46 protein-coding genes and 2 pseudogenes (2 of these 48 only partly in view) are annotated in these 57671 nt (G+C 34.9%); 27 read left to right on the top strand and 21 right to left on the bottom strand.

What is annotated here, in order from left to right:
- On the bottom strand, nt 1–1671 hold the 5' portion of the coding sequence (gene gyrB / locus P8625_RS14680; protein WP_279651186.1) for a DNA topoisomerase (ATP-hydrolyzing) subunit B. Its footprint begins 267 nt before the window's first position; the window shows 1671 of its 1938 coding nt (coding positions 1–1671); its start codon is at nt 1669–1671; the stop codon falls past the left edge of the window.
- Between the two features lie 953 nt (nt 1672–2624).
- Between gyrB and P8625_RS14675 the strand changes: the two genes are divergently transcribed.
- Together P8625_RS14675 and P8625_RS14670 are read left to right on the top strand one after the other, a co-directional pair.
- Nucleotides 2625–3053 (top strand): doxx family protein, encoded by a 429-nt coding sequence (locus tag P8625_RS14675; RefSeq protein ID WP_279651185.1) that lies wholly within the window; start codon nt 2625–2627, stop codon nt 3051–3053.
- A gap of 535 nt (nt 3054–3588) precedes the next feature.
- Nucleotides 3589–5277 carry a M66 family metalloprotease gene (locus P8625_RS14670; RefSeq protein WP_279651184.1) on the top strand — a complete coding sequence of 563 codons (1689 nt, stop codon included), beginning with the start codon at nt 3589–3591 and terminating at the stop codon, nt 5275–5277.
- A gap of 86 nt (nt 5278–5363) precedes the next feature.
- On the opposite strand, the gene asnB is transcribed toward P8625_RS14670, so the two are convergent.
- On the bottom strand, nt 5364–7025 hold the full coding sequence (gene asnB / locus P8625_RS14665; RefSeq protein ID WP_279651183.1) for an asparagine synthase B: 1662 nt from the start codon (nt 7023–7025) through the stop codon (nt 5364–5366).
- Between the two features lie 383 nt (nt 7026–7408).
- Between asnB and P8625_RS14660 the strand changes: the two genes are divergently transcribed.
- The 9 genes from P8625_RS14660 to P8625_RS14620 all read left to right on the top strand — a co-directional run bounded on the left by P8625_RS14660 (nt 7409) and on the right by P8625_RS14620 (nt 18065).
- Nucleotides 7409–8800 (top strand): anthranilate synthase component I family protein, encoded by a 1392-nt coding sequence (locus P8625_RS14660; RefSeq protein ID WP_279651182.1) that lies wholly within the window; start codon nt 7409–7411, stop codon nt 8798–8800.
- A gap of 56 nt (nt 8801–8856) precedes the next feature.
- Complete coding sequence (locus P8625_RS14655; protein WP_279651181.1) at nt 8857–9435, top strand: anthranilate synthase component II; 579 nt, start codon at nt 8857–8859, stop codon at nt 9433–9435.
- A gap of 91 nt (nt 9436–9526) precedes the next feature.
- Complete coding sequence (gene trpD / locus P8625_RS14650; protein ID WP_279651180.1) at nt 9527–10513, top strand: anthranilate phosphoribosyltransferase; 987 nt, start codon at nt 9527–9529, stop codon at nt 10511–10513.
- A gap of 120 nt (nt 10514–10633) precedes the next feature.
- On the top strand, nt 10634–11422 hold the full coding sequence (gene trpC, locus P8625_RS14645; RefSeq protein ID WP_279651179.1) for an indole-3-glycerol phosphate synthase TrpC: 789 nt from the start codon (nt 10634–10636) through the stop codon (nt 11420–11422).
- 86 nt (nt 11423–11508) lie between these two features.
- Nucleotides 11509–12147, top strand: coding sequence for a phosphoribosylanthranilate isomerase (locus tag P8625_RS14640; protein WP_279651178.1), 639 nt, complete (start codon nt 11509–11511; stop codon nt 12145–12147).
- A 53-nt stretch (nt 12148–12200) separates the two neighbouring features.
- Nucleotides 12201–13382 carry a tryptophan synthase subunit beta gene (gene trpB, locus P8625_RS14635; RefSeq protein WP_279651177.1) on the top strand — a complete coding sequence of 394 codons (1182 nt, stop codon included), beginning with the start codon at nt 12201–12203 and terminating at the stop codon, nt 13380–13382.
- A 201-nt stretch (nt 13383–13583) separates the two neighbouring features.
- Nucleotides 13584–14354: a tryptophan synthase subunit alpha gene (trpA, locus tag P8625_RS14630; RefSeq protein ID WP_279651176.1), complete on the top strand. Its 771-nt coding sequence runs from the start codon at nt 13584–13586 to the stop codon at nt 14352–14354.
- Between the two features lie 82 nt (nt 14355–14436).
- Nucleotides 14437–14715, top strand: a complete 279-nt coding sequence (locus tag P8625_RS14625) for a hypothetical protein (protein WP_279651175.1) — start codon at nt 14437–14439, stop codon at nt 14713–14715.
- A gap of 179 nt (nt 14716–14894) precedes the next feature.
- Nucleotides 14895–18065: a S41 family peptidase gene (locus tag P8625_RS14620; RefSeq protein WP_279651174.1), complete on the top strand. Its 3171-nt coding sequence runs from the start codon at nt 14895–14897 to the stop codon at nt 18063–18065.
- Nucleotides 18066–18243: 178 nt separating this feature from the next.
- Here the strand turns inward: P8625_RS14620 and P8625_RS14615 are convergent, their stop codons facing one another.
- Together P8625_RS14615 and P8625_RS14610 are read right to left on the bottom strand one after the other, a co-directional pair.
- Nucleotides 18244–19509, bottom strand: coding sequence for a transposase (locus P8625_RS14615; protein WP_279651173.1), 1266 nt, complete (start codon nt 19507–19509; stop codon nt 18244–18246).
- Between the two features lie 456 nt (nt 19510–19965).
- Nucleotides 19966–20580: a TonB-dependent receptor plug domain-containing protein gene (locus P8625_RS14610; RefSeq protein WP_279651172.1), complete on the bottom strand. Its 615-nt coding sequence runs from the start codon at nt 20578–20580 to the stop codon at nt 19966–19968.
- Between the two features lie 92 nt (nt 20581–20672).
- Here P8625_RS14610 and recQ point away from each other — a divergent pair, with 92 nt between their 5' ends.
- Nucleotides 20673–22778 carry a DNA helicase RecQ gene (gene recQ / locus P8625_RS14605; RefSeq protein WP_279651171.1) on the top strand — a complete coding sequence of 702 codons (2106 nt, stop codon included), beginning with the start codon at nt 20673–20675 and terminating at the stop codon, nt 22776–22778.
- Nucleotides 22779–22876: 98 nt separating this feature from the next.
- On the opposite strand, the gene P8625_RS14600 is transcribed toward recQ, so the two are convergent.
- Together P8625_RS14600 and P8625_RS14595 are read right to left on the bottom strand one after the other, a co-directional pair.
- Nucleotides 22877–23494, bottom strand: coding sequence for a hypothetical protein (locus P8625_RS14600; RefSeq protein WP_279651170.1), 618 nt, complete (start codon nt 23492–23494; stop codon nt 22877–22879).
- On the bottom strand, nt 23478–23960 hold the full coding sequence (locus P8625_RS14595) for an RNA polymerase sigma factor (RefSeq protein ID WP_279651169.1): 483 nt from the start codon (nt 23958–23960) through the stop codon (nt 23478–23480). The genes P8625_RS14600 and P8625_RS14595 overlap by 17 nt, the downstream gene beginning before the upstream one ends.
- A gap of 122 nt (nt 23961–24082) precedes the next feature.
- On the opposite strand from P8625_RS14595, the gene P8625_RS14590 reads away from it, so the two are divergent.
- From P8625_RS14590 to P8625_RS14570, 5 genes are read left to right on the top strand one after another with little or no spacing between them, the layout of a single operon-like run.
- On the top strand, nt 24083–24589 hold the full coding sequence (locus P8625_RS14590; RefSeq protein WP_279651168.1) for a GbsR/MarR family transcriptional regulator: 507 nt from the start codon (nt 24083–24085) through the stop codon (nt 24587–24589).
- A gap of 43 nt (nt 24590–24632) precedes the next feature.
- Nucleotides 24633–25010 (top strand): DoxX-like family protein, encoded by a 378-nt coding sequence (locus P8625_RS14585; protein ID WP_279651167.1) that lies wholly within the window; start codon nt 24633–24635, stop codon nt 25008–25010.
- 1 nt (nt 25011) lies between these two features.
- Nucleotides 25012–25770 (top strand): DUF2071 domain-containing protein, encoded by a 759-nt coding sequence (locus P8625_RS14580; RefSeq protein WP_279651166.1) that lies wholly within the window; start codon nt 25012–25014, stop codon nt 25768–25770.
- Complete coding sequence (locus P8625_RS14575) at nt 25737–26501, top strand: class I SAM-dependent methyltransferase (protein WP_279651165.1); 765 nt, start codon at nt 25737–25739, stop codon at nt 26499–26501. Before P8625_RS14580 ends, P8625_RS14575 begins: the two co-directional genes overlap by 34 nt.
- 8 nt (nt 26502–26509) lie before the next feature.
- Nucleotides 26510–26905, top strand: a complete 396-nt coding sequence (locus P8625_RS14570; RefSeq protein WP_279651164.1) for a hypothetical protein — start codon at nt 26510–26512, stop codon at nt 26903–26905.
- 126 nt (nt 26906–27031) lie between these two features.
- On the opposite strand, the gene P8625_RS14565 is transcribed toward P8625_RS14570, so the two are convergent.
- The 5 genes and pseudogenes from P8625_RS14565 to hutH all read right to left on the bottom strand — a co-directional run bounded on the left by P8625_RS14565 (nt 27032) and on the right by hutH (nt 32110).
- Nucleotides 27032–27736 (bottom strand): DUF4197 domain-containing protein, encoded by a 705-nt coding sequence (locus P8625_RS14565; RefSeq protein WP_279651163.1) that lies wholly within the window; start codon nt 27734–27736, stop codon nt 27032–27034.
- A 53-nt stretch (nt 27737–27789) separates the two neighbouring features.
- Nucleotides 27790–27960 carry a DUF5522 domain-containing protein gene (locus P8625_RS14560; protein ID WP_279651162.1) on the bottom strand — a complete coding sequence of 57 codons (171 nt, stop codon included), beginning with the start codon at nt 27958–27960 and terminating at the stop codon, nt 27790–27792.
- A gap of 85 nt (nt 27961–28045) precedes the next feature.
- On the bottom strand, nt 28046–28597 hold the full coding sequence (locus P8625_RS14555) for a DUF4136 domain-containing protein (protein ID WP_279651161.1): 552 nt from the start codon (nt 28595–28597) through the stop codon (nt 28046–28048).
- An 11-nt stretch (nt 28598–28608) separates the two neighbouring features.
- On the bottom strand, nt 28609–30603 hold the full coding sequence (locus P8625_RS14550) for a urocanate hydratase (protein ID WP_279651160.1): 1995 nt from the start codon (nt 30601–30603) through the stop codon (nt 28609–28611).
- Nucleotides 30604–30618: 15 nt separating this feature from the next.
- A pseudogene (gene hutH / locus P8625_RS14545) lies at nt 30619–32110 on the bottom strand (histidine ammonia-lyase).
- Between the two features lie 77 nt (nt 32111–32187).
- Between hutH and P8625_RS14540 the strand changes: the two are divergent.
- From P8625_RS14540 to P8625_RS14525, 4 genes are all read left to right on the top strand, one after another.
- Nucleotides 32188–33078, top strand: a complete 891-nt coding sequence (locus tag P8625_RS14540; protein ID WP_279651159.1) for a LysR family transcriptional regulator — start codon at nt 32188–32190, stop codon at nt 33076–33078.
- 59 nt (nt 33079–33137) lie between these two features.
- Nucleotides 33138–33461, top strand: coding sequence for a hypothetical protein (locus P8625_RS14535; RefSeq protein WP_279651158.1), 324 nt, complete (start codon nt 33138–33140; stop codon nt 33459–33461).
- A gap of 70 nt (nt 33462–33531) precedes the next feature.
- Entirely contained in the window at nt 33532–36981 is a 3450-nt protein-coding gene (locus tag P8625_RS14530) for a methylmalonyl-CoA mutase family protein (RefSeq protein WP_279651157.1), read from the top strand.
- Between the two features lie 223 nt (nt 36982–37204).
- The gene (locus P8625_RS14525; RefSeq protein WP_279651156.1) at nt 37205–37624 is read left to right on the top strand and encodes a CBS domain-containing protein; all 420 of its coding nucleotides are present in this window, start codon (nt 37205–37207) and stop codon (nt 37622–37624) included.
- A 529-nt stretch (nt 37625–38153) separates the two neighbouring features.
- On the opposite strand, the gene arsB is transcribed toward P8625_RS14525, so the two are convergent.
- The gene (arsB, locus tag P8625_RS14520; protein WP_279652972.1) at nt 38154–39200 is read right to left on the bottom strand and encodes an ACR3 family arsenite efflux transporter; all 1047 of its coding nucleotides are present in this window, start codon (nt 39198–39200) and stop codon (nt 38154–38156) included.
- A 461-nt stretch (nt 39201–39661) separates the two neighbouring features.
- On the bottom strand, nt 39662–40387 hold the full coding sequence (locus P8625_RS14515; protein WP_279651155.1) for a hypothetical protein: 726 nt from the start codon (nt 40385–40387) through the stop codon (nt 39662–39664).
- Nucleotides 40388–40868: 481 nt separating this feature from the next.
- On the opposite strand from P8625_RS14515, the gene P8625_RS14510 reads away from it, so the two are divergent.
- Nucleotides 40869–41144 (top strand): transposase, encoded by a 276-nt coding sequence (locus P8625_RS14510; RefSeq protein WP_279651154.1) that lies wholly within the window; start codon nt 40869–40871, stop codon nt 41142–41144.
- Nucleotides 41145–41223: 79 nt separating this feature from the next.
- Here the strand turns inward: P8625_RS14510 and P8625_RS14505 are convergent, their stop codons facing one another.
- From P8625_RS14505 to P8625_RS14490, 4 genes and pseudogenes are all read right to left on the bottom strand, one after another.
- A complete protein-coding gene (locus P8625_RS14505) occupies nt 41224–41901 on the bottom strand; it encodes a hypothetical protein (RefSeq protein ID WP_279651153.1) in 678 nt (225 codons plus the stop codon).
- A 185-nt stretch (nt 41902–42086) separates the two neighbouring features.
- Nucleotides 42087–42416, bottom strand: a complete 330-nt coding sequence (locus tag P8625_RS14500; protein WP_279651152.1) for a hypothetical protein — start codon at nt 42414–42416, stop codon at nt 42087–42089.
- A gap of 119 nt (nt 42417–42535) precedes the next feature.
- Nucleotides 42536–44457: pseudogene (locus P8625_RS14495) on the bottom strand (CocE/NonD family hydrolase).
- 76 nt (nt 44458–44533) lie between these two features.
- Complete coding sequence (locus tag P8625_RS14490; protein ID WP_279651151.1) at nt 44534–47035, bottom strand: zinc-dependent metalloprotease; 2502 nt, start codon at nt 47033–47035, stop codon at nt 44534–44536.
- Nucleotides 47036–47318: 283 nt separating this feature from the next.
- Between P8625_RS14490 and P8625_RS14485 the strand changes: the two genes are divergently transcribed.
- Both P8625_RS14485 and P8625_RS14480 read left to right on the top strand, forming a co-directional pair.
- On the top strand, nt 47319–49274 hold the full coding sequence (locus P8625_RS14485; RefSeq protein WP_279651150.1) for a YgiQ family radical SAM protein: 1956 nt from the start codon (nt 47319–47321) through the stop codon (nt 49272–49274).
- Between the two features lie 351 nt (nt 49275–49625).
- The gene (locus P8625_RS14480) at nt 49626–50042 is read left to right on the top strand and encodes a hypothetical protein (protein WP_279651149.1); all 417 of its coding nucleotides are present in this window, start codon (nt 49626–49628) and stop codon (nt 50040–50042) included.
- Between the two features lie 22 nt (nt 50043–50064).
- Here the strand turns inward: P8625_RS14480 and bglX are convergent, their stop codons facing one another.
- The 3 genes from bglX to P8625_RS14465 all read right to left on the bottom strand — a co-directional run bounded on the left by bglX (nt 50065) and on the right by P8625_RS14465 (nt 54652).
- Complete coding sequence (gene bglX / locus P8625_RS14475) at nt 50065–52353, bottom strand: beta-glucosidase BglX (protein WP_279651148.1); 2289 nt, start codon at nt 52351–52353, stop codon at nt 50065–50067.
- A 203-nt stretch (nt 52354–52556) separates the two neighbouring features.
- Nucleotides 52557–53180 carry a leucyl/phenylalanyl-tRNA--protein transferase gene (gene aat, locus P8625_RS14470; RefSeq protein WP_279651147.1) on the bottom strand — a complete coding sequence of 208 codons (624 nt, stop codon included), beginning with the start codon at nt 53178–53180 and terminating at the stop codon, nt 52557–52559.
- 92 nt (nt 53181–53272) lie between these two features.
- Nucleotides 53273–54652 (bottom strand): short-chain fatty acid transporter, encoded by a 1380-nt coding sequence (locus P8625_RS14465; RefSeq protein ID WP_279651146.1) that lies wholly within the window; start codon nt 54650–54652, stop codon nt 53273–53275.
- 159 nt (nt 54653–54811) lie between these two features.
- On the opposite strand from P8625_RS14465, the gene P8625_RS14460 reads away from it, so the two are divergent.
- From P8625_RS14460 to P8625_RS14450, 3 genes are all read left to right on the top strand, one after another.
- Nucleotides 54812–56368: an NAD(P)/FAD-dependent oxidoreductase gene (locus tag P8625_RS14460; RefSeq protein WP_279651145.1), complete on the top strand. Its 1557-nt coding sequence runs from the start codon at nt 54812–54814 to the stop codon at nt 56366–56368.
- Nucleotides 56369–56538: 170 nt separating this feature from the next.
- A complete protein-coding gene (locus P8625_RS14455; RefSeq protein WP_279651144.1) occupies nt 56539–57081 on the top strand; it encodes a YqaA family protein in 543 nt (180 codons plus the stop codon).
- A gap of 12 nt (nt 57082–57093) precedes the next feature.
- Nucleotides 57094–57330 (top strand): DUF1456 family protein, encoded by a 237-nt coding sequence (locus P8625_RS14450; RefSeq protein WP_279651143.1) that lies wholly within the window; start codon nt 57094–57096, stop codon nt 57328–57330.
- A 222-nt stretch (nt 57331–57552) separates the two neighbouring features.
- Here P8625_RS14450 and P8625_RS14445 read toward each other — a convergent pair whose 3' ends face one another.
- Nucleotides 57553–57671, bottom strand: the end of a protein-coding gene (locus P8625_RS14445; RefSeq protein ID WP_279651142.1) for a DUF3127 domain-containing protein. Its footprint extends 247 nt past the window's final position; the window shows 119 of its 366 coding nt (coding positions 248–366); its start codon lies beyond the right edge, outside the window — the gene reads right to left on this strand; the stop codon is at nt 57553–57555.

The following is a 57671-nucleotide window of genomic DNA, read 5'->3' as shown; positions in this document are numbered from 1 at the left end:
CTCCCGTTTTTGTCCTTTTTTCACTAAATATAAAGGAGGAGTAGCAATATAAATATAGCCTTGCTCAACCATTGCGCGCATGTAGCGGAAGAAGAATGTTAGAATTAAAGTTGCAATGTGAGAACCATCTACATCGGCATCACACATAATAACTACTTTGTGGTAACGCAACTTCGATAAATTTAATTCGCGTGGATCGTCTTCTGTTCCTATAGTAACTCCTAAAGCAGTAAACATGTTTTTGATTTCTTCGTTTTCAAAAACTTTGTGTTGCATTGCTTTTTCCACGTTTAAGATTTTACCTCTTAAAGGAAGAATTGCTTGGAAGTTACGATCACGACCTTGTTTAGCGGTACCTCCTGCCGAGTCTCCCTCAACAAGAAATATTTCACATTTAGCAGGATCCGTTTCTGAGCAATCTGATAATTTACCTGGCAAACCACCAATACTCATTACGGTTTTACGTTGTACCATTTCACGAGCTTTGCGTGCTGCATGTCGTGCTTGTGCCGCTAAAATTACTTTTTGAACGATGATCTTCGCATCGTTAGGATTTTCTTCTAAATAATAGCTAAGCATTTCAGATACCGCTTGCGATACAGCAGCACTTACTTCACGGTTACCTAATTTTGTTTTAGTTTGCCCTTCGAATTGAGGCTCTGCTACCTTTACTGAAACGATGGCTGTTAAGCCTTCACGAAAATCATCTCCAGCAATTTCAAACTTTATATTTTTAAGCAAACCAGACTCATCGGCGTATTTTTTTAAGGTGTGAGTTAAACCTCTACGGAAACCTGATAAGTGTGTACCTCCTTCATGTGTATTGATGTTGTTTACATACGAGTGCAAGTTTTCGGCATACGAATCGTTATATACCATCGCAACTTCTACAGGAATGCCATTTTTTTCTCCTTCCATAGAAATTACGTCTTGAATGATTTGTGTTCTTGTTCCATCCAAGAACTTTACAAACTCAGGAAGCCCTTCTTCAGAATGAAAAACTTCGACAATGTTATTTCCCTCATCATCTTTACGGCGCTTGTCGGTCAAGGTTATAGTAATCCCTTTATTTAAGTATGACAATTCACGCATACGCGTAGCTAAGGTATCGTAGTTGTATTCTGTTGTTTGTTTAAAGATAGTTTTATCGGGCAAAAAGGTAACGATGGTTCCGTTAAAATCAGTCTCTCCAACGGCTTTAACAGGATATAACGTTTTACCACGCTCGTACTCTTGCTGCCATATTTTACCATCTTTATGAACGGTTGCTGTTAAATGCTCTGAAAGTGCATTTACACAAGATACACCTACACCGTGTAACCCTCCCGATACTTTATACGAATCTTTGTCAAATTTACCCCCTGCTCCTATTTTCGTCATTACTACTTCAAGTGCAGAAACGCCTTCTTTTTTATGGATTCCTACAGGAATACCACGACCGTTATCTTTTACAGTAATTGAGTTATCTTCGTTAATATCTACTGAAATGGCATCACAGTGTCCTGCTAAAGCTTCATCAATAGAGTTATCTACTACTTCGTATACTAAGTGGTGCAAACCACGAACTCCGATATCTCCAATATACATGGACGGACGCATACGTACGTGTTCCATTCCTTCTAATGCTTGGATACTATCGGCAGAATAATTATGTTTTTTTTCTTCGCTCATTATCAAGTGAATTAAATTAAAATCTTTTCATGAAAAAATCGCTCGAAAGCGATTAATTTTGTCTTACAAATTTACGATTTTTTAACCTTAAAATAAAGTTTTTAAGCAGTTTTAAGTAAAAATTATCGACATTTATTAAAAGCGAAAAAATGGCTTAAAATTGCTAAAAACACGCTTAAATTAAAATATTGTGAAAATTTGCTCCTTAGAGAATTTCATAAATAAAGAAAATGCTTTACAAGTCAAATTTTAAGATAGTAGTTTTAAAACTTTTCTCTTGTTTTCTGCTTATTAAGGAATATTTATGCGCTTGTATCGTTTTTTTACACCGTTTTTTTTGAAATTCCTGTAGTTTTATACTGAGGTAGTTGACTATTTTTTTAAGTCAATATGCATGCTAAGTAACCTACTTGCGAATTTTGTTGTTGAATCACATAACGAAATTATACACAAACACGTTGGCATTGCATGTAAAATCTAGTTTAAAATAAACTTTTCGGCTGAAATTTGATGTTCTATGAATTGCACAAACTCATGTAACCTTTTTTACTGAAACATAGACTGAAAAACGAAACGGAGTTTAAGCAAATTTGCAGGATTGAAAATAGGAACGTTCTATAGAAATATGCTTAAAATGTCGCGGAATTACTGCTCAAGAAAAATTTAAAAACTGCTTCAAAATTTTAATTAAAAGAAGAAAATGAAAGCGGACTTTCTGCTGATACGTCCCTAGAATTTAATAAAGAAACAAAAAAATAATGGATTAAAAACAATAAAACACCAACACCATATAAAAAAAATTATTACTTTAGTATTTAACCAAAGGTTGTTACGGTTTTGTTACTTCCGATTTTCCTGCGGAAAATCTTCACACACTAAACCCTCCTTGTAGGTGATTAAACATACCCCTAATTAATTATAGTAAAAAAATAATTTCAAAATCCCCAAAAATTATGAAGCTATTAAAACTAATATCTCAGAATCATATTTTAGCTATTACAATTGGATTCGTTTATTTATGGTTTGGTGGGTTAAAATATTTCCCCGGAAAGAGCCCAGCAGAAGAACTTGCTATAAACACCATAAATTCATTAACTTTTTCTCTTATTCCCTCTAATATTTCAATTATTTTACTCGCAATTTGGGAAACATTAGTTGGGTTACTCCTAATATTAAATCTGTATAGGCGTCCCGTTATAATAGCTACCCTCGTTCATTTAGTATTTACATTTACTCCATTATTTTTCTTTCCGCAACAATCATTCGGAGATTCACCGTTTACACTAACTCTACTGGGGCAGTATATAATTAAGAATGTAATTATTATAGGCGCCTTATTAACACTATATAATCAAATAGATAAAGAGGCATCTCACCCCTAAACCTTACAAACGGCTCTTCTTAACAAGTCTAAGACGTAAAACTATGCTGCCAAATAGCTTTCTTACTTCCTAAATTACTCGTTAGTATTTCGTGTTTTTTAATTTGTATATCGTGCAACTAAAAGAAACAAACACTAGATATACTGAGTTTTTTACTAAAAAACTAACAAGTATTAAGAAATAATTGTAAATTTATAGTTCAGCAGAGTCCTGCGTGATTGAAGGTATATTAATGAAATATCAGTTCAATATTAATTTTGAATAGAATAAAATAATAGTAACTGATAGTACGTTATTTTGCGGCAGTTATTTCTTTTCTTACTTACCCAGAGAAAATAAATCAAATGAAAAGACACTTTTTCTTTAAGGAATTTTTCAGTTTTTGCTAGAAACTTCGTGTCAAGTTTTGATTTTCATTCTTTCTTAAAAAAGAAAAGATTTCAACATGTTTTTCATAATAGAAAAAAATGTGTGCATTCACATTAAATTATAACCTTTAACACAAATGTATTATTAAATCATTAAAAACAAAACTATGATTATCAAATACCCTCTGCTACTTTTTGTAGTACTATTTTTTGCTATTAGTTGTAGCAAAGATGAACTTAATCAAGATCCCCAAAATCCTTATGAAGAATCTAATTTAGAGTTTGAAGTGTTCTTTGCTCAGACTCATGTGCAGCACCCAAGTGATGAGCTTTTCAAGCTAACAAGCGAAAGTGATGCCTTAATAAAAGCGCAAGTAACTTCCGATAAAGGAGAAGCATCGCCAGAAGTAAAGGCTGTTTTAACTTTAAATGGTAGTACAGAAACTATTATTCTTGAAGGGCCACCAACCCTTCCTACATCAATAGAATTAAGCCCTGGAAAGGTAGAACACAAGTTTGAAGATAGTTTTACTGGAGTCATTCCTAAAGAATGGGTAAAACCCGGATTAACTGTTGAGGTAGTTGCTGGCACGAAGTCAGTAGTCCTTAACAATTTGAAAATTGGTGCTCCTAACGTTATAAATTTAAAAATGTTCGATACACATTTCTTTGCACTTACTCCAGGAGATTATCCAGATGGATGGGATAAAGAAATTGTTTCTAAATGGCCAACTGCAGCTTTGAAGATACAGCGAACCCCTAATATTGTGTTTAAAGAGTTAACCATTCCTCCAAGAGGCAACGGAATAATAGCAGCGAGAGTATCTTCGAAAGAAGAATACCAAAACCTCACAGGTGCCTCTTTTGATGGAGAGCAAGCTGCCGCTTCAAAGTGGAATTCAGCGTTGAGACGAGCTGCTGGTTTTAGAAACAGGTTGTCTTTATTTTACATTAACATTTATGGTGTTAATTCAGGCGGTCAAGCAGGGGGCTTTGCTGGAGTAGGAAATGGTAAAAAACTTGGAATTTTTCATCATGAAATAGGACATGCATTTTCTTTACCACATTGGGGTGATAATGCAACGTATCCTTACAAAGGAGATATGCACGGTATTCCTGCACCAAACATTTACAAATCAACTCATGCAGGACCTACCTGGGCTTTTGATATGCCTTCAATGACATTTATTCCTCCTACAGTACAAGAAAATGCGGTGGGTGGTACTCCTGGAACCTATAAAGCCGACCCAATGCAGGGAGGAGGTTCTGGAGATCAGGAACCACAGTTTCTATTACGTCATTTTTCAGACTTTTCTGTCAATAAAATGCGTAACTATCTTGAAAATCACATTGTAATCTGGAACGATGCTTTGGGTAGCTATGCTAGCTGGGATGATGCTACAGGAGATTATACCAAGGTGGTAGCGAATGATGGTGTAAAGTATCCGATAGAGCGAGAGGTAAATGTAATTAGTGTTATGGTAGGAGTTAGTGCAACCACACCACAAGCAACCATTGTTTATCCGCCTATTGGCCCATACACAAGTGATATGATAGAATTATTTGATCCGACGGTAGAGGCTGACAGACTTAAAGCAGATGCTATTTATTGTCCTGAAGGAGGCTGTGATACGAGTGTTAAAGTTGTACAGGGAGGAGTGACAAAAATATACATGCTTCCTACAGCATTAGACGAAGCCTTGGCAGCTAGCGATTCAAATAGTTTTAAATCGGGAGCTGTAAATTTAAAAGCAGCAGATGGGGAAGTAACTTCAATAGAATTATTGGCTACGCCAGATGCTGAAAAAAACGGATTACCAGCAATTCCGCAGGTATTGTATAGCTGGAAAAAATAAAGAAGTTTTCATAACAAATAAAAACCGTCTAAAATTAAATTTAGACGGTTTTTTTACAACTAAAACTAAAATGGAATATAACTTTTCTAGTAAGCATCTTCGTGTACAGCTTTAATAGCTCTACCCGATGGTTCGTTTTGGTTTTGAAAACTTTCGTCCCATGCCAATGCTGTAGGAGTGCTACACGCAATTGAAGGCACCGACGGAACTGTTAAAGCAGCCGTTTCACTCGGAAAATGTTCTTCAAATATTGAGCGATAATAATATTCTTCTTTGGCTCTCGGTGTTTGTACTGGGAAACGGTGCGAAGCATTTTCCATCATTTCATCAGTAACCGCAGCTTCTACAACTTCTTTCAAGGTGTCAATCCAGTTGTAACCAACACCATCCGAAAACTGTTCTTTTTGTCTCCAAGCCACTTCTTTAGGCAAATAACTTTCAAAAGCTTTTCGCAGTACCCATTTTTCCATACGCTCTCCGTTAATCATTTTATCTTTAGGGTTAATGCGCATGGCAACATCCATAAATTCTTTATCTAAGAAAGGAACGCGACCTTCAATTCCCCAAGCCATTAAACTTTTATTAGCGCGCAAGCAATCGTATTGATATAGCTTATCTAATTTTCTAACAGTTTCTTTGTGAAATTCCTCTGCATTCGGGGCTTTGTGGAAGTACAAATATCCGCCAAAAATTTCATCAGCCCCTTCACCCGATAGCACCATTTTTATTCCCATCGATTTAATTACGCGCGCCATTAAATACATAGGTGTAGAGGCACGAACCGTGGTAATATCATAGGTTTCAAGGTTGTAAATTACATCTTTTATGGCATCCAAACCTTCTTGAATAGTAAAGGTAATCTCATGATGTATCGTATCAATATATTCAGAAACTTTTTTAGCAGCGATTAAATCAGGAGAGCCTTCTAAACCTATGGAGAACGAATGCAATTGCGGATACCAAGCAGCATCTTTATCATCAGATTCTATACGTTTCGCAGCATATTTTTTGGCAATAGCAGAGGTAATAGACGAATCTAGTCCGCCAGATAACAACACGCCATAAGGCACATCACTCATTAATTGACGATGCACAGCAGCCTCTAAAGCATCACGAATTTCATCTATAGAAGTTTGGTTGTCTTTTACAGCTTCATACTCCATCCAGTCGCGAGCATACCATTTTTGCAAACCATTTTCACGAGTGTAGTAATGGCCTGGAGGAAAAATTTCAATTTTGTTACAAAAACCTTCAAGAGCTTTTAATTCAGAAGCTACATAGAAAGTGCCGTGTTTGTCCCATCCCATATACAATGGAATAATTCCCATGTGGTCACGAGCCACCAAATACTCATCAGTAAGAGAGTCGTATACAGCAAAACCAAATATTCCGTTTAAATCATCTAAAAAGTCCACCCCTTTTTCTTTATACAAAGCTAAAATAACTTCACAATCAGATTTGGTTAAGAACGTGTGTTGTTCTTTGAGTTGTTTTCGAATTTCATTGTGGTTGTATATCTCACCATTGGCAGCAAGCACAAATCTACGGTCATGGCTAAACAAAGGTTGTTGTCCTGAAGCAGGGTCAACAATTGCTAATCGCTCATGCGCCATAATTGCTTTATCATCACTATAAATGCCACTCCAATCCGGACCTCTATGGCGAATTTTTTTAGCCATTTCTAAGATTTGAGGTCTCAGTTTATCTGAAGGTTGTTTTAAATCAAACGCACATACAATTCCACACATAATACTATACTTTTTATAAATTTTATTCTTTTTGGTTTATTTCTGGTACAAATAACAAGGGAATGTTTTTTAATTGTAAGGTAAAATATTAATATGATTATAAATTGTAATTCTAAATTTAATTTTTATATTAAATTGAAACTTGTTTTCGTGTATTCACTCAAAGAGACTTACTATTTTTTAGTTAGTATAAATAATTTGAAAGAAAAGTTTGTAAAATCAAAATCACTTTATACATTTGTAGCATAATGATGAAACAATTAGTAAATAACTGGTGGTGGAAAACTCATAACGTACGTTAGTGAGACCACGCTGTTATATTTATAATACAACGAAAAGGCTTATCTCATGATAAGTCTTTTTTGTTTTTACATAGTAAAGAAATGAAAAAAATAACCTTCAAAACCATAGCAAAAAAACAATTGGCAGATACGATAACGCCTGTTAGCTTGTATTTAAGAACAAGAGATACGTATGCGAACAGTTTACTGCTAGAAAGTTCAGATTATCATAGTAAAGAAAATAGCTATTCGTTTTTGTGTATAGAACCGTTGATGACCATCAAAGCAGAAGATGATGAATTGTTTGTGTCTTATCAAAAAAAGGAATTAATGAGAACGCCTATTCAAAGAAACTTTTACGAGAAATTTGATGCGTATAGTGACCTCATTTCGGTAGACTGTTCAGCGGAAATAAAATCATTTAACGGACTGTATGGGTATACGACTTTTGATGCCGTTCAGTATTTTGAAACCATTCAATTACAATCAGATATAGCACCCTCAGCAATCCCGTTACTACAGTATAGCTTTTACCGTTTTATTGTAGCAATCAATCATTTTAAAAATGAAATGATTTTGATAGAAAATATACCAGAAGGAGAAGCGTCTCGATTGTCGGAAATTGAAAATTTGGTAAACTCTCAATCGTTTGCCAAATACGATTTTACATTTCAAGGAGAAGAAACTTCTAATATTACAGATGAAGAGTTTAAGAAAAATGTTACCAAAGCAAAAGAGCATTGTAAAAGAGGAGATGTTTTTCAGTTGGTATTATCGCGTCAATTTCAACAACAATTTAAAGGAGACGAATTTAATGTATACCGAGCCTTACGTTCTATAAATCCTTCACCTTATCTTTTTTATTTTGATTATGGAAGTTTTAAATTGATGGGTTCTTCGCCAGAAGCACAAATTAAAATAGAGGAAGGTCAGGCAATCATCAATCCCATTGCAGGAACTTTTAGAAGAACAGGTGATGATGAAAAAGACAGAGCCTTGGCGAAAGAATTAGCAAACGACCCGAAAGAAAACGCAGAGCATGTAATGTTGGTGGATTTAGCCCGAAACGATTTGAGTAAACACGCCACTAATGTAACCGTTGAAACCTATAAAGAAGTACAGTATTTTAGCCATGTAATTCATTTGGTATCAACCGTAACAGGAAAAATTACCGGAAACCCGATAGAAATTGTAGGAGATACGTTTCCTGCGGGTACCTTAAGTGGAGCACCAAAATACAAAGCGATGGAGTTAATAGATAGATACGAAAATCAAACTCGCGGATTTTATGGCGGATGTGTTGGGTTTATTGGTTTGAACGGAAACGTAAATCAAGCTATTGCCATTCGTTCTTTTGTGAGTAAAAATAATACCTTGTTTTATCAAGCAGGGGCGGGAATAGTAATCAATTCAAAGGAAGAAAACGAGTTACAAGAAGTAAATAATAAATTAGCAGCACTCAAAAAAGCATTGGTGTTGGCAGAAGAAATATAAAATTAGCTGTTAGCTGTTAGCCTTTTGCTAATAGTCAAGAGCCAAAAGCTTAAAAAATGAACATATTAGTATTAGATAATTACGATTCGTTTACCTACAATTTGGTACATTATGTAGAAGATATTACGGGAAAGTTACCCGATGTGTATCGTAACGACGAGATTGCTGTAGAAGAAATAAAAAACTACGATGCTATTATTCTGTCTCCAGGACCAGGAATTCCTGAGGAAGCAGGTATTTTAAAAGAAACGATTAAAAACTATGCAGGGAAAATTCCGATTTTTGGTGTTTGCTTAGGGTTGCAAGCCATCACCGAAGTTTTTGGAGGTGAGTTAGAGAACCTGAACGATGTATTTCACGGAGTAGCTACCGAAATGACTGTTACTAAAAATGATACCGTTACTTTTAAAGGCATTCCAGAAACCTTTGAAGCTGCACGTTACCATTCATGGATTGCTTCTCACAACAATTTTCCAGAGGAATTAGAAGTAACAGCCATCGATGAAGACGGAAGTATTATGGCATTACGCCATAAAGAATTTGCTATCGAAGCAGTACAATTCCACCCAGAAAGTATTTTAACTCCAGAAGGAAAAAAAATGATTCAGAACTTTATAGAAAGTGTAAATAACTAACGTCATTACGAGGAAGGATGACGAAGTAATCTTTCCAACTTAAACATTGCTTCTTCCGGAATCTCGGAATCGCAATGACTAAATGAACAACATGAAAAAAATACTAAACACCCTCTTTGAACAAAAAAGATTGACGAAAGAACAATCGAAAGAAGTATTGATAAATATTGCCCAAGAAAAATACAATACTTCACAAATAGCTGCCTTTATTACGGTGTTTTTAATGCGTCCGGTTTCGGTAGATGAATTATCAGGATTTAGAGAAGCCTTATTAGAATTGGCCATAAAAGTAGATTTATCAGACTTTAATACCATTGACTTATGTGGCACTGGAGGTGATGGAAAAAATACTTTCAATATATCAACCTTAACATCATTTATTGTAGCAGGAACAGGGCATAAGGTTGCAAAGCATGGTAATTACGGAGTGTCTTCTGCTTCGGGGTCATCAAATATGTTAGAGTTTTTAGGCTACAAGTTTACAAATAATGAATCAACCTTAAAGCATCAGTTAGAGGAAGCAAACATTTGTTTTTTACATGCACCGTTATTTCATCCAGCGATGAAAGTTGTAGCCCCTATTAGAAAAGAATTAGGCGTGAAAACATTTTTTAATATGTTAGGTCCGTTAGTAAATCCAAGTCAACCACAAAACCAATTGGTAGGCGTATTTAATTTAGAGGTTGCCAGGGTGTACAATTATATGCTTCAGCAATCAAATGTAAACTATGGAGTGGTGCATGCACTAGACGGATACGATGAAATCTCATTAACAGGAGATTTTAAATTGTTTACCCAACAGGCAGAACAACAAATTTCTCCAGCTGATTTAGGACAACAACAAATTTCTCCATCCGCTATTTTCGGAGGAAATAATGTTGAAGAAGCGGCGGATATATTTGTGAACATCATCAACGGAAAGGGAACAGCAGCCCAAAACAATGTAGTATTAACCAATGCGGCATTTGCCCTAAAAACGTTCGACAAAAACAAGAGTTTTGAAATCGCTTTTGAAGAAGCAAAAGATTCCCTCTTAGGATTGAAAGCGAAAACATCGTTAGAAAAATTAGTATATTAAAATAAAACCGTCATTCCGAACGGACACTGAGCGCAGTCGAAGTGGTAGTGAAGGAATCTTTCAGTAAAAGAAGATAAGTTAGATTACCTCACTTAGTTCGTAATAGCAAAAAAATATAAGATGACTATTTTAGATAAAATAATAGCCTTTAAAAAGCAGGAAGTAGCCAAAATAAAAGCAGAAGTACCAGTTAAGAAATTAGTGGAGAGTCCGAATTTTAAAAGAGAAATATTTTCCTTAAAAAAATCGTTGTTAGAACCGTATTCAACAGGAATCATAGCAGAGTTCAAACGTCAATCACCTTCCAAAGGAATTATCAATGACAAAGCAACGGTTACCGAAGTAACCAACGGATATTTAGATGCGAATGTAGCGGCACAATCAATTTTAACCGATACCTCATTTTTTGGAGGAACAATGGCAGATTTGATGGAAGCAAGAGCCATTAACGAACAAAAACCTATTTTAAGAAAAGACTTTATTGTTGATGGATTTCAAATTGTAGAAGCTAAAGCAATTGGCGCCGATGTGGTGCTGCTAATAGCTACTTGTTTAACAGCAGAACAGTTGAAAAATTACGGACAGTTAGCCACCGATTTAGGCTTAGAAGTGTTGTATGAAATCCATACACAGGAAGATTTAGATAAAATTGGAGATGTCGATAATAAAATCATAGGAATTAACAATAGAAATTTAAAAACGTTTGAAGTAGATTTAGAGCACTCGATAAACTTGGCAAATCAAATACCCGATACTGTTGTAAAAGTTTCTGAAAGCGGAATTTCTGACCCAAGAATCATAACAGGATTAAAAGAACATGGTTTTCATGGTTTTTTAATAGGTGAAAACTTTATGAAAACAGAAAACCCAGGGCAGGCTTGTCAAGAATTTATTGATCAAATTAGATAAAAAAAGCGTCATTCCGAACAACATGAAGGAATCTTTTAATTTTAAAGATTGCTTCTATGCTCTCGCAATGACAAAATATAAAAAAGATGAAACTAAAAGTTTGCGGCATGAAGTTTATAGAAAATATTCAGCAAGTAGCTGAAGTGAAGCCCGATTATTTAGGGTTTATTTTCTATGAAAAATCACCAAGAAATTTTGAAGGAATCATTCCGAAGTTACCTAATGGGGTTAAAAAAGTAGGTGTTTTCGTAAATGAATATTTAGAGATTGTGGTTTCTTTAGTTGAAGAATATCAGTTAGAAGCAGTTCAGTTACATGGAGATGAATCGGTTGACTATATTCAAAAATTGAAAGCACATTTACCTAAAGTAGAAATTATAAAGGTATTTGGAATTAAAGACGAATTCAACTTTGAGGTTTTAGCACCTTATGAAGAAGTGGTCAATTACTTTTTGTTTGATACCAAAGGAAAAGAACGAGGAGGAAATGGCATAACCTTTAATTGGGAAGTTTTACAAAACTACAACTCAACAAAACCATTTTTTTTGAGTGGCGGAATGGGTTTAGAAGAAATAGACGAATTACAGCTGTTCTTTACAGGAACAGCATCTGAATGTTGTTATGCTATCGATATAAACAGTAAGTTTGAAATCAAACCAGGAGTAAAATCAGTAGAAAAAATTAGAAAGTTTAAAAAAGCTGTCATTACAAACGAGGTGACGTAATCTTTATCATAAGATTTCCACGCTATGCTCGCAATGACGAAATATTATTAAAGATGAAATTAAAATTTCAACCAGACAATAACGGGTATTACGGACAATTTGGAGGAGCTTTTATTCCTGAATTGTTATATCCAAACGTAAAAGAGTTAGAAGATAATTATATACAAATTATAGCATCCGATTCTTTTCAAAAGGAATACAAAGATTTGTTAAAGCATTATGTTGGACGCCCGAGTCCGTTGTATTTAGCAAAACGATTATCAGAAAAATACGGAGCTACGATTTATTTAAAAAGAGAAGACTTAAATCACACAGGGGCACACAAAGTAAACAATACCATTGGTCAGATTCTCATAGCCAAACATTTAGGCAAGACTAAAATTTTGGCAGAAACAGGGGCTGGTCAGCACGGGGTTGCCACGGCAACAGTCTGTGCTTTAATGGGGTTAGAGTGTATTGTTTTTATGGGAGCAACCGATATCAAACGTCAAGCACCGAATGTAGCTCGCATGAAAATGTTGGGAGCCAAAGTAGTGCCGGCTACTAGTGGGAGTAAAACACTGAAAGATGCTACGAATGAAGCCATTCGTTATTGGATTCAACATCCAGACACCTACTATCTGATCGGTTCTGTAGTAGGACCACATCCGTATCCTGACATGGTAGCTCGTTTGCAAGCGGTAATTTCAGAAGAAATGAAAGTACAATTAAAAGAACAAACGGGAAATGAGAATCCTGATACCATCATTGCTTGTGTGGGTGGAGGAAGCAATGCCGCTGGGGCTTTTTATCATTATTTAGACGATGAAGAAGTTGAATTGATAGCCGTAGAAGCCGCAGGGCTAGGAGTAAATTCAGGAGAAAGTGCCGCAACTTCACAATTAGGAGAAGTAGGGGTGATTCACGGAAGTAAAACCATTTTAATGCAAGATGAATACGGACAAATTGTAGAGCCTTATTCCATCTCAGCAGGATTGGATTATCCGGGTGTAGGACCGTTGCATGCTTATTTACACGAAACCAAGCGCGCAACATTTATGAATGCCACGGATAAAGAAGCGCTAGACGCCGCTTATGAATTGACAAAAATAGAGGGGATTATTCCTGCCTTAGAAACAGCACATGCCTTGGCTGTATTGTCAAAAATGGATTTGCAAAAAAATCAAGTGGTGGTAATAAACTTATCAGGTAGAGGCGATAAAGATTTAGAAACGTATATTAAACATTTAGAGTAATTCGTCATTCCGAACGAAGTGAAGGAACCTCAAAGTAGAGATTGTCACGTCATTTCATTCCTCGCAATGACACAATAAAATGTCACATCGAGTGAATTTTTGAAGAACGAACAAGTTTGAATCAAGATGATATGCAACAAGTTCTCGATATAAATTTCTCCTAAATTAGAAAATCACTCAAACTGACAAAACTGTAAAAAAATGAACTCAATTCAACAAATATTCAATCAAAAGGAAAACGATTTGCTATCAATATTCTTTACAGCAGGTTTTCCAAAACTAAACGACACCACAAAAGTTATTGCTGAACTCAGTAATAGCGGAGTAGATTTTATAGAAGTCGGATTGCCCTATTCTGATCCATTAGCTGACGGACCAACCATTCAGCATAGTAGCGATGTAGCACTAAAAAACGGCATGAATCTCGATGTGGTTTTTCAACAATTGGCAGCGATTAAAGATTCAAATTCCACTCCTTTGGTGTTGATGGGCTATTTGAATCAGATGATTAAATATGGAGAAGATACATTCTGTCAAAAAGTTAAGGATTGTGGCATTGACACGGTAATTATTCCTGATTTACCCATGGTAGAATATGAAAGTCACTATCAGCAGTTATTCGATACTTATGGAATTTCAAATGTTTTTTTAATTACACCACATACATCCGAAGAACGTATTCGTAAGATTGATAATTTGACCAATGCCTTTATCTATGTAGTGGCTTCCGCCTCCATTACTGGTGCCAAAGGAGAGGTTTCCGAAGAACAAATCAATTACTTTAAAAGAATTCAAGCAATGAATTTAAAAAGTAAGCTAATTGTGGGTTTTGGTATTTCAGATAACCAAACTTTTACAACGGCTTGTGAGTATGCAAACGGGGCTATTATTGGGTCGGCATTTATCAAACAACTTGACAGGAATGGAATTAAAGGAATTGATAGATTTGTAAATTCGATAAAGAGAGTTTAAGTTTACCAAAACTACTAATTATAGTGTCATGTAGGATATATAGTATAGCTACTGGAACGAATTTGCAACTCAATTTTTGGTAATGAATTCTTTACTAGCAGGTTTTTCGATCACAATAGTTGCGACGTTATTAGTTCATAATTCATCAGATAAACTTGTAAACATGATTTTTACCCTAGTAACATTTTCGGTGTTACGTTTTATCGTGGCCATTATCGTGAATACCACTTTTAAAATGATGACTACAGAAGGTTATCTATTAGTTTTTAAAGAAAGTAGGTTTTTTAAAGCACGAGTGGCTAGCGGCGTTGTTTTTTTAGGAATCACTTCAATCGTAGCCATGGTGTCTTTGTCAGGCTGAATTAAGTCAAGAAAAATGGGCTGGTTCACTACGATTTTAGGAATATTATCATTCGCACTTGTTTTTTTGGTTCAATAAAAGTTGATTTAAAGAGAGTTTTTAAAAATTGTTAATATATTCCTAATTTTACTAGAGTTTTAGTCATAATAAAGTAATTTGGTCATTTAAAATCAAGGAACATGACTAAAAAAATCGTATTCGTACTTGTTGTACTGCTCACCAGTAACATTTTATTGGCACAACATACTTTAATAAGAAAACCTGTTATCAGTCCAGATGCATCACAAATGGCATTTAGTTATTATGGCGATATCTGGCTGTACAATTTCAAGAATCAGCAAACTAAAAGGTTAACTATTCATAAAGGTTACGAAAGCAATCCTGTTTGGAATCAAACAGGAACTGAAATTGCCTTCTCTTCTGATAGAAAAGGGAACGATAATGTTTTTATAACCTCAATTGACGGAGGAGTGCCAAAGCAATTAACATATTATCCCACAACTAATATTCCGACAGATTGGACAAAAGAAGGAGATATTATATTCACCACAAGTCGCGTGTTAAGAGGTCCAGAATGGGATCAACAGATTTATAAAGTTAGTGAAGAAGGTGAAACCCCAACCCGACTATTAACTGCCTATGGAAGCATGGCGTCTGTATCTCGAAATGGAAAACTCATAGCTTTTACCAAAGGTGCTTGTAGAATAGCTCGTGAAGATTATTCGGGTTCTGCACAGCGTGATATTTGGATTTATAACACAGAGACCAATGAATATCATCAAGTTACAACCAGTAACAAGAATGAGCACTCACCAGCTTGGGATGCAGCGGGAAATTTATATTATATAAGTGCAAAAAGTGGCCGTTATAACATTTACCAGCAAGTCATTTCAGCAAATGGAACAGCTGTAAATACAGCTACACAGTTAACAAATGAAATCAAAGATGGTGTACAAACATTTTCAGTTAGTAATAGAGGTATGATCGTATATACTCGTGGAGCCGATGTTTTTAAATTAGAGGATGGAAACTCCCAAAAGATTAATTTACATATCGTTTCAGACAATCGTTTTGCAGAAGAAGAAACCAAAACAGTTTCAGAAAACATTAGCAATTATGCAATTTCACCTGACGGAAAAAATATAGCACTAGAAATTAATGGAGAAATTTTTGTAAAAGAAAATGATAAAGAAAAGAAACGCTCAAACAATGTGAGCAAGCATCCGTATAGAGATATCAACCCGCAATGGATAGATGACAAAACAGTTGTTTTTTCTTCTGACAGAGAGGGAGTTTATCAATTGTATAGTGCAGTTTCTACAGATACTCTAGTAGGATTATACCGTAGTTTGAAAACCAAAGTTTCAAAACTCACCAATAGTAAAAAAGATATTGAACGCTCATTGGTTTCACCAAACGGGAAAAAAATTGCCTATCAAGTTGGAAGAGGAATTTTAATGATTGCTGATGTTGAAAAAGGAAAGCTAACAAATGCTAAAGTGTATTCTGATTCTTGGGCACCAGCAGAAGGGGTTTCATGGAGTCCAGATAGCAGGTTTATTGCCTATTCGCAAGAAGATCTAAACTTCGACAGCGAAATTTTTATTCAATCTGTAGAAAATCCTTCTAATAAAATGAATGTGTCTATGCACCCCAGAAGCGATCGTAATCCAGTTTGGAGTGCTGATGGAAAAAAACTCGCTTTTTTATCCAATAGAAGTGGAATCAATTACGATGTATGGATGGTTTGGTTAACCAAAACTGATTGGGAAAAGTCGAAACTTGATCATGAAGAAGGTTCTTATTACCCCGAGAAGAAGGAAGAGCCCTCTGAAGATAAAGGTGCAAAGAAAGGAAAGAAAAAAGAGAAAAAAGTGGTGGTTACCATAGAGGAAGATAAAATTTACAATCGCCTAGTACAAGTAACTTCCTTACAAGATAATGAATCGAGCCCCGTATTTAGTGCCGATAGCAATTTTATTTACTTTTCAGCAACCAATCCTGCTACCGATAAAAGAAGTACCTACAAAATTAAGTGGGATGGTAGTGAACCGAAATTAGTAAAGGGAATTATAGGGGGACGAAACTTCACCGATACGAAAGGGAAAATATACTTTACCACAAGAGGTAAATTAGCAGAATTAAACACAAAATCAGATAAGGTAACATCATTACCGCATAGAGCTACTTATACCACCCATACCAAGTTGGAGTATCAACAAGTATTTGAAGAAGGAATTCGTGCCTTAACAGCGGGTTTTTATGATCCAGAATTTCACGGTTACAACTGGGAGAATCTCGTAAAGAAATACAAACCCTGGGTGTTATCTGCAACTACACATCAAGACTACGAGTACATGTTTAACTTGCTATTAGGACAGTTAAATGCAAGTCATATGGGATATCGAGGAAGCACACCTAGAAATACAAGCGATGCTATAGGATTGTTAGGTTTGGAAGTTGTGAATACTGAAAATGGAGCGAAAATAGTATACGTTTTACCCAATTCTGTAGCAGATAAATCTACCAGTAAATTGAAAATAGGTGACGTCATTACTGCCATCAATGGAAAGCAAATTGATAAGAACACAAATTTCTACAGCTTACTAAAGAACACACAGCAAAAGGAAATTTTATTGAGTCTTAAAGAAGGGAAAGAATTGATACTTCGACCAGAAAAATCCTTGAACACCTTACAATACGAAGCTTGGGTAAACTCCAGAAAAAAATTAGTTGATGAATATTCAAATGGTCAGCTTGGATACATCCATATAAGAGGTATGAATATGCCAAGTTTTGAACGCTTTGAAAGAGAACTAAAAGCTAGTGGTTATGGTAAAAAAGGAATTGTCATTGATGTACGCTACAATGGTGGTGGTTGGACCACTGATCGCTTAATGGCAGTACTAAATGTAGATCAGCATGCTTATACGATTCCAAGAGGAGCGGCAAAAAGTTTAAAGAATCATCAAAAATTTAAAGACAACTATCCGTTTAACGAGCGCGCTATTTTGTCGGTAAACACAAAACCCATGGTGGCTTTATGTAATGAAAATAGTTATTCTAATGCCGAAATATTTTCACATGCTTTTAAGAATTTAGGATTAGGAAAGTTAGTGGGGCAACCAACTTTTGGGGCTGTAATTTCAACGGGGGGTAAAAACCTCCAAAACGGATTCATAAGGATGCCTTTTAGAGCCTGGTATGTAAAAAAGACTGGAAAAAATATGGAAAATGAAGCTCCTGCCGTACCCGATTACTTAGTGAAAAATGCACCTGGATGGAAAGATAGAGTAGAAGATACACAATTACAGAAAGCAGTTCAGGTATTGTTACAAGAAATTAACTAGGCACTTTCAGAAAACAGATTGTTTTCTGAGATTTAAGAAAAATCGGTATTCGAATTTTACAAATTTAATCCCGATTTTTGATTTTAGTGGCTTTTTTGAGTTTCTTCAAGGTAAAATTTTAGGAAAAAGATCCGACAAGACATACCTCTCTCATTAACCTTATTTTTGGGCTTTAAAATTAGGCTGTTTTTTTGTCTATTTCTCTCGCTTTTCTACGACCAATTTCAAGTGCGTTCCCTGTGTGTATTCCAAAGAAAATCCAAAGAATCTCATTTTTTTTAGTTTTAGCCTTTATCTTTTTTAAATGATAATGTTCTTTATCCTTACCAAAAGACCCTTCTAATCTTGTAGCTCTTTCTTTGGAAATAATAGCTCTAAGTTTCTGTTTTTCTTTGTGGTTTTTAGATTTTTTCCCCTTAGGAATAAAGTCTGTTTGTATAGCTTTAGAACTACAGTATTTTCTGTTTTTATTGGTGGCATAAATTTTATCTGCTCCAGCTATTTTTACTTTCTTTCGAGTTAATCCTTGCACTTTTTGAACCGTTTGTATAAAACGATTTCCCTCGTGAAAAGCATTAAAATTGATGTGTTCTATAAAACTAATCCCGTCTATTTGAACTTTGTTCACTTTTGCTCCAAATTCAACAGGTTTTACTTCTTTTCCCCTGACAATAGGACGAATATAATCCTTATGAATACTCACAATTCTATCCTTTATTTTCTCTCCTGTATCAAAGTGATGCTTTTGTTGCTCGTAAATCTTTTGAATTGTAGCTATTCTCTTATAATATTGTGGGGTAAACTCTAGTTTAGAATGGATTTGTAGTTCTTTTTCAAAATTGATAAACTTCAATAGTAATTTTAATAATGCTCTAGTTAATGAGATTCGTTTTGATTTGGTTTTTCTTCGCATTTTACTAAACCCTTGATAACGTTTCTTCCATTTCAAATACTTACTTCGAATCATTTTAACTCCTAACACTGAGCAGGTTTTTTGTAGTTGTTTATAAAGCCAATGCACAGACTGCCAAAGTAATTTTTGAATGCTAGGATAAGATAGTTCACTCTCATAACAAGTTGCATCCATAACTATTTGATTGGCGCTCTCTATTTGACCTTTCCAAAAAGAAAAAAGAACTTTCTCAACTGAACTAATCTCTAATTTCTCTGATAATTCACAACGTATTTGACTTACTATTTTATTGGTCAAACGTTCAAATCCTAGTTCAACATCACAAAAAAATTGATAATCAAGATTGGAATTTAATTGCTCTATTAATTTCTTATCTGAACAATTAGCGTAATGCTTCAAAAACATTAAACCAAGCCTCCCTTTAGGACTAAAAAGATAGTTTCGCCCTGTTGATTGTTCATGGATACCAAAAGTATTTACCAAATCATCCCAAGGAATAGCAGCATGGATTTTGCCTAAATCTCCCTCCAAAAAACGTGCATAATGAGCATCATAATTCTCGCTTAGGGGAAAAAATTGAAATACGGTGTTGCATTTCAGAAATTCTTCGTATTTTCATAATTAAGTAATGTCAAAACCCCGTTTTTTGCCTTTTTAGGTGATTTTCGGGGTTTGTTTTGAAGATAAGGCACAACAAATCCCCTGTAAAAACAAGGAATTTCTATTTTATGAAAGTGCCCATTTAAAAGTATCTCTTAGATAATTATTGCCAACGAACTTTCCTTTCAATATTTTTTCAATATCTTGTTTTTGTATGGATTTCAGAAAAGAGGATGGTCTTTTTCGTGCTTTGAACTGTTTTGAAAAGACATCGTTTAAAAAAATCTTATTTTTTCATTAGTGGATCAACATTAAAAAACTATCAAGGATTTTAACCCCGATAGTTTTAAACTTTATACAAATATTATAGTGAGATACTAACGTTTTCTACTTACTAGTTACTTCTATAACTCCATTAGCCCCTCTGATTCCATATTTTGCAGATTCTGGTCCTTTAAGTATTGTTACACTTTTTATGTCGGTTGGCACAATTTGCCCAAAATAGCTCTGACTAACGATAGTACCATTAAATACGAATAAAGGTGTTGTACTTCCATTTACAGTATTTACTCCACGTATCATAATACTAGTACCGACTACATTAACCCCAGGAACTTTACCTACTAAATAGTCATAGATATTCCTATATTGAAAAGCATTTGCAGTAACGTTATTGTGTTGATCCTCTACAGAAATGAGATTTTTGTCTTTACCCTTTAATATTTTTAAGTGAACAACTTCTTGTCCACTATACTTAACTTTTCCTATTCCTATTTTTGGAGAAAAAGCACTTATTTCTTCAGGAGTTTCTTCTATTTTTGTTTTAAATACACCTTTAGAATTGGTCCAACTCTTTTGTCTTACGTTATCAAAAAGAATGATGGCTCCAGGGATCGGTTTATTATTTTCATCAGTAACTTTAATAACTAGTTTTTTTGTTTGAGAGCTAGCAGATAAGTTAAAAGTTAAAGAAATAATAAATAAGAATACAATTTTTTTCATAATATTAGTTTTACCACACAATATATGAAAAAAAATAAACTCTTAGTTTTTTAGATAGACATTTAACTTTTATTATTCCTTATTTTTACCAAATGATGCAGGTTACAGAACAAGAATTGTTAGAAAAATTAAAGACCAATTTTGGATATGATAGTTTTCGTTTACAGCAACAAGCTGTTATTGAAAATATATTAGAAAAAAAAGATACCCTGGTTATTATGCCAACGGGGGGAGGAAAGTCTATATGCTACCAATTACCCGCATTATTTTTTGAAGGAGTTACATTGGTCATTTCGCCACTAATAGCTTTAATGAAAGACCAAGTAGATAGTTTAAAAGCCAACGGAATTCCTGCAACTTTTTTTAATAGCAGTCAATCAACAGAAGAGCAGCAACAAGTATTTGAAGTAATAGCCTCTAAAAGCATAAGACTATTATATGTTGCGCCCGAAAGTTTATCATTGCTTCAAAATGTGTTGTATCCATCTTATATAAGCTGTATTGCTGTTGATGAAGCGCATTGTATTTCTGCTTGGGGACACGATTTTCGTCCTTCTTATAAACAACTCTCATTCTTAAAAAAATCCTTGCCAGAAGTTCCGATTGTTGCCTTAACTGCTACGGCTGATAAAGCAACACAACAAGACATTTTAGAGCAATTGGCAATACCCAACGCAACGCAATTTATAAGTTCTTTTAATAGAGAAAATATTGCTTTAGAGGTACGTCCTGCAAACAATAGAGTACAACAAATAATTAAATTTATTCAAAGAAGACCCAATGAAGCAGGAATTGTTTATTGTTTGAGTAGAAAAGCTACAGAACAATTGGCCAATAAATTACAACAAAGCAATATTGATGCAAAGGCATATCATGCGGGATTATCTTTTGAAGAAAGAGCCAAAACTCAAGAAGCGTTTATTAAAGATGATTGTGAGGTGATTTGTGCTACCATTGCTTTTGGAATGGGAATTGACAAGTCGAATGTACGCTGGGTAATTCACTACAATATGCCTAAAAATATCGAAGGTTATTACCAAGAAATTGGGCGTTCAGGTCGAGACGGTTTACCTGCAAAAGCGGTATTATTTCATAGCTATGCCGATGTCATTCAACTACGTCAGTTTATAGAAAACACCAGTAACAAAGAAGTTCAAGAAGCTAAGCTTGAACGTATGAAGCAATTTGCTGAAGCTACGGTTTGCCGAAGAAAAATATTATTGAGCTATTTCGGAGAATTAATAGAAGAAAACTGCGGAAATTGTGATGTATGTAAAAATCCTCCGCAATTTTTCGATGGAACTATTATAGCACAAAAAGCATTGTCTGCCCTATATCGATTGCAGGGAAAGGAGGCAATGGGGACGGTTATTGATGTGCTACGTGGTGCCAAAAATGCTACCGTTTTAGACAAAGGCTACGACACACTAAAAACATACGGAGTAGGAAAAGAAATTTCATGGAGAGATTGGCAACATTATATTATTCAGTTAACCAACCAAGGCTATTGTCAAATTGCTTTTCATTTGAATAACAGTTTGCAACTTACAGATTTTTCAAGTAAAGTGCTTTTTGAAGGGGAGAAAGTGCAGTTAACCACACCAATAGCAGTTCAAAAAGAAACAACAAAAGCTACAAAAGAAAGGAGGAAGAAAGAAGTTAGCGATAGCCTATTCGAACGCTTACGAAGATTACGTTATCGAATTGCTCAAGAAGAAAATATCGCTGCTTATTTGGTTTTTAACGATGCTACACTCAGAGAAATAGAAAGAGATAGACCTTTGTCTGACGAAGCATTTTTGGCAATAAGTGGTGTAGGGCAACGAAAATTAGAAGTGTATGGGGCAGAGTTTATGGAAGAAATTAAAACTTTCTTAAGCGAGAAGAAGCGTACTAAAAAAGATACAACTTTAGAAACCTTTCAATTGTATAAAGAAGGTTTTACAGTCGAAGAGATAGCTGAAAGTCGTGGACTTAAACCTACCACTATTTTTTCTCATTTGTCGAAGTTATACTTAGAAGGAAAAGACGTGAGTTTAGATGAATTTATTGAGGCAGATACCTTGTCTTTGATAGCCAATGCCAAAAAAGTATTGAAAAATGAAACCGCCTTAAAACCCTATTTTGAATTTCTCGGAGAGCAAGTACCGTATGAAAAAATACGGGTAGGATTAACTATTTTGCAAAAAAAGAAGTAAAAATCGCCATTACTGTATAGGTTTATGCATTGGTTTTCTAGTTTATCAAGTTAAGGTAACTTGGTTTTAAAAGCAATGACGATTCATGTTTCATACTTTTAAGCCTTCAATGCTTCCATTTCTTTAATAATATCATCTAATTTTGATGTAAGACTGTGATATAATATTCTAGTTGAGATATTGTATACAACAAACCCAATGACTCCTGTTGCAATTGCTACGATAAGTCCAATTCCTAAAATATCTAAGAAAGAAGAATCTTTTGAAATGAATTTCGATAAAAAACTTTGCTCTTTTACCTCATAAGCTACTGCAAAAATTGATACAATTGCTAAAGGAATAGCAAAAACAAATAACTTTTTTGTAGCTTTCGATACTGAGTTAATTACGCTTCTATAGTTTTTTAAATAAGTTAAGTTGTCAGATTTTACATCAATAGTGTTAAACCTTTTTAGCAATCTCGAGTTAAAAAAGTACAAGCATAAGATTAGAAAAGTACCGTATGCACCAATAATCGTTTCTGATAAAAGGATGCCCCCAATAAGAACAATTCCTGCCATAGGAAGTAACCCCTTGTTATCAAACTCGTACGTTCTTTTAATTTTATGAATGACCGATTTAGATTTCTGATTGTATATATTGTTGATTTTTGGAGCTATTAATGATTGTTCATTTATAAAAGCTTCATTCCATCTTTTTTCAATTGATTTTTCCATCTAATACTATTTTTAATTGTTTTTTAATTCTGTTAATGCGAACTGCAATATTGTTAGCGCTAGTTCCAATAATCGCAGCAATTTCTTTGTAAGGGTTTTCTTCTAAATGCAGTAAAATTATCGCTCTGTCGACTTCAGATAATCTCTTAATAGCATCGTATAACAAGTTTAAATCTTCGTTTTGAAACGCTTTATTGTCCTCCGATAAATTGGGAGTTTTTTCTAAAGAATATTCCTTTTTAGCATTTCTTTTAGCTAAGGTTAAACATATGTTTAGCGTAATTCTGTAAATCCAAGTAGACCATTTCGACTTGTGCTGAAAAGCATCTCTACTTTTCCATATTTGTAAACAAGCCTCTTGATAAAAATCTTCAAAATCTTCTTGAGAGTCTGTGTACGCCCTACATATTTTAATAATGATGCCTGCGTAAGGTAGAATGGATGTTGTATAAAAATCGTTACTCAAAATTTAGTTTTCTTGATAGGTATTCTGAAAAGTAAAATTATTACAAGAGAATAGATAAATTTTTAAAATATTTTATTTTCAATAATTATTGAAAGTTTAATAAATTTTTATATATTTGTGGTATGAAATTAGAAGACGCAAAATTAAAATACATTCATACTTGGGGAAGTTTAGCGACCAACTGGGGAATTAACAAGACCATGGCACAAGTACATGCGCTATTGTTAGTTTCTACCAAACCTCTTTCTGCCGATGAAATTATGGAAACCCTACAAATTTCTAGAGGGAACGTGAATATGAATGTACGTGCTTTAATTGATTGGGGAATTGTAAGCAAAGAGTTTGTGGTAGGAGAGCGTAAGGAATTTTTTGTTGCTGATAAAGATATTTGGGAACTCTTTAAACAAATAACAAAAGAGCGTAAGAAAAGAGAGATAGAACCGGTTTTAAAGGTGTTAGATGAATTACAAGAAGAGGTGAACGACACTTCAGAAGAAGCAGCAGCCTTTAAAAAAGTGATGAATGATTTATCTTCTGTAACCAAAACAGTCAATGGAATTTTAGAAAAAGCTATTAAAGCAGATGAACATTGGTTGTTATCTAACTTTACCAAAATGATTAAAAAGTAAAAAAATTTGCATACAAACTTTCAAAAATTTCTGAAAATTTAAAATGAATAAAAAGTATTTACATAAAGTGTCAACATTATTAATTGCTTGTGTTTGGTTGATAAACGGATTCTTTTGTAAAATTCTTAACCTCGTTCCAAGGCATCAAGAAATATTAGGAAAAATAATTGATAGTAATTACGCAAGAGAGTTAACTATCATCATTGGAATACTGGAAATTGTTATGCTGATATGGATAATATCCAAATATCAATCAAAATTGAATGCAATAACACAAATTACAATTGTTATGCTGATGAATATAATCGAAATTATCCTAATACCTGACGCATTGCTGTGGGGAAAATTCAATATAGTTTTTGCACTCTTGTTTGTGTTTACAGTTTATGTAAATGAGTTTCGGTTTAAAAAAATAGCATAAAATGATAGTATCGTTAAAAAATCACCCATTTGCAGTCGAGGCATTTTTCGAAAGTTCGGTTGTGGTAACATTTGCCGTTCCAAAGGAAGACCTAGAAGACCTAATTCCGGAATGTTTGGAACTTGATACTTTTAATAATCAATGGGCTTTTTTAGCTTTAGCCATGGTACAAACTAAGGATTTAAGACCGAAAGGTTTTCCTAAAATCTTAGGAAATGATTTCTTTTTAATTGGTTATCGTGTTTTTGTACGATATACCAATTTAAAAGGGAAAAAATTAAGAGGACTGTATATTTTAAAATCGGAAACGGATAGTAAAAGAATGAAAATAGCTGGTAATGTATTTACTCATTACAATTACACCACTTCAGATATCAATCAAGTAAAGCGAGGTAATCATAAGAGTATTTATTCAAAAAAATCAGCTTTTTATTTCGTTTATGATGAGTCAAGTAATGTATCGCTTCCAAAAGATTCACCTTTCTCTAGCTGGAAAGAAGCTAGAAGGTTTGCAGGACCTTTGCCATTCACCTTTACGTATAAAGGAGATAAAAAAGAACTATTAATTATAGAAGGAGTGCGAAATAATTGGAAACCAATGCCTATTAAAATTGTTGATTATAATTTTTCATTTATAAAAGACCTTGGATTAACAAATGTGAGAGTTGCTAACTCATTTAGTATTAAAAACGTTCCGTATTACTGGAAAAAAGGGAAAATTGAATTATGGAAAAAAGAAGAAGAAAATTTCAAGGAGTAGTAAACATACTTAGTTTTAATAGGCATTTTTATAGCATAGGCTTGATAGGTTTGGGATTCGTGGTTTTAAGTCAATACTTATTTACCTATAATCATTCTCTAAAATGGTTTTTAGTTATAGCTTTTACCTACGGCTTAGTAGCACCTTTGGTAGTATCAGCGTATGTATATGATTTTAGTAGATATTATGATTTTAATTGGATTGATAAGCTGAATTTGAGAGAATCGGTTGGTAGTAAAATTGTCAATATGAATGCAGGTTTTGATGAGACGAGTTACATTTTAAAGGAAAAGTTTCAAGAATCAAACTTACAAGTTTTTGATTTCTACGATGAGATGAAGCATACAGAGCAGGCTATAAAAATAGCAAGAAAAGTAAGCAGCGTATATCCAAATACCAACATAATAAATACAAGTAAAATTCCTTTAGAAGATACATGTGTTGATTTTCTCTTTTTATTGTCAGCAGCACATGAAATTAGGTCTAATAAAGAGAAAATAACTTTTTTTAAAGAGTGTTCTCGAGTTTTAAAAAATAGTGGAAAAATTTTAGTTGTTGAACACCTTAGAGATGTACCAAATTTCTTAGCTTTTTCAATTGGATTTACACATTTTTTTTCAAAAAAAACATGGAAAAATGTATTTGAAAAGGCAAATCTGAAACTAAAAGAAGAAATAAAATTTACACCGTTTGTATCGGTATTTGTACTTGAAAATAATAATAAAAACTAGAAATCATTATGGAAATTCACTTAAAAATCATCGGGTATATGCTAATTGTTCTAGCATTGATACACATTGCTTTTCCAACGTATTTTAATTGGAAAAAAGAGTTAAATCAGCTTAGTTTAATGAACAAACAAATGATGGTAGTACATACTTTTTTTATTGCACTAACAGTATTTTTAATGGGAGTTATTTTTGTTGTAGGAGGGAAAGACTTAATAGAAACAAACCTCGGTAAAAAGATGATGTTTGGGTTTGCAATTTTTTGGTCTATTAGGCTGTTCATGCAACTATTTGTGTATTCTCCAAAATTATGGAAAGGTAAAACCTTTGAAACTTTTATTCATATATTTTTCACATGCTTTTGGATATATGTTACTACTGTGACTTGGAGTATATTTTTTAAGTAAGTAGTCCTTATTGAAAGCCTTTGAGAATTCTTATAGATTGAATTCTACACCTATAGTGATATAGTACCTCTCAACAAACAGTTGTTTGTTAAGAGGCTTTTTTGTTGTATACTCTTAAAAATTCTACTATCTATTATCCTGTAAAGCAAACACTTGACGTAACAATGGAGTATCACGTAATCCTACTTTTTCACGAATTCCTTTTTCTTCAACAGCAATCATAGTAAACACTCCTTCTAAAGCTTTAGTTGTCACGTAGTCTGTTAAATCTGGATTTACTTTATTTACAAATGGGATGCTATTGTACTTAGATATGATGTTAGACCATATTTTGTCTGCCCCTACTTTTGCAAACGAGTTTTTAATTACAGGATTAAATTCGCTATACAGCGCTGAAGTTGTTTTTCCTTGTAAATAATTGGTAGCAGCATTGTCTGCTCCTAATAAAATATTTTTTGCATCGTTAAAAGTAATTTCCTTTACTGCATTTACAAAGATAGGCGTCGCTGTTTTTACAGCATCTTCTGCTGTTCTGTTAATCGCTTTCAACCCTTCATCTGCCAAATTACCTAAACCTATACTGCGTAATCCTTTGTCAACTGCTTGTAGTTCTTCTGGTAACAAAATTTTTACCAAATCATTTTTATAAAACCCATCTTTTGAAGTTAACTTGGTTACTTGGTGCTGAATACCATTGTCTAAAGCTTGACGCAAACCACTTCCTATTTGTTCCTGTGTTAATCCTCCCTGTGGTAATTGATTGATTACGTTCTGCAATTCTGCACACCCTGTAAAGGCAAGAGCTATTAAAAATACTGCTATTTTTTTCATTTTTTGTTCTGTTTAATTCTATATATCTTTTTGAAACAATAAATTAAATATTGTCACATTTTTTTAAAGCTATCGGTGTTTTTATCGTACCCATAAGGGCAATGTTTGCATCCACTTTTACAGCAATAACCTCTTCGCAAATGGTACGCCTCTTTAAAAACCCGATATCCCTGCTCGTTTAAATAATATTCATCGGGAGTAGGTTTTATTATATTCTGCTTCATAAAATACAAATATCATAAAAAATACGTTAAACAGCATGTATATTTCTGTTTAACGTATTGGCTATTCTTTTAAAAAAGAAACTTATTACTTGTTAGCTTTAGGTGGATACTCCGCCATAATTTTGGCTACGAATTCTTTTATCCTTTCTTCTTTACGCTCCATGCTAGTACTCGAACTTAGTGCACCTGTTCCTATTCCTTGCCATACTAATTCTTTGTTTTTTGCATCAATAATATCTAAAAACAAAGTTCCTTCGGTATACTGATTTACGTCTAAACGATTAGCTCCTCCCCACATCCAAGGATTCCAACCCCAGCCGTAGCCCATACCCCAGCCATAATTGTTATCATTTATATTGATACGTTCTCTCGATTTCGTAAACAAGCTTACCAATACATCTGGAGTGGCTGATTTTGTCATTCCTTTTGCTAACAATTCCGTTTCAATAGCTCGCATAATACGCTTTTTATCTAAATCGGAAATTTGAGCTTTGTCTATTCCTGTTTTGTAGAACGCAAATGTTTTGTAGTCTTTAAAATCAGCTTTCGTATCGTAATCGGTCATTACTTTTACTGAACTACACGAAGTGATAAGCAGTACTACTACTGGTAAAAAAAGTAATCTTATTTTTTTCATTTTTTTAGAATTTATATTTTTTTAAACAATGCATCATCTACTAGATTTGGAAGTGTTACTTTTAATTTTTTCTCAGCTTCCATTGCACGCTTAATGGCAAAAACTGCTTCTTCATTTCTTGCCCAGCTTCGTCTTGCTATTCCGTTATTTACATCCCAAAAAAGCATTGATTTTAGACGTCTTGATGCATCTTTAGTACCATCAAGAAGCATGCCAAATCCGCCATTGATTACTTCACCCCAACCTACACCACCTCCGTTGTGAATAGAGACCCACGTAGCTCCTCTAAAACTATCGCCTATTACATTATGAATTGCCATATCGGCTGTAAAACGAGACCCATCATAAATATTAGATGTTTCTCGGTATGGAGAATCGGTTCCAGAAACATCGTGATGGTCACGACCTAAAACTACTGGACCTATTTTTCCTTTTTTTATTGCCTTATTAAAAGCTGCTGCTATTTTTATACGTCCTTCAGCATCAGCATATAAAATACGTGCTTGCGAACCTACGACTAACTTATTCTCTTGTGCCCCTTTAATCCACCGAATGTTATCTGCCATTTGCTGTTGGATTTCTTCAGGAGATTTTTTCATGATTTTCTCTAACACCTTACAAGCAATAGCATCTGTTTTCGCTAAATCTTCTGGTTTTCCCGAAGTACATACCCAACGGAAAGGACCAAAACCATAATCGAAACACATCGGTCCCATGATATCTTGTACATAACTAGGGTACTTGAATTCTCTTCCCAGGGTAGGATTCGGATTCATGACATCTGCTCCTGCCCTACTCGCTTCTAGTAAAAAAGCATTTCCGTAATCAAAGAAATAGGTTCCTTTTTCTGTGTGTTTGTTTATTGCTTTGGCATGGCGACGTAACGTTTCTTGTACTTTCTCTTTAAACAGTTCGGGATTGTTCGCCATCATTTCGTTTGACTCTTCAAACGACATCCCAACAGGATAGTAACCTCCTGCCCACGGATTGTGAAGCGAAGTTTGATCGGAGCCTAAATCGATATACACCTCTTCTTCTGCAAATTTCTCCCAAACATCTACTACATTTCCTAAATAAGCTAACGAAACCACCTCTTGCTTTTCTTTTGCTTCTCGAACACGTGCTACTAAAGCGTCTAAATCGGTCATCTTTTCATCAATCCAACCCTGATCTAAACGAACCTGCGTTATTTTCGGATTCACCTCAGCACAAACCGTAATACAACCCGCAATAGTTCCTGCTTTGGGTTGCGCCCCACTCATTCCGCCCAAACCTGCAGTAACAAATAGATTTCCTTTAGGTGATTTTCCAATTTTTCTAAATCCGTTTAACACGGTAATCGTAGTTCCATGAACAATTCCTTGCGGACCAATATACATGTAACTCCCCGCAGTCATTTGTCCGTATTGTGTTACCCCCAAAGCATTGAATCTTTCCCAATCATCTGGTTTGGAATAATTCGGAATCATCATTCCATTGGTAACCACCACTCTTGGTGCATCTTTATGCGATGGAAATAGTCCCATTGGATGTCCTGAATACATGACCAAGGTTTGCTTATGAGTCATTTCAGACAAATACTTCATGGTTAGTAAGTATTGTGCCCAATTCGAAAATACGGCACCATTTCCACCATACGTAATTAATTCGTGCGGATGTTGTGCTACGGCATAATCTAAATTATTTTGAATCATTACCATGATTGCTTTGGCTTGCTCACACTTACCCGGATACTCGTCAATCGGACGTGCATACATTTTATAATCAGGACGAAAGCGATACATATAAATTCTACCATACTTTTCTAATTCCTCCTTAAATTCAGGCAGTAATTCTTCGTGATGCTTTTTATCAAAATAGCGTAAAGCATTTCTTAATGCTAATTGCTTCTCTTCATCAGTTAAAATTTCTTTACGTTTTGGGGCATGATTTATGGCAGTATCGTATTCCTTTTTCGGAGGTAATACTTGTGGAATTCCTTGTTTTATCTGTTCTTTAAAAGTCATAATCATCTTTTTAAATTATACTACTCTAAATTCTTGATTTTTAACCATGTTCACCAACGTATTGATATCGTCTTTAAGCACACGGTCTTCTTCTAACTTCGCTACTTTGTTTCGTATTAATGTGAAATTCTCTTCAATAATTGCTGAAAAGGTATTCGGACGTCTAAATTCCATCGCTTGTGCTGCGTACATCAATTCAATCGCTAAAATCTTGTCTAAATTTCCTAAAATTTGATTGAATTTTCTTCCAGAAATACTTCCCATAGATACATGGTCTTCTTGACCTAAGGATGTGGGCACGCTATCTGCCGAAGGCGGAAAACACAACGATTTATTTTCTGTTACCAAAGCTGCTGTAGTGTACTGCGGAATCATAAAGCCTGAATTTAAACCACCTGCTTCTGTTAACAACCTTGGCAATCCGTATTTTCCTTCTAGTAACAAATAACAACGTCTGTCAGCAATATTTCCTAATTCAGCCGCTGCAATAGAAGCGTAGTCTAATGCCATCGCTAAAGGCTGTCCGTGAAAGTTTCCGCCCGAAATAGCTTCCGTTTCACTCAATACAATTGGATTGTCTGTTACGGCATTCATTTCTATTACTGCCAATTCTTTTAAGTGTTCGTAAGCATTTCTCGAGGCTCCATGTACTTGGGGCATACATCGAATTGAATATGGATCTTGCACTCGTTTACACTCAAAGTGATTGGCTAAATTTTGAGAATCTTTGAGTAACATTCGTACACGTGCGGCTACTTTTAAGCTTCCTTTAAAAGGTCTAATGGTATGTAATTCTTCTCTAAAAGGAGAAGCACTTCCTTGAAATCCTTCTAAACTCATCGTTCCTGCTACATCTGCTAAATCTAGTAGGTATTCCATCTTTTTTAATCCTACGATCGCATGAGACAAGATGAATTGAGTGCCATTGATTAACCCTAATCCTTCTTTTGCCATGAGTGTTAACGGACGTAAGTCATGCTTTACTAACACTTCTTTAGCTGGTACAATTGTATCGTGTATCCAGAATTCACCTTCACCTAACAAGGGTAAAAATAAATGTGACAAGGGTGCTAAATCTCCCGATGCTCCCACAGAACCCTGTCTCTGGAACTACAGGTAGCAAATCGTTTTCAATAAAATACACAATACGTTCAATCAATTCGAGTCGCACCCCTGAAAAACCTTGACATAAGGCATGTACCTTGCATATCATCATTATTTTAGATAGGGTTTTATCTATAGGATTCCCTACCCCTACCGCATGAGTAATGAGCAAATTTTCTTGCAATTTACTCGTTTCCTCTGGCGTAATTTGTACGTCGCACAAAGGTCCAAAACCTGTGTTAATTCCGTAAACCGCAGCATTTGAATTTGCCATGGTTTCTACCTTCTTTCTACATACCGTTACTTTCTCTTTCGCCTCTTCAGTAATTACGGCTTCTAATGCTCCGTTTGCTATTGCAATTACTTTAGTTACTGTTAAGTGATCTATTCCGTATTTAAACATTTTATTCCTTCGTTTTTCACAAAATTACTTCTATTTTTGATGCTTATTAATACTATTTCAGTCAATTATTAATAACTATGAGTTATCAATTAGAATTAAGACACCTTCGCTATTTTTTAGCGGTTGCAGAAGAATTGCACTTTAGAAAAGCTGCGGAACGATTATTCATCTCGCAGCCAGGTTTGAGTAGACAAATAAAACAAATGGAAGCTGATTTAGAAATTCAGTTGTTTGAAAGACATAACCGAAAAGTAATACTCACACCCGCAGGGGTGTACCTAAAAGACGAGTTAACCAGAAATCTTAAAAATTTAGATACTATTTTTCAGCATGCAAAATTGCTACAAGAAGGTAAGCGCGGAAAACTAGAATTTGGATATGTAGGTTCTGCCATGCAAGAAATAATTCCAAAATTATTAGTTGCTTTCAAAAAAACGCATGCAAATGTACAGTTTGGTTTAAAAGAAATGGACAATCAAAAACAAATTGAAAATTTACTACATCAAAAAATTGATGTTGGTTTTGTTCGGCTAGACAGTGTGCCCAGGGGATTGAATATTCAACCTATATTGAAAGAAAATTTTTGTTTGGTTTTACCCAAAGACCACCCTATAAACGCTTCTAATTTCAAAAACTTAAATCAATTAAAAAACGAACCTTTTATCTTGTTTGACCCTTCCTATAGTCCGTCTTATCATGAAAAAGTAATGCAAATTTTCACCGATAGCGGCTTTACACCTATCATATCGCATCTTACCATTCATGCAGCTTCTATATACAAATTGGTAGAAAATAATTTCGGACTCTCCATCGTTCCTAAATCACTACAACAGGGGTATGATATGAATGTTCAATTCATCGAACTCACCGATATTAAACAACACACCACCTTATCAGTTGTATGGAATACACATAACAGAAACCCACTTTTAAACACGCTGATTAACACAATAGTAACAATGAAGTAAGCCTAGTTTATAATTAATTGCCTACTTTTACCACCATAGCTTTTGCTACTCAATAGTACATGATTTTTATTTCAAAACATATCATACCTAGAGGCTTTGCTGGATTGACCTTGTATCCTTTTATCTTTTTAAAAAGAGAAGATTTAAAAGGAAATCCTATTTTGATAAATCATGAAAAAATTCACTTACAACAACAACGAGAGCTACTAATCATTTTCTTTTATCTCCTTTATTTTTTAGAATGGTTTATCAGATTACTTATATATCGAAAGACATCCAAAGCATACAAAAATTTAAGTTTTGAACGAGAAGCTTATCAAAATGAGCATAACTTAGAATATATCGCCTCTCGAAAAAGATGGGCATTCCTTTGGTATTTATAATTGTTAAAACATCCTGCTATTTTTTAAGATTTCCGTAAATTGCGTACCCGAAAATCAAGACAATTTACGAATGGAACAAATAACTCCCTATAAACCCAAACACAAAGTACGCATTGTAACTGCGGCTTCTTTATTTGATGGACACGATGCTGCCATTAATATCATGCGCCGAATTATTCAAGCTACTGGTGTTGAAGTAATTCACTTAGGACATGACAGAAGCGTGGAAGAAGTAGTAAACTGTGCTATTCAAGAAGATGCCAATGCCATTGCGATGACGTCGTATCAAGGTGGGCATAATGAGTACTTTAAGTACATGTACGATTTATTGCAAGAAAAAGGAGCAGGACATATTAAAATATTTGGCGGCGGCGGTGGTGTAATTCTTCCTGAGGAAATCAAAGAATTGATGGATTATGGAATTACACGTATTTACTCTCCTGATGATGGTAGAGAAATGGGCTTACAAGGAATGATTAACGATCTGGTTGCACAATCCGACTTTCCGAGTCCATCCTTATACCTTCCCGAAGGAAAGGATATAGAAACAGCTTTAAAAGATAAAAATGTAAATACCATTGCGAGGTTAATTTCTTTTGCTGAAAATCAGCATGAAGAGTTTAACAAATTATTTTCTACTGTAGGAAAATCAGAAGGAGCTTCTACTCCAGTTTTAGGAATTACGGGTACGGGTGGTGCTGGTAAATCGAGTTTGGTAGATGAGCTAGTACGTCGTTTTTTACTCGATTTTCCTGAAAAAACCATCGGATTAATTTCTGTAGACCCTTCTAAAAGAAAAACAGGAGGTGCGTTGTTAGGAGACCGTATTCGTATGAATGCTATTAATAATGAGCGTGTGTACATGCGTTCGTTAGCAACACGTCAATCGAACTTAGCCCTATCAAAACACGTAAATGAAGCGGTTGAAGTTTTAAAAGCTGCGGAATTCGATCTAATCATTTTAGAAACTTCAGGTATCGGACAATCTGATACCGAGATTATCGAACATTCTGATACTTCGTTGTATGTAATGACTCCAGAATTTGGGGCTGCAACACAGTTAGAAAAAATCGATATGCTTGATTTTGCCGATTTGGTAGCGATTAACAAATTTGACAAGAGAGGTGCTTTAGATGCTTTACGCGATGTAAAAAAACAATACATGCGTAACAACAACTTGTGGGATGTTCACATGGATGATATGCCTGTATTTGGCACCATTGCCTCTCAATTCAACGACCCAGGTATGAACTCGCTATACAAAGCGATTATGGATACCTTGGTTGAAAAAACAGGAGCTGATTTACCTTCTACTTTTGAAATTACCAAAGAAATGTCTGAAAAGATTTATGTCATTCCACCAAGTAGAACCCGTTATTTATCAGAGATTTCAGAAAATAACCGTGCTTACGATAAAAAGGTTGATGCGCAAGAAAAAGTAGCTCAGAAGTTATACGGAATCTATCAAACCATCCTTTCTGTCATTGCGAGTGAAACGAAGCAATCTTTTTTAGATAAATCAGGACTCAATCAAGAGGAAATTCAGCAACAAGTTCAAGAAGAAGAGCTACCATTCATAAAATTATTAATTGCTCAATTTGACAAAGTAAAATTAAATCTTGACCCTCATAACTGGGAAGTTATTTTAAACTGGCAAGAGACCGTAAAAAAATACAAAGACCCTATTTATACGTTTAAAGTACGTGATAAAGAAATTAAGATAGCAACACATACAGAGTCGCTTTCACATACGCAAATTCCGAAAGTAGCTTTACCAAAATACCAAGCTTGGGGAGATTTGCTTCGTTGGAATTTACAAGAAAATGTTCCTGGTGAATTTCCGTATACCGCAGGATTGTATCCATTTAAACGTACCGGAGAAGACCCTACCCGAATGTTTGCGGGCGAAGGTGGTCCTGAACGTACCAACCGTCGTTTTCACTACGTAAGTTTAGGTATGCCAGCAAAGCGTTTATCTACTGCTTTCGATTCGGTTACCTTATACGGTAACGACCCAGGGTACAGACCCGATATTTATGGTAAAATCGGAAATGCGGGAGTGTCCATCTGTTGTTTAGACGATGCTAAAAAATTATACTCTGGTTTCGATTTAAGTCATGCCATGACTTCAGTTTCTATGACGATTAACGGGCCTGCTCCGATGTTGTTAGGATTCTTTATGAATGCTGCCATCGACCAGAATTGTGAAAAATACATCAAAGAACACAAACTAGAGAAAAAGGTTGAGGCTAAACTTAAAGAATTATACGACAACAAAGGTATTGACAGACCCAGATATAATGGAGAACTTCCTGAAGGTAACGACGGATTAGGTTTGTTATTACTAGGTGTTACAGGCGATCAAATTTTACCTGCCAACGTGTATGCTGAAATTAAGGCAGCTACCCTAGCACAAGTGCGTGGTACCGTTCAGGCAGATATTTTAAAAGAAGACCAAGCGCAAAACACCTGTATTTTCTCTACCGAATTTGCTTTGCGTTTAATGGGCGATGTACAAGAATATTTTATTGAGAAAAATGTTCGTAATTTTTATTCAGTATCTATTTCTGGATATCATATTGCTGAAGCGGGTGCGAACCCGATTACACAATTGGCGTTAACCTTAGCAAACGGATTTACCTATGTAGAATACTATTTATCTAGAGGAATGGATATTAATAAGTTCGGACCGAACTTATCGTTCTTCTTCTCGAATGGTATCGACCCTGAATATGCCGTTATTGGTCGTGTGGCTCGTAAAATTTGGGCAAAAGCCTTAAAACATAAATACGGGGCAAACCCAAGAGCGCAGATGTTAAAATATCATATTCAAACGTCTGGACGTTCGTTACACGCCCAAGAAATTGACTTTAATGATATCCGTACCACCTTACAAGCGTTGTATGCAATTTACGACAACTGTAACTCGCTACATACCAACGCATACGACGAGGCGATTACCACACCTACGGAAGAATCGGTACGTCGTGCCATGGCAATTCAGTTAATCATCAACAAAGAATTAGGATTGGCGAAAAACGAGAATCCAATTCAAGGGTCTTTTATTATTGAAGAATTGACTGATTTGGTAGAAGAAGCGGTATTAACCGAATTCGACAGAATTACCGAGCGTGGTGGGGTTTTAGGAGCGATGGAAACCATGTACCAACGTTCTAAAATTCAAGAAGAGAGTTTGTATTACGAAACCTTAAAACATACAGGTGAGTTTCCAATTATTGGGGTAAATACCTTCTTAAGTTCAAAAGGGTCTCCAACGGTTACCCCACAAGAAGTAATTCGAGCAACAGAAGAGGAAAAACAATTCCAAATCAAAACAAAAGAAAGCCTTAACGAGGCTCACAAAGATAAAGTAGTGCAAGAGCTTGCTAAGATTCAAGAAGCCGCCATTCAAAATGAAAATATTTTTGAAAAATTAATGGACGCTACCAAAGTATGTTCGTTAGGTCAAATCACCTCAGCTTTGTTTGAAGTGGGCGGGCAATACAGACGAAATATGTAAGCAACCGATATTCACTAATAAATAGTTAAACCTTCACTTTTTGTGGAGGTTTTTTGTTTATAAAACTGCTTAAAATCAACAACCCAATATTTTTATAAAACAGCCAAACACCTATATATGAAGATAGCAATAAGATAGGAGAAAAAGTATGATTTTAATCAGTGTTTTACTTGTTTTTATTGTTGAAATTTGAAATAGATAATAATAAAAAACCATACCAAACATGAAAAAAAGAACACCGATTTCAACTATTATGACTAGAAATCTAATTACGTTAAGTAGTACAGATGATCTGATAACTGCAGAGAAATTATTTAGAAAAGAGCATATAAGACACATTCCTATAGTAAGTGGAAATGAAATAAAAGGAATGTTAAGTTACACCGATTTACTGCGTATCAGTTTTGCCGATGCAGTTGATGAAGAAGAGACAGATGTAGATACAATCGTATATAACATGTTTAGTATTGAACAAGTAATGGCAAAAAATTTGGTAACAGTTAGTTCTAATACAACAATTAAAGAAGTGGCTGAGGTTTTAGCAAAAAAAGAGTTTCATGCATTACCTGTTGTTGACAATAATGAGTTGGTTGGTATTGTAACTACAACCGATTTAATTGCCTATTTAGTAGAGCAATTTTAGTTTTTATAAATTCCTTGTAAAGTTAGGGCAAGATTATCTATTCTTGCCCTAGCTTTTTGGATTGTTTCCAATAAAAATTACGGAAATACCATACTTTTATTACGTCTTTTTTTGAATCAGTTTATTTTTTACAATTTATTTTTAGAGAAATTCTAAATTTTTCAATTATGCTAAAAAACATTTCAAATTTAGGCTCAGTTCTGAATAAGTCAGAGCAAAAATCTATTCAAGGTGGATGGACTTACATAATGTGCATTTTATGTGAACCGCTTCCTCCAGGTTACATTTGTATGAACGAGGTTTTTTGTGGACCAAACTAAAAAATTAAAAGCTGTATATTCTAAATCATACAGCTTTTTAATTTAACAATATCCCGTATATACATAGCATTTCACGAAAAACTCAAGTTTAGCAAAAAACAGTTTATGTGAAGCGTACCCACAAGGCACATTCAGAAAAATAGGTTTGTTTACTTTATATAAAGATAAAAAACAAAGATTTATAGGTAATCTAGTGTTACCTAGTGGCTTTAGGCGTTAGGTTTTTTGTAGTATTTTTTTCTTAACCAAAAAGAAACACGAACCAATAAAATCAACGCAGGTACTTCAACTAATGGCCCAATTACTCCTGCAAATGCTTGACCTGAATTTAGTCCGAAAACTGCAATAGCAACTGCAATAGCCAATTCGAAATTATTTCCTGCTGCCGTAAAAGCAACTGAGGCTGTCTTGTCGTATTCTGCTCCTGTTGCTTTGGTAAAGAAAAATCCGATAATAAACATTAACGCAAAATAGATGAGTAAGGGAACTGCAATAATTAGAACATCCATTGGAATTTCCACAATCAACTCTCCTTTCAGAGAGAACATAATCAGGATTGTAAATAACAGAGCAATTAATGTTATTGGCGAAATTGCAGGAATGAATTTCTTTGTATACCATTCCTCTCCTTTCATTTTTACTAAAATAAGTCTGCTCAATATTCCCATTACAAATGGAATACCTAAATAAATAGCTACACTTTCAGCAATTGCTCCGATTGAAACATCTACAATAGCGCCTTCAAATCCAAAAAAAGGCGGAAGAACAGTGATAAAAATCCACGCATAAAAACTATACGCAAACACTTGAAAAATACTATTTAAGGCGACCAAACCAGCTCCATATTCGCTACTTCCTTCGGCAAGATCATTCCATACCAAAACCATTGCAATACAACGTGCCAAACCAATCAAAATTAGTCCGACCATATATTCTGGATAATCACGTAAAAATGTAATTGCTAGAACAAACATTAAAACAGGACCTATTATCCAATTTAGAATAAGTGAAATAGATAGGATTTTTGTGTTTCTGAAAACTTTTGGTAAAAGGGCATAGTTGACTTTTGCTAAAGGAGGATACATCATCAATATTAAGCCTATTGCAATAGGAATATTCGTTGTTCCACTACTAAATGAATTTATGTAGTTAGGAAATGTAGGGACAAAATATCCAATTCCAACTCCAATAGCCATGGTTATAAATATCCACAAAGTCAGATTCCTGTCAAGAAAACTCAATTTTTTTTTCGCCATTTTTACAACTCTATATATAGGCAAATGTAAAACAATTCAGTCGTAATTTTTATACTTGTTTGATTGTATTTTTCAGCTTTTTGGTCACGGTATATGTATGTTGTGTATTCCAGACGGACATACTCTATGTGTTTTATAGGGGACAAAACAAGTAGCTCTTTTTGCCAGTGCCACGCTTTCTATGGGTTAGTTAAGATAAAGTTCGTCTTTAAAGAGCTGGTTAATACGCTAGTTATTAATTATAACAAATAATACAAGTTCTTTTCGATCTTTAAAAATCAATCACATATATACCTGTCCTGATCCCCAGCCAAAGCGATTCCGAGTCTATCTAATTATTGAAAATTGTCAAGTGATTAAACCGAAAAGACATGTGTTAATCTAAAAACAAAATAGTATTTTAATATCCGTAAAACTAAGAATTACTTTTCAACAGGAGCCGTTGTTATGAGTCTGATTTTCTATGGCCAAACACTCCAGTATATTCTGTTATTGTACTGAAACGATTGATTGATATAGCTAGGAATAATAACCATATAATGTTGAGTGTAACCTCCACTGGTAAATGTGTCATCCTGATAGTAACTTAAAGTGCTCATTCTATCAAAATTCCAACCTGGCGTACCATCGCTTAAATAGTGATAATTATGGTTTGGATAAAACCAGAGATTTCTAACGTATATTCCAGATGCAGTTGCTTGTATTGTAATCGTTGAATATGAGTTAAGGTAACCGCTTTTTTCCAATTTTTCTGGAACTACAACTCCATAACCTTTATAATCACCAATATTTCTTTCTATTTCAAAAAGATGTATACCTTTTTGAGAATCATAAGGAGCCTCTTGGTAATTTGTTTGTTTACCTATTTGATCTGATTTATTAATATCTTTCATGAAATTAATTTCATCCAACAAGTTTAATGAAGAATTTTTTAATTCATTGACCATAGAATTTGCAACATCTTCATCATTAGAACTTACCAGATACTTTACATAAGTACCTTTAACTTCACCTTCAATGACAACTTCATAACTGTATCTAAATTCCTGCTGGTTTAAATCTTCATCTGCTATGCCAGAGTCATTTTTTTCAATCTTTGTGTATTCTTGGAAATCTTCTTTTTGACAACCAGTCATAATTATTCCTATTAAGGCGAGGAAAAAAGCTCTATAAATTAATTTTCTCATTATAATTATTCTTTTATTAAATCTACTTCAATTTTAAGTCTTGCTCGGTTAATTCTGACTGTACCTGTACAATCATCATTTCAATTATTTTTATGCTTCCATTTGTCATATATCCAAAAGATGAAGGTCTTTAACCTTATGTTTTCGTTGTGTTTAATTAATTACAACGCAGGCTATGGTTTCGTTACGTTTTTTAAGCACCTAATTTAGCAAATACAAACCGAATAGAAAATCCGCGAGGACTTTAGCAAGTAGGCGAGAACAAGCAATTACTTATAGCCATTGTGCCTGCTGCACAACCCCAATATACGATTTATTTTTTGCAATATAAAAGTTTTTTTATGTTAAGTTGTTTTATATCAAATATATAAATCGTATTTTTAATCATGCAAGACAAAAAAAACGTATCAAGAAAAACTGTTAACTTCCTTTCATTTGAGTGTGTATATACTCCAAGAAAAATTTTATCGTAGATTAAATTATGGGACCTTCTTTTGGAACTCTCACACAGTATATGGGCTTGCGCAAAGTTAATGTTAGGGGTATCGATGGGGCGAATAAGTGCATGCTCATGGCAGCGGTTGCATACAACATTAAAAAACTATTAAAATTCTTGGGTAAACCTACTAAAACTGAGGCGAAAACGGTTGCTTTTGTGTTTTGGTTAAAAAATGTACAATATCACTTAATGAATTTCGTTTTAAGCTCAGAAAAAAAGCAAAATAAGGAGTTAAAATTTTGGCTTCGTTCTAAATAAAGCCCTTACATAGCTTTAAAATGAATTCTATTTTTTTAAAATTTGGGGGTTGTGCATCAGCTACCATTGTTAGCCATAGTTATTTATTCGATTCAAGAAATTTAGTCATTATTATGTCATTCATTTCTTTTGCCTTTTCAAGTGATTCATTTCCATTTAAGTCTAAATAATATCCACCATAAACAAGGTGGTTATTTATAAGAATTAAATTGTATACATACACCACTATAATTTCGTGGTCATCATAGTAAGGCTTTATTAATTTTAAAGCAGATAATATGTTTTCATTGGGTCTGTATTCCTCAATAACTATCGGCTTTTCAGAATGTAAAAAAGTTGTGTCAGAATATACTTTTTTTAGAGCTTCCAATCTGTCAACATTAATAGTTCCAGTTTTCATTTTTTGAACTCTAAATAATCTTTCTAAATCGTTTCCAGTCAATTTCCATTTTTGCTCATTTTTATTAATCATAAAAACTGCATAATCTTCAAAATCGAGAACATCTAGACTGTCTTTTTTTGCAAGCGTATAATTATTTAAATAAACTCCAACGGTTTCCATTTTATCAGAAACTGATAAATCATCAAAATATAATTTTACTGATTCATCTGAGTAGGATTCGGTCCATTTTTCAAAATTCGGAAGATTAAATTCGATACGTTCAATTTCGTTTTTCTCTTCAGAATAATAGTCCTCTTTTTTATCAGACTTACATCCGATTAATAGAAGGAAAAATATTATGTAAGTTCTGGTCATTCTTAATTATGGCTAACGGTTTGTATAACCATCCGTTTTAATGGTGGTTATAGTTTGTTACCACACGTTTTTTATTTCACGTTCCAAAGGTCAGTCGCAATTAACAGTAGGGCTTTGCTTTGGTCAGATTATTAATTTTAAAATCAATTATTATGAAAATAACAAAAAACAAATAGAAAATAGTATTAATCGTCAGAAGATAAGAAATTCAAATCGTCGGTTAAATCCTCTTTCAGAAAATCCTGAAACTTTGAGTTTAATTCAGAGAATTTTGATTCCACGTTACTTTCGGCTTCTTGTCCTGTGTTTCCTTTTAGTAATTCTTTTATTTCAAGTTGTTCTTTTAATATTTCCGATAAATAATAACTGTTATATATGTTAGTTTTATGTAATTCCCATAATAATTTAGATGTATTAAGTCTAAATTCAGGATTATTTAATTGGTCAAATATTTCGTTATCATTCATAAAGTTTGTTTTTTTCAAATGTGTGGTAACACGTAAATATATGGACATTTCCGTATACTTCCAAAAAAGCTCTATAAACCTTAAAAGAGTTTAAAATATTGATAAACAATAGATTAAATTTTTATAATTGTCTTGTACTTTGTAACAACTTCCTAGTATAGCTACCATTACTTTAACACCGTAAACTCAATACTCGAATCGGTAAATACCGAGTGCGTTTGTATTTTAAAATCTTTTTCGTCTGCTTTGTAAATATTGTCTACATAGGTTTGCGGATTCAAATCAATTAAAGGAAACCACGTGCTTTGTACTTGTATTTGCACTTTGTGTCCTTTTTTAAACGTATGAAAAACATCTTGTAGTTTAATATTCACGGCTGTTTTTTTATTCGGTGTAAATGGTTCGGGATGTGAAAAGCTATTTCTAAAACGCCCACGCATTACCTCACTACGCACCATTAAATGATAGTTGCTTAGTTTTAAGTGTGGCTGCATTTCTTTGTGATCGTTTTTTAAGTCGTGTGGGTGTACATCCACCACCTTTACAATCCAATCGGCAGCAGTACCCGTGGTGGCTACTTGTAGTTTTGCCAATATATCTCCAGCAAGGGTCAACTCTTCGGTTAACACCTCAGTTTCAAAGACCAATACATCGGGTCTACGAGCCGCAAAACGCTGATCGTCGGTCATGTATTTACGTGGCGTAAACACGGTTTTAATATCTTCTGAATAGGGCACAGGTCGCTTCACATCACTAATAAAACTTACCTTATTGTTTCCTTTTTGAGTTGCTGTTAATTCTTGGTTTTCTGAAAGGAAAAATGTTTGTTTTTGTGCATTTTTTGGCGGCCATATATCGTATGATTTCCATGACTTTTTACCCGTATCAAACACATAGGCTTCGGGTAATCCTGAGTTTTTAGTACCATCACCCTTTAAAAAGTGATTGAAGAATTTGGTTTCTACTTCTTTTTGGTAGTTTAACGAGATAGAATCTCCAAAATAGTAGTTACCTACTTTGGTAGCGACTTTATTTCTCGACCATCCGCCGTGATCCCAAGGTCCAAAAACCAAGGTATTGTAGTTGTTTGGTTGATTCTTTTCAATGCCTTTATAGGTTTCTAGCGGTCCGTACAAGTCTTCCGCATCAAACCACCCACCAACAATCATGGTTGCTACGGTTGAAGGTACTTTATCTAAATGCTGAATGATTCCTTTGCTTTGCCATACCGAGTCGTAATTAGGATGTTCTACAATTTCTTTCCAAAAGAAATCATCAATACGTTCTTTGGTGTCGGTAACTTTGGTGTCTAATTTTTCGTACTGAAAATAGTCGTTTAAGTTTTTTAAGGGGCCTTTGTCTAAAAAAAACTGATATTGGTCTTGCGTTTTCATATCAGGAAACGAGTACCAAGCAGAATCGGTGGGTTGGTCTTTGTAGGTTCCGAATAACGAAATTGCCTTAAAGTAGCTTAATAAGAAAGCGCCGTTATGATGAAAATCGTCAAAAAAGAAATCTCCAATACAAGCTTGTGGTGAAGCAGCTTTTAAAGCAGGGTGCGCATCAATAGTCGAAACAGTAGCGTAATGACCCGGATAGGAAATTCCCCAAGTACCCACTTTACCATTGTTATTGGGTACATGGTTCACGAGCCAATCTATCGTATCATAGGTATCGGTGGTTTCATCGGTTTGTGTTGCTGTTTTATTCGGAATATAAGCACGCATATTATCGTATACGCCTTCGCTCATCCAACGTCCGCGAACATCTTGATATACGATTATATTCCCTTCTTTCATTAAAATGGGGTTCGGACCAATTTTTTTCTGAATTCATTTTCTCCATAAGGTTGACAACTATACGGAGTGCGTTGTAGTAAAATAGGGTAGGTTTTACTGGTGTCTTTTGGTGAGTATATGGTAGTGTGGAGTTTGATACCATCTCTCATTTCGATAGCGATCTCTTTTTTTGTATAATGGTCTTTAACATAGGTATTTTCAGCGACATCCCCTTTTTTTGTGGCTGTTTTTTTTGTGCAACTGGCAAATGAAACGGCAATAATAAATAATAGAACTACGGTTTTTTTCATGGTGGCTTTTTGTAGATAAAAAAGTAAATGTAAAAAAATAACAGCAATCGATTAGATTGCTGTTATTTGAATTAGTTTAGTTGTTTGGGTTTAGAATAGTATCTATTCTATCTGCCGCATCTTGTAAATGATAGCGAGTTATGGTATTACGAGCGGAAGGAATACTTCGCTTAATATCTCTTTGCAAGCGTTTTAGTTCTCCTCTTACCACAGGTTTAATATCTGATTGGTTTATGGTAACGGCTGTCTGTTTAAAATAACCTCGGTCACTTTTAGCTGCTTCTTGATCTTTCGCTTTGTTTAATAAAAAGTCCAATCTGTCTAAATGTGCACGTTGTAAGTTTCTACGGTACGGATCTATGGTTTTATTCGTATAAACCTCGCTCCAAATACCTTTGCGCAGGTCATTCATCATGTCAACTAGCGTATAGGCTTTCGTTCCGTTTAAAGTTTCATTCTCAATCATGCGCATTAACCTTCCCGTTTTTAAAACTCTATTTAAGGTTTGTACTTGTAAACTTCTAATACGTTCAATAATTCCTGAGTGTTGTGTTTTACTGATGATGTTTTCATCAATTAACCAAGTGGGAGTCGTAAACAATTCGTCGTTTACAAATTGTAACGCTCTTTTTTGATGTTCTTTCGGAACGTGCGTATATACAGCCCCATCTTGATCGGCTGTTTTAAAATACTCATATACACCACCAATGTTTGAACTTACGTGCCCCATATATCTATTAAACTGTCCAACGACTTGTCCGTACATATTTTTTAACTCTTCATAGGTTTCACCGTCTTCGGTAGTCCATTCTTCTAAGCGAGGTACAATACGTTGTAAGTTTTCAATACCATAAGCACTGGCTTTCATGGCATCGTCTCCTAAATCTTCTGTTTGAGAACTCGGGTCGATAATATTACGAACTTGTTGGTGTCCGAATCTGTACACAGGGTCTCCAGCCTTTTCTTTAATCCATTGATGTAAGATTGTTTTTTCATCTTCAGCTGATTTTTCTAAAATAGGTCTGTATCCCCAATTGATGGCATATTTATCATAAGGTCCAATATTAGGCATCAAAGCAACACCTTTATCTTCTGGTTGCGCTACATAGTTAAAACGCGCATAATCCATAATAGAAGGAGCAGTTCCATTCTTTTTAGTAAATTCAGCAGAACGTAAAGAGTCTACAGGATACGCAACAGAACTTCCCATGTTATGAGGTAGTCCGATAGTATGCCCTACTTCGTGAGAAGAAACAAAACGAATGAGACGCCCCATAATTTCATCTTTAAATTGATTCTTTCTCGCTTCTGGATTGATAGCTGCCGTTTGTACAAAATACCAGTTGTGTAATAAGGTCATTACGTTGTGGTACCAATTGATATCAGATTCTAAAATTTCTCCTGAACGAGGGTCGCTCACATGAGGTCCATTGGCATTGGGAATTGGAGAAGCTAAATAACGAACCACCGAGTAGCGCACGTCTTCCGGACTCCAATCGGGGTCTTCTTCTTTGGTAGGTGCATCTTTAGCAATGATGGCATTTTTAAATCCAGCAGCTTCAAAAGCAACTTGCCAATCTTCAATACCTTGTTTGATGTATGTCCGCCATTTTTCTGGAGTGGCTCTGTCAATATAATATACAATTTGCTTTTTCGGCTCTACCAACTCTCCTCTTTTAAATTTTTCTATATCCTCCTCTTTTACTTCTAAACGCCATCTATCTAAATAGGTAACCGATTTACTTTTTTGAGCGTCTAAACCATAATCGGTTTGAGAGCTGGTAAACCATCCTACACGTTCGTCGAAATAACGCCTTTTCATAGGGGTTTTCGGTAGTAAAATCATCGAGTTACTCAATTCCATGGTTACTGAACCTACACTTGAATTTGAAGGCGGATTTCCTGCAATGTATGTTTTTACATTTCGAACTTCGATGTTTTGAGGATAACTGCTAATTCGGTCAATATACGACCTCTTTTTATCCATTTTAGTAATCTTGTAACGTTTTCTGCTTCTCTCAGGAAAGGCAATAGCTTTTACATCCTCTTCAAAAAGCGGACTCGCATCTATAACGGTCGCTGTGGAATCCTTGCTGAACGCTTTGATAGGAAAAGCATACAAAATAGGCTCAAAATTAGAGTTGACTACAGCCTCGTGTACCGGTAAAATGGTATCTGCAACCACATTGTGAGAAACTACTTTTAACAAAATTTGTTTTTTGTTTTTTACCCAACGTAGTACTTGTGTATTTTGTTTTCCGCCACCAAAACCAATACCACTAGCGGTTTTGGCAATTCTGGTTACCATCAGCATTTCGCGGTTGAGTAGTGAATCTGGAATTTCAAATAAATAGTTGGCATCTTTCGAATGCACTTTAAACAAACCTTCGTCTGTGGTGTGTTTTTTGGTTACGACCTTTTCATAAGGTTGGATTTCGCCTTTTTTAGGTTTTTCTTTTTTAGAAGTAGTTTCTTCTTTGGTATCTTTTTTCTTCTTTCGTTGTGCGTCTGCATTCAAAGAAAAACCTAAAGCAAGAAATACCACTAAAATAGTTGAAATTATTTTTTTGGTGGTCATTGTAAAAATTAATTGAATAAATAAGGGCGGAATTTACCAAAACTTCGTTCGGTAGTCTCTTAATTATTTGTTAAAGAGAAGTTAATATAAAACAAGAAGCGAAGCAGTTTATAATTCATATCCGGTAATAACTTAGTAGTTTTTTTATTGTTTATTTTTTTTCGTACTTTTTTAAACCCTTTATTTACCACATTTTTCTTTTTCTGTTAGATGCATTTATCATGTAGTTTTCAGCTTTTTACTGCATTGTAATGTAAATAAAACCCCGTACCTTTGCAGCGGCATGAGAATTAGACGACTTTCAGATTGGTTACCGACTACAAATAAGGAGGTAAAGTTACGAGGATGGGATGCATTAGATGTTATCTTATTCAGTGGAGATGCTTATGTAGATCATCCGTCATTTGGTCCTGCTGTGATAGGACGTATTTTAGAAAGTTACGGCTTGCGTGTGGCTATTGTGCCGCAACCTAGCGTGCATGATAACTTGCAAGATTTTGAAAAGCTAGGTACTCCCAAATTATTTTTTGCGGTTACAGGTGGTTGTATGGACCCCATGGTGAGTAATTACACGGCTAGCAAACGTCGTCGTGATAAAGATGCCTACACACCCAATGGAGATAAAGGGTTTAGACCCGATTACGCTACTTCAGTATACTCGAAAATTTTAAAAGAAAAGTTTCCTGATGTTCCGGTGCTTATCGGCGGAATTGAAGCTTCGTTGCGTCGTGTAACGCATTACGATTATTGGTCAGACAAACTATTACCTACCATTTTAGAGACCTCTAAAGCAGATATGTTGGTGTATGGAATGGGTGAGCAACCTTTACGTGAAATTGTAGAATTGTTGCAAAAAGGGGTGCCGTTTTCGAGTCTAAAAACAATTAAGCAGACCGCTGTTTTATTAGAGGAAGGTGAAAAAGTTCCGAAAAACAAGAATTGGGACGATGTAGAAATTAGTTCGCACGAGACCTGTTTGAAAGACAAGAAGGCGTATGCTGCTAACTTTAAAATTATAGAACAAGAATCAAATAAATTACAAGCACGTCGTATTTTTCAAAAAGTGGGAGATAAAAAGCTGATGATCAATCCGCCTTTTCCAACCATGACAGAAGAAGAAATTGATGCCTCATTCGATTTGCCTTATACACGATTACCGCATCCAAAATATAACAAGCGTGGCCCTATTCCTGCGTTTGAAATGATTAAATTCTCTATCAATATCCACCGCGGATGTTTTGGAGGATGTAGTTTTTGTACCATCTCTGCACATCAAGGAAAGTTTATTGCCAGCAGAAGTCAAGAATCTATTTTAAAAGAAGTAGATCAGGTGGCGCAGATGGATGATTTTAAAGGGTATTTATCAGATATTGGCGGACCTTCTGCCAATATGTATAAAATGAAAGGAAAGGTGCAGGCAATTTGCGATAAGTGTGTAGCGCCTTCGTGTATTTCGCCTGTAATTTGTAGTAATTTAGATACGTCACATAAACCGTTAACCGAATTATATCAGGCAGTTGATGCGCATCCGAAGGTTAAAAAATCGTTTATTGGTAGTGGTATTCGACACGATATGTTGGTACCCGAATTTAATAAAAATGCCGACCCGAAAGAGTTAGATGCGTATACAGAAGAGGTGATGACAAAGCATGTTTCTGGTCGATTGAAAGTAGCCCCTGAACATACTTCTGATCCTGTATTGAAATTGATGCGTAAACCGTCGTTTAAGTATTTTCATTTATTTAAAGAACGCTTTGACCGTATTAATATCAAAAAGAAGCTAAAATTACAGTTAATTCCGTATTTTATATCAAGTCACCCAGCTTGTGAGGCAGAAGACATGGCAAATTTGGCGGCAGAAACGAAAGATATGGGCTTTCAGTTAGAACAGGTGCAAGGGTTTACACCAACACCCATGACGGTGGCTACAGTGATTTATTATAGCGGATACCATCCGTATACGTTAAAAGAAGTAAAAACTCCGAAAACGAAGAAGGAGAAGGAAGACCAGCATCGATTTTTCTTTTGGTATAAAAAGGAAAACAAGCAATGGATAAAAGACACGTTAAGCAAAGTTGGACGTACCGATTTATTGAAAAAATTGTTGCCTGAAGATACTTCGTGGCGCAAGAACAAAGCAGGTAAAGCTAAGAATACGTTCGATGATACGGTAACATATAATAAGAATACAAAACCTTCGAGAAGAAAAAATAAAGGTTTTAAAAAGAAGAGACGATAAGAATAAAAAAATCCGCTGCTAGGCGGATTTTACTACAGTTCATTTCAGTATTTTTAATTTCTATGCAATGCTGTTCCTTTTTTTAAGCGAATTAACCATGGTGTTTCTACACTGAATCCTATATTTCTTTGGAACTCATACGATTTATGGTTTATTATTTCGCATTTAGGTCTATTGTCTCTTCGAGTAAATTTAGTTGAATAAAATGAAAATAATCTTGTCCAGAGAAGTCATAGCATAGTTCTCGATAGCTCTACCGCAGTACAATTTTTAATTCATTACTATTCTTAAAAATCACTCGAACTGACGGTATACAAAAAAAATTATTCATTAATCTTATAAAACCATTTAATGATAAAAAATTTTGTTCTAAAAACATGGATTTGGATAACTTTTATAAGGAATAAAGAGGTACTACCTACAAATTCAAAAAACACAAATCCTAAAATGGAATACGAAGGTTTTTCAGGAGCTTTTATTTGGGAAGATGAAGGCTTATGGGAACTTAGAAATCATAATCTGGTTAATGCTTTTAAATATGTAATTCATCATAGAATGACATTAGTTGTGGGGTCTAAAAACGATGTAGGAGTGATGCGTTCTTATAGTTTTGACAAACAAATTTTTGAAATGGCTAAAAAACATTTTCCAAACTGGATTGGTTTTCACGAGTCTAGATGCTCATACAATTCTGAAATTGCTAACAGCATGATGAGAATTAGAAAAGTTGCAGATTGGAGGTTTCAAAAATTATTGAATGAAGAATGATAAACATTCCTCACATCAAAATCTATTTACTTACTTCAAACGTATCTGTTAACCCTGTTTGCGAGTTCGGTCCTACATACACATGAAATAAACCTGGCTCCATTTCTTTTTTGTTGTTCAAAGTCCAAAACGCAAGATCTTGGGCACTAAGTTCAAACTGAATCGTTTCGGAAGCTCCTTTAGCAATCAACACTTTTTTAAATCCTTTTAATTCCTTTACGGGTCTTGAGCGACTGGCAACAGGATCGTTAATATACAATTGCACCACCTCTTCTCCATCTAAATTTCCTGTATTACTCACAGTACAACTTACAGTAATTTTTACATCGGCTCCTTTTCCTTGAGTGCTTACCTTTAGGTCTGAATACTCAAAAGAAGTATAACTAAGTCCGTAGCCAAAAGGGTACAATGGTGTTTTTTCGGAATCGGTATAGTGAGAATAAAAAACATTCCCTCCTTCTTGTACAGGCCTTCCTGTACTCAATGTATTATAATACACAGGAACTTGACCAATATTGCGAGGAAAAGAAATTGGTAATTTTGCAGATGGATTGTAATCTCCGAAAACAACATCTGCAATCGCATTACCAGACTCAGACCCCAACTGCCAAGTTACCAACAGCCCAGGAACTTTTTTAGAAAGTTCAGAAATATCCATTGCTCTACCATTAGAAAGCAATACCACTACATTCTTATTTACCTTCAGTATTTCGTCTAACAATTCTTCCTGCAATCCTTTTAATTTGATATCGGTTTTGCTTCTTCCTTCACCACTTTCAAAGGCATTTTCACCAATAGCAAGTAACACCACATCAGCTTTTGAGGCTGTTTTAACAGCTTTACCAAAACCTGATTTATCCTTAGTGTTAAATTTTAAATGATATATAAAATGTGTTCCATCAACCGTGAGGTCACAGCCCTTTGCAAAACTTACGTCTTCCGGATTTATACTTTTGTTTTTAATTCCTTCATAGATAGATACCGCACTATTGGTTTTTGCCTGAGCTCTCCAGCTTCCCAAAGGAGAATCCGTATCATTTCCAAAAGGACCAATGACCGCTATTTTACTTGTTTTTGAAAGCGGAAGAATATTGTCAGTATTTTTCAACAATACTATTGATTTTCGCGCTGCATCACGAGCTACATTTTTATGATCTTGAGAACCTATGACTTGTTTTTCAAAATCTACGTTGCAATATTTATAAGGGTCGTCAAATAAGCCTAATTGTAATTTAACATTCAAAATTCTTCTCACGGCATCGTCTATAAGTGCCTCTTCTACTAAGCCCTCATTAACCAATTCTTTTAGATGATTGCTATAAGAAATGGATTGCATATCCATATCGCAACCCGCTTTGATAGCTATTTTAGCAGCCTCTTTTTTGTCTTTAGCAGCACCATGCGTCACTATTTCTCCTATAGATGCCCAATCAGACAAGACAAACCCATCGAAGTTCCACTCGCCTTTTAAAATATCTCTTTGTAAAAAAGCACTTCCTGTAGCAGGAACCCCGTTTACGGTATTAAAAGCATTCATAAAAGTAGCTATTCCAGCATCTACACAAGCTTTAAATGGTGGGAAAACGACATCGTGCAGCGTTGCATCATCAATACTAACACTGTTGTATTCTCTCCCGGATTCAATAAAGCCATAAGCCGCAAAATGCTTTGCACACGAGGCAATAGTAGTTCGACTACTTAAATCGTCTCCTTGAAATCCTTTTACTGCTGCATACGCCATTTTAGAGGTTAAATAGGTATCTTCACCAAAGCCTTCCATTGCCCTACCCCATCGAGCATCTCTAGAGACATCAACCATAGGTGCAAATGTCCAATGCACCCCAGCAGCAGCGGTTTCTGTTGCTGCGACGCTAGAAGCGCTTTTAACTACTTCAGCATCCCAAGAAGCTGCCATAGCTAAAGGAACAGGAAACATGGTTTGAAAGCCATGAACCACATCATATCCAAAAATAAGCGGAATACCCAAACGACTTTCTTCTACAGCTAGTTTCTGAACTTGGTACGTTTTTTCAGCACCTATTACGTTTAGAAATGAACCAATCATTCCTTTTTTAATCATTTCCGTCCGACTTAATTGTCCGTCTTCATTAGCGATGTTCCCGGTAAGCTCTTCGTAGCCAGACAACTGATTTAATTGTCCGATTTTTTCGTCTAAAGTCATTAAAGACAAAATAGAATCTGCCTTAGCAAAGGTTGTGTCTTTTGTTGAAACCGTGTTTTTTTTACAGTTGAAAAAAAGTACAGAAAATAGTACTAGAAATGAGAAAATGGGGTAGTTAAATCTTGACATTGTATTGTTTTATAAAATGCCAATATACGAAGTATGATTTTTCAGTACAATGTTGTCATGATTTTAATTGTATACAGCAACACTTTTAAGTTAGTTTACATACTTTAAATCTTATATGCTAACCATTAAATCTAGGTAATTACAATGAATAAACGTACATGATAGTGCTTGTTTTTTATTCACAATCATTCTCTAAAGCTGCATTACAACCATTCTAAAAATTTCTCTCTAGGAATTTCTCTTGCGCCTAAACTTGCTAAATGATCGTTATATACTTGACAATCGATAAGTTTATACCCTCCGTTTTGCGCTAAGTGAATAAATGCTACTTTACTCATATTGCTTACTTTACTAAACATACTCTCCCCACAAAACACACCGTTACCTAAATCTACTCCGTACAAACCAGCTACTAGTGTGTCGTCGATCCATACCTCAACAGATGTTGCATAGCCTTTGTCGTGTAAATGAATGTAGGCATCTTCCATTTCATCGGTAATCCATGTTCCGAGTTGGTCAAAACGATTGATATGTCGGCAATTAAAAATTACCTCGTCAAAAGCCTTGTTTTCTGTTATCGTAAAACCACCCTTTCGAAGCACTTGTTTCATCGATTTTGATATTTTTACTTCCTCAGGAAATAAGACCATACGTTCCCATGGAGCGTACCAAACAATTGGCTCACCTTCGTTAAACCAAGGGAAAATTCCATGTTGATAAGCATACACCAATCGTTCAACCGACAAATCACCACCCAAGGCCAACAAACCATCATCGGTAGCCAACTCATACGGTGGAAATTCAATTTTTTCTGAAAGCCAAATCATATCCTCTGTTTTAATAAAAGTCGTCACTGCGAGGTACGAAGCAGTCTCTTGTTTAAAAGATTACTTCACTCATCTCTTCGTTCGTAATGATATTATAAAATTAACAATCCCAACAAATATATAGTGCTTCCTACCACCATGGCAATTAATGTGTAGGGTAAAATTTCTTTTGCTTTTAGTTTTGTTATTCCGAGTAGCGGTAATGCCCAAAATGGTTGTAACATATTGGTTATTTGGTCTCCATAAGCCAATGCCATAATAGCTTTGGGTAATGGAACTCCTAATTGTAACGCACTTTCTACAACTATAGGTCCTTGTACGACCCACTGCCCTCCTCCGCTTGGCACAAAAATATTGACCAAGCCAGCACTAAAAAAGGTATAAATTGGCAATGTTGTAGTCGTTGCTATCGACACAAAAAAATCAGAAATTAACGTGACCATTCCTGTACTTTTCATCACGCCCATGATACCGAAGTATAACGGAAACTGAATGAGAATTCCCGATACATCGCTAATCGATTCTCCTACTGCATTGGTGAATTTTTTAAAACTTCCGTGAAGGATGATACCCAATCCTAACATCAAAAAATTAATTAAGTTAGGTGTGATTTTTAACTGCTGAATATCGACCCAATAACGATAGCCAAAAGCTAGTAAAATTAAAACCCCGAAAGCAAACGCCAACCATTTAGAACTATCTAGTTTTTCTGCTTGTGTGCTTGCTGCCGTATCGGTATGCATTTGATATTCTGGTAAATGAATGGTAGTAGGATTTGCTTTTTTTCCTAAGAAATAAAACGTTGCCGATACGGCAGCAACCACCACGAAAAAAATGAGCAAATTCCACCAGCTAAAAATAGTTTGTGAATAATCAATCACGTCGGGTATTTGAGCTAACACCTCATCCGAAGAAATTGATTCCATAATGCTTTTTATATGTCCGCTCTCGTTAATTTTTATCGGTGCCGACCCTGAAATTCCACCGTGCCAAACCATCAACCCCATATAACCTGCTGCTCCAATAATCGGATAATTTAGTTTGATATTCTGTTGCTGTGCATGTTCTGCTACTTTACGTGCCAATAAAGCACCAAAGATGAGTCCTAACCCCCAATTAAAAAAAGCTACCATCATGGTAGTGCTACTTACAATGGCAGCACTGTTTGCGGTGTTGGTACAGAATTTTGTTACTTTTAAAATTAAGTTGCTTACGGGTTTACTCAACACCAGCACATGTCCTAACACCAAAATTAACATCATTTGATAGGCAAAAACAAGCAATCCGTCAGACCAAATTCCGTTTTCCCAAAATTGTAGGACTTCTACAGTGTAGTTTACTACTGAACTTTCTGCTGGTTTTGTGAATAACAACGCTAGCAAAAGGGTAACAAGAGTTAATAAAATAGCAATGGTAAAGGGTGAGGGTACATATTTTTTAAAAACATGTTCTATAACCTGCGTAATTTTCATGGTCTAAAGTTTGATTTGCTAAAATAATTAAATTTGTTAGTTGTTAGTTGTTAGTTGTTAGTTGTTAGTTGTTAGTTGTTAGTGAAAATATTCTTTCCGAGCAAAAAAAGCCATTGATATTTGATATGAGTAGATTGTTTTTTTACCTAGTTTTGCAGCATGGTTACAGAACTTCAATTACGTGTTAATCTAGTAGAAGAACGTAAAGACAATATATTACAGCTAAAAGCTGCTAAAAAACTGGGGATAGCTACTACTGATATTACCAGCGTAAAGGTGTTACGCAAATCGATTGATGCGCGAAAGAAAGAAGTTGTTTTTAATTATAAAGTAGCGGTGTACATCAACGAGCTACAACCAGATACTCCTGAGTATATTTTTGATTATCAGGAAGTATCGAATTCAAAAGAAATTCATATTGTGGGGTTTGGTCCTGCGGGAATGTACGCGGCGCTTCGTTGTATTGAACTGGGGTACAAACCCATTGTGTTAGAGCGCGGTAAAAATGTACAAGACCGTCGCAGAGATTTGCGGGCTATTAACCAATTTCATGAGGTAAATCCTGATTCTAACTACTGCTTTGGAGAGGGTGGTGCAGGCACCTATTCTGACGGAAAGTTATATACCCGAAGTTTAAAGCGTGGTGATGTTCGTAAAATATTTGAAAATTTAGTGTATCACGGTGCTACTGACCAAATTTTGGTAGATGCGCATCCGCATATAGGAACAAACAAACTTCCGAAGATTATTCAAAATATTCGTGAAACGATTTTAAAACACGGTGGTGAAGTTCATTTTGAAACTCGTGTTACCGATTTTATCGTTAAAAATAATAAGTTACAAGCCATACAGTTACAAAACGGAACTGAAATGGCTGTAAATGCTGTAATTTTGGCTACTGGGCATTCAGCAAGAGATATTTACGAGCTATTGCATAAAAAAGATATTTTACTAAAAGCGAAGTCGTTTGCTATGGGTGTTCGTGTGGAACATCCACAGGAAATTATTGACCAAATTCAGTACAGTTGTGCAGGTAAACGTGATGAGTTGTTACCTGCTGCTGCCTATAGTTTGGTGCACCAAGTTGGCAATAGAGGTGTGTACTCTTTCTGTATGTGCCCTGGTGGGTTCATTGTACCTGCTGCAACCGCCAATGGTGAAGTGGTAGTAAACGGAATGTCGCCTTCTCGTCGTAATAACAAGTTTGCCAACTCTGGTATTGTGGTTGAAATTAATGTAGACAAAGATTTACCGAAGTATGAAAAGTATGGTGTTTTAAAAGGCTTACAATACCAAAAAGACTTAGAAAAACTAGCCTTTAATGCTGGAGGCAAAAGTCAAGTTGCTCCTGCACAACGTTTAACTGATTTTGTAGAAGGCAGGCTTTCTTCTTCTTTAAATGATTGCTCGTATCAACCGGGATTAAATTCTTCGCCTTTACATTCCTTGCTTCCTAAATTGATTGGTAGTAGACTGCGTAAGGGGTTTGCTGCTTTTGGCAAGAAAATGCACGGGTACTACACTGCGGAAGCGAATGTTGTTGGGGTAGAGTCTAGAACCTCATCACCTGTAAATATTCCAAGAAAAGAAAATTTAGAGCATCCTCAAATTAGTGGTTTGTTTCCTTGTGGTGAAGGGGGAGGCTACGCTGGTGGAATTATTTCGGCTGCCATGGATGGTGAGCGATGTGCAGAAGCTGCTATTGCAAGCCTATAATAATTAACAATTATTTGTTAGCGTAGTTTCTAATTACCTCGTACTTTTGCACTTCCTAAAATTAGAGGCTTTTTTGCGATGATTCAAAAGAATAATAGAAAGAACAAAAAAAGATAAATAAACCCCATTATAAGCGTTTACACAACTACTATAATCGAACGGGGTTTTATATGTTTATTTGGGAGAGTTTAAAGAAAGCTTTTTGGCCAATTGTAGGTATCGTTGTCGGGTTATTTTTATTTAATAAATATGTTTATAATATTAATGATGGTTTACAAACCATGACCGAAACTTTTTCTAGAACTGCAATTTTAATTACCTTTTTTATATCTGAAACGATTTTGGGATTAATTCCTCCAGAAATTTTCATCGCATGGTCTAAGAAAACAGAAAATCCTATTCTTAATATTTCTCTGTTGGCTACCTTATCTTATTTAGGAGGCTTGTGTGCTTACTTTATTGGAAGAGCTTCTTTAAAGATTGATTCTGTAAGGAATTACTTAGAAATAAAAATGGCTAAAAATCTTAAAAACACCAGTAAATGGGGAGGTTTTCTAATTTTAGTAGGAGCCTTATTACCGCTTCCTTTTGCTATTAGCTGCTTAACTGCTGGGATGATTAAATATCCTTTTAAAAATGTAGTTGTGGTAGGCTTATTTCGTTTTGCTCGTTTTGCTATTTACGCATGGGCTATTTTTTCAGTAGTAAATTAATTTAAACCAGTTATGGGACTAACTAACAACGATATTTTTAAAAAATTACGAGTGGCACACAAATTAAGAGATACAGATATTATTGAAATTTGTGCGTTGGTTGATTTTAAAGTTTCTAAATCGGAAATTAACGCTATTTTCCGCAAAGAAGATCATCCTAAATATATGGAGTGTGGCGACCAGTTTTTACGAAACTTTTTAAATGGGTTAATAATTCATTTAAGAGGACCAATGCCTGAGAAAAAATAATACTTACATACAAAAAAACCCTCTGAAACTAATCAGAGGGTTTTTATTTTCCCCTTAAATTCCTCAGTCAATACGAATATTGAATGATTCTGGCACAAATATACTCCCATTTTGTACTATCCAAAAGGGGATATCCGCAATAAAAAGTGTAGTTTTCCGTAAAAAGAAAAGAGCACAAAACTTTGCACTCTTTTTAATACGTAATATGTTATTTATATTGATTTAGAAAGGTAAATCATCTGGTTCATTTTCAGACAAATCAGGAGCTGGCTCAAACTGATCGGCTGGCGGAATGTTTTGAGGAGCAGCTTGCGCTAAATTTTCTATTCTCCATCCTTGAA

The sequence above is a fragment of the Tenacibaculum tangerinum genome (assembly GCF_029853675.1).
GTDB lineage: Bacteria > Bacteroidota > Bacteroidia > Flavobacteriales > Flavobacteriaceae > Polaribacter > Polaribacter tangerinum_A.
The sequence above is the reverse complement of the archived record's forward strand: the minus strand, read 5'-3'. Positions and strand labels throughout refer to the sequence as shown.

What these genes read in the sequence shown, in the direction of transcription:
- aat (WP_279651147.1), bottom strand. Translation starts at nt 53,180, where the DNA reads ATGATTTGGCTTTCAGAAAAAATTGAATTTCCACCGTATGAGTTGGCT.
- P8625_RS14590 (WP_279651168.1), top strand. Translation starts at nt 24,083, where the DNA reads ATGAAATTAGAAGACGCAAAATTAAAATACATTCATACTTGGGGAAGT.
- P8625_RS14535 (WP_279651158.1), top strand. Translation starts at nt 33,138, where the DNA reads ATGATTTTTATTTCAAAACATATCATACCTAGAGGCTTTGCTGGATTG.
- P8625_RS14570 (WP_279651164.1), top strand. Translation starts at nt 26,510, where the DNA reads ATGGAAATTCACTTAAAAATCATCGGGTATATGCTAATTGTTCTAGCA.
- P8625_RS14460 (WP_279651145.1), top strand. Translation starts at nt 54,812, where the DNA reads ATGGTTACAGAACTTCAATTACGTGTTAATCTAGTAGAAGAACGTAAA.
- recQ (WP_279651171.1), top strand. Translation starts at nt 20,673, where the DNA reads ATGATGCAGGTTACAGAACAAGAATTGTTAGAAAAATTAAAGACCAAT.
- P8625_RS14500 (WP_279651152.1), bottom strand. Translation starts at nt 42,416, where the DNA reads ATGTCCATATATTTACGTGTTACCACACATTTGAAAAAAACAAACTTT.
- P8625_RS14515 (WP_279651155.1), bottom strand. Translation starts at nt 40,387, where the DNA reads ATGAGAAAATTAATTTATAGAGCTTTTTTCCTCGCCTTAATAGGAATA.
- P8625_RS14585 (WP_279651167.1), top strand. Translation starts at nt 24,633, where the DNA reads ATGAATAAAAAGTATTTACATAAAGTGTCAACATTATTAATTGCTTGT.
- P8625_RS14660 (WP_279651182.1), top strand. Translation starts at nt 7,409, where the DNA reads ATGAAAAAAATAACCTTCAAAACCATAGCAAAAAAACAATTGGCAGAT.
- trpB (WP_279651177.1), top strand. Translation starts at nt 12,201, where the DNA reads ATGAAATTAAAATTTCAACCAGACAATAACGGGTATTACGGACAATTT.
- P8625_RS14455 (WP_279651144.1), top strand. Translation starts at nt 56,539, where the DNA reads ATGTTTATTTGGGAGAGTTTAAAGAAAGCTTTTTGGCCAATTGTAGGT.
- P8625_RS14670 (WP_279651184.1), top strand. Translation starts at nt 3,589, where the DNA reads ATGATTATCAAATACCCTCTGCTACTTTTTGTAGTACTATTTTTTGCT.
- trpC (WP_279651179.1), top strand. Translation starts at nt 10,634, where the DNA reads ATGACTATTTTAGATAAAATAATAGCCTTTAAAAAGCAGGAAGTAGCC.
- P8625_RS14505 (WP_279651153.1), bottom strand. Translation starts at nt 41,901, where the DNA reads ATGACCAGAACTTACATAATATTTTTCCTTCTATTAATCGGATGTAAG.
- P8625_RS14485 (WP_279651150.1), top strand. Translation starts at nt 47,319, where the DNA reads ATGAGAATTAGACGACTTTCAGATTGGTTACCGACTACAAATAAGGAG.
- P8625_RS14450 (WP_279651143.1), top strand. Translation starts at nt 57,094, where the DNA reads ATGGGACTAACTAACAACGATATTTTTAAAAAATTACGAGTGGCACAC.
- P8625_RS14510 (WP_279651154.1), top strand. Translation starts at nt 40,869, where the DNA reads ATGGGACCTTCTTTTGGAACTCTCACACAGTATATGGGCTTGCGCAAA.
- P8625_RS14565 (WP_279651163.1), bottom strand. Translation starts at nt 27,736, where the DNA reads ATGAAAAAAATAGCAGTATTTTTAATAGCTCTTGCCTTTACAGGGTGT.
- P8625_RS14625 (WP_279651175.1), top strand. Translation starts at nt 14,437, where the DNA reads ATGAATTCTTTACTAGCAGGTTTTTCGATCACAATAGTTGCGACGTTA.
- P8625_RS14560 (WP_279651162.1), bottom strand. Translation starts at nt 27,960, where the DNA reads ATGAAGCAGAATATAATAAAACCTACTCCCGATGAATATTATTTAAAC.
- P8625_RS14490 (WP_279651151.1), bottom strand. Translation starts at nt 47,035, where the DNA reads ATGACCACCAAAAAAATAATTTCAACTATTTTAGTGGTATTTCTTGCT.
- trpA (WP_279651176.1), top strand. Translation starts at nt 13,584, where the DNA reads ATGAACTCAATTCAACAAATATTCAATCAAAAGGAAAACGATTTGCTA.
- P8625_RS14655 (WP_279651181.1), top strand. Translation starts at nt 8,857, where the DNA reads ATGAACATATTAGTATTAGATAATTACGATTCGTTTACCTACAATTTG.
- P8625_RS14640 (WP_279651178.1), top strand. Translation starts at nt 11,509, where the DNA reads ATGAAACTAAAAGTTTGCGGCATGAAGTTTATAGAAAATATTCAGCAA.
- P8625_RS14530 (WP_279651157.1), top strand. Translation starts at nt 33,532, where the DNA reads ATGGAACAAATAACTCCCTATAAACCCAAACACAAAGTACGCATTGTA.
- P8625_RS14600 (WP_279651170.1), bottom strand. Translation starts at nt 23,494, where the DNA reads ATGGAAAAATCAATTGAAAAAAGATGGAATGAAGCTTTTATAAATGAA.
- P8625_RS14575 (WP_279651165.1), top strand. Translation starts at nt 25,737, where the DNA reads ATGGAAAAAAGAAGAAGAAAATTTCAAGGAGTAGTAAACATACTTAGT.
- trpD (WP_279651180.1), top strand. Translation starts at nt 9,527, where the DNA reads ATGAAAAAAATACTAAACACCCTCTTTGAACAAAAAAGATTGACGAAA.
- P8625_RS14675 (WP_279651185.1), top strand. Translation starts at nt 2,625, where the DNA reads ATGAAGCTATTAAAACTAATATCTCAGAATCATATTTTAGCTATTACA.
- P8625_RS14550 (WP_279651160.1), bottom strand. Translation starts at nt 30,603, where the DNA reads ATGACTTTTAAAGAACAGATAAAACAAGGAATTCCACAAGTATTACCT.
- P8625_RS14620 (WP_279651174.1), top strand. Translation starts at nt 14,895, where the DNA reads ATGACTAAAAAAATCGTATTCGTACTTGTTGTACTGCTCACCAGTAAC.
- P8625_RS14540 (WP_279651159.1), top strand. Translation starts at nt 32,188, where the DNA reads ATGAGTTATCAATTAGAATTAAGACACCTTCGCTATTTTTTAGCGGTT.
- bglX (WP_279651148.1), bottom strand. Translation starts at nt 52,353, where the DNA reads ATGTCAAGATTTAACTACCCCATTTTCTCATTTCTAGTACTATTTTCT.
- P8625_RS14480 (WP_279651149.1), top strand. Translation starts at nt 49,626, where the DNA reads ATGATAAAAAATTTTGTTCTAAAAACATGGATTTGGATAACTTTTATA.
- P8625_RS14580 (WP_279651166.1), top strand. Translation starts at nt 25,012, where the DNA reads ATGATAGTATCGTTAAAAAATCACCCATTTGCAGTCGAGGCATTTTTC.
- asnB (WP_279651183.1), bottom strand. Translation starts at nt 7,025, where the DNA reads ATGTGTGGAATTGTATGTGCGTTTGATTTAAAACAACCTTCAGATAAA.
- P8625_RS14465 (WP_279651146.1), bottom strand. Translation starts at nt 54,652, where the DNA reads ATGAAAATTACGCAGGTTATAGAACATGTTTTTAAAAAATATGTACCC.
- P8625_RS14555 (WP_279651161.1), bottom strand. Translation starts at nt 28,597, where the DNA reads ATGAAAAAAATAAGATTACTTTTTTTACCAGTAGTAGTACTGCTTATC.
- P8625_RS14610 (WP_279651172.1), bottom strand. Translation starts at nt 20,580, where the DNA reads ATGAAAAAAATTGTATTCTTATTTATTATTTCTTTAACTTTTAACTTA.
- P8625_RS14525 (WP_279651156.1), top strand. Translation starts at nt 37,205, where the DNA reads ATGAAAAAAAGAACACCGATTTCAACTATTATGACTAGAAATCTAATT.
- arsB (WP_279652972.1), bottom strand. Translation starts at nt 39,200, where the DNA reads ATGGCGAAAAAAAAATTGAGTTTTCTTGACAGGAATCTGACTTTGTGG.